The organism is Azospirillum rugosum, assembly GCF_017876155.1.
In the GTDB taxonomy this organism is placed as follows: domain Bacteria; phylum Pseudomonadota; class Alphaproteobacteria; order Azospirillales; family Azospirillaceae; genus Azospirillum; species Azospirillum rugosum.
On sequence record NZ_JAGINP010000013.1, the window covers coordinates 166,673 to 222,212 of the forward strand.

Here is a 55,540-nt window from a genome sequence, read left to right on the forward strand (position 1 = left end):
GACCGCATCTACGCCAGCGGCGGGCTGGTGATCCCGGCCTTCGAGGTGGTGCGCACGGTGCTGACCCGTCGCGCGTCCGACCATCTGCCGGTGCGCGCGACCGTTGCGGTCCCATAATCAGCCTTTTTCTTAAAGCTTTGTCCCGCTTTGGCAACCCTCCGCGCGCGTGCGCGGAGGGGGTGCGCAGCCGGAGGTGTGCCTTTTTTCATCGCATGACTCTTTTGCAGCGCTGCGATGCGTGGTCTCAAGGCTGCACAGAACCGTTTCCATTGCAAATACATGTCCGAGCCGGGTCGTTGGGCTATTGACCTTTGGTTAGATGCCTGCACAAACTGTCCGTGGGTCATACGACCAATGTCTGGCGACCAATGTCTGGCACCCCAACCCCGACCGGGCACGGGACCAACCGCCTTAGCGAGGATCTGTTGCTTTACCATCTCTACGACATGCAGCACGCGGCGCTGCGCCCGATGCGCCTGATGGCCGAGGCGGCCCAGCACACTTTCCAGAACCCCTTCAGCCCGGTCTCCTACACCCGTCTCGGCCGCGCCATGGCGGCCGGCGCCGAATTGCTGGAGCGCACGACGCGCCGCTTCCCGAAGCCTGCCTTCGGCCTGAAGACGACGGTGGTGAACGGCGAGACCGTTGCGATCACGGAACGCTTCGCGCTCCAGAAGCCTTTCTGCAACCTCCTTCACTTCGCCAAGCCGGAAGGCACGCCGGCGCAGCCGCGCGTCCTGCTGGTCGCCCCGATGTCGGGCCACCACGCGACCCTGCTGCGCGGCACGGTGGCGGCGCTGCTGGCCGACCATGACGTCTACATCACCGACTGGGTCGACGCCCGGCTAGTGCCGCTGGCGCGCGGCCGCTTCGACCTGGACGACTACATCGACACGGTGGCGGAGATGATCCGCTTCCTGGGCCCGCAGACCCACGTCATCGCCGTGTGCCAGCCGGCGGTGCCGGTGCTGGCCGCGGTGTCGCTGATGGCGGCGGCGGACGAGGCGGTGCAGCCGCGCTCCATGACGCTGATGGGCGGCCCGATCGACCCGACGGCCAACCCGACCGTGCCGGTGCAGCTGGCCGCGTCCCGCCCGCTGTCCTGGTTCGAGCGCAACGTGATCACCACGGTGCCGGCCTACTATCCCGGCGGCTTCCGCCAGGTCTATCCGGGCTTCATCCAGCTGTCGGGCTTCATGTCCATGCATCTGGACCGCCACATCGGGGAGCACATCGGCCTGTTCCGCCACCTCGTCCGCGGCGACGGCGACAGCGCGGAGCAGCACCGCCGCTTCTACGACGAATACCTGTCGGTGATGGACCTGTCGGCGGAGTTCTACCTGCAGACCATCGAGACGGTGTTCCAGAAGCACCACCTCGCCAACGGCACCATGGTCTCGCGCGACCGCCGGGTCGAGCCGGCGGTCATCCGCAAGACCGCGCTGATGACCGTCGAGGGCGAGCTGGACGACATCTCCGCCCCCGGCCAGACGGAGGCGGCGCACCGCCTCTGTGCCTCCCTGCCGGACGAGATGCGGTCCCGCCACTACCAGAAGGGCGTCGGCCACTACGGCATCTTCAACGGCCGCCGCTGGCGCGAGAACATCATGCCGGCCGTGCGGGAGTTCATCCGCAAGCACGACGCGGTGTGAGGGTGCTTAACCCTCTCCCCTCCGGGGAGAGGGGAGGGTGAGGGGGTTGCGCTTTTGCCGGACGTACCGAGATGGCGGGACCCCCTCACCCTGACCCTCTCCCCAGAGGGGAGAGGGGAAAAGAGGATCACCGCCCCGGCGCGATGCGGCGGTAGCTCAGCGCCTCGGCGATGTGCAGGCGGCGCACGCCGTCGCTGCCTTCCAGGTCGGCCAGCGTGCGGGCCACGCGCATCACGCGGTGGTAGCCGCGGGCCGAAAGCTTCAGCCGCTCCGCCGCCTCGGTCAGCAAGGCCCGTCCCGATTGGTCGGGGCCGGCGACCCTCTCCAGCAGTTCCCCGTCGGCCTCCGCGTTGGTGCGCACCGCGCGCCCTTCCGGGTAGGGGCCGAGCGCCGCGTAGCGCTCCGCCTGGACCGCGCGGGCCACCGCCACCCGCGCGGCCACGTCGGCGCTGCCCTCCGCTGGGGGCGGCAGGCTGAGGTCGGCCGGGCTGACGGCGGGCACATCAATATGCAGGTCGATGCGGTCGAACAGCGGTCCTGAAATCTTGGATTGATAATCTGCCGCGCATTTCGGCGCCCGCGCGCAGGCCAGCGACGGGTCGTCCAGATGGCCGCAGCGGCAGGGGTTCATCGCCGCGACCAGCTGCACCCGCGCCGGGTAGGTGACGTGGTGGTTCGCTCGCGAAACGACCGACTTTCCGGTCTCCAGCGGCTGCCGCAGCGCCTCCAGCGTCGCGCGCGGGAATTCCGGGAGTTCGTCGAGGAACAGCACGCCCTTGTGCGCCAGCGAGATCTCACCCGGCTTGGCGCGCGTGCCGCCACCGACCAGAGCCGGCAGGCTCGCCGACTGGTGCGGAGCGCGGTAGGGCCGCTGCCGCAGCAGCTTGCCGTCGTCCAGCAGACCGGCGACGCTGTGGATCATGGAGACCTCCAGCGCCTCCGCCGGGTCGAGCGGCGGCAGCAGGCCGGGCAGGCGCGCGGCCAGCATCGATTTGCCGGACCCCGGCGGGCCAATCATCAGCAAATTGTGGGAACCCGCGGCGGCGACCTCCAGCGCGCGCTTGGCCGTCTCGTTCCCCTTCACGTCGCGCAGATCCAGCGGCGCCTCCGCGGCCTCCTGAAGGCGCGGCCGGGGCCGGGTCAGGACCTGGGTGCCCTTGAAATGGTTGATCAAAACCAAGAGGTTGGCGGGCGCCAGCACGTCCAGCGCTTCGCCCGCCCAGGCGGCCTCGCCGCCGCAGGGTTCCGGGACGATCAGCCCGCGGTCGCGGGCCAGCGCGTTGATGGCGGCGGGCAGCACGCCGGCCACCGGGCTCAGCGCCCCGTCCAGCGCCAGCTCGCCCAGGGCGCAATAGCGGCTCATCTCCTCGTCGGGCAGCACGCCCATCACGGTCAGCAGGGCGAGCGCGATGGGCAGGTCGAAGTGACTTCCCTCCTTCAGCACGTCGGCGGGAGCGAGGTTGACGGTGATGCGCTTGGCCGGCAGGGCGAGTCCCAGCGCGTGCAGCGCCGCCCGCACCCGCTCCCGGCTTTCCGCCACCGCCTTGTCGGGCAGCCCGACCACGGTGAAGGCCACGATGCCGCCGGACATCTGCACCTGAACGTCGATGTCCAGGACGTCGATCCCCTGGAACGCAACCGTGTTGATCCTTGCAACCATCCCGACCGTCACCCCCGAAGCTCCGCACGCGAGTGTATGAGACGCATCGGGGTTTTGCCAGCGCGGCGGGTGCGGCATGGCAGGGCCCCGCAGTCGCCTTTTGGGAAGCCGGCCGATCCGTCCTAAATTCCTGTGCGGAGACGCCAACCACAACAAGGGTCAGGGACCGTGCAACTCCTTCTCAGCACCTGGGCCGAGGCCGAGGCTTACCTGAAGACGTCCAAGGGCATCATCCTGCCCATCGGCTCCACCGAGCAGCATGGGCCGAACGGTCTGATCGGCACCGACGCGCTGTGCGCCGAGGTCATCGCCCGCGGCGTCGGCGACGCCACCGGCGCCATGGTCGGGCCGACCATCCCCGTCGGCATGGCCGTGCACCACATGGAGTTTGCCGGCTCCATGACGCTGAAGCCCTCCACGCTGATCGCCCTGCTGCGCGACTACGTCCTGTCGCTGTCGGAGCACGGGTTCCAGCGCTTCTTCTTCGTCAACGGCCACGGCGGCAACATCGCCTCGGTGCGCGCCGCCTTCTACGAGATCTACGCGGAGAATCGCGCGCTCCGCGGCAAAGACGCGCCGGACCTGCGCTGCACGCTGGTCAACTGGTGGGAGAACGCCGAGGTTTCCCGCCTGTCGAAGGAACTGTTCGGCAACAAGGAGGGCTCCCACGCCACGCCCAGCGAGGTGTCGGTGACCCAGTACGCCTTCCCCGACTCCATCAAGACCACAGCAATGGAGCCGGAGACCGCCGCGGCCGGCGGCTTCTACGACGCGCGCGACTTCCGCCGCCGCCACCCGGACGGCCGCATCGGCTCCGCCCCCGGCCTCGCCCGGCCGGAACACGGACAGCGCCTCGTCGAGGCCGCCGTCGGCGCCATCAGCCGGCAGTACGAGTCTTTCCTGGGAGAGGCGTGAGGGATGCGCTCAATCCCCTCTCCCGTCCCGGGAGAGGGAAGGGGCCCGCGCCAAAGGCGTGGGAGGGGTGAGGGTCGCGCAAGGATAATCCGCTGATCCTTGTCGGTACCCTCACCCGGCGCCTTCGGCGCCACCCTCTCCCGGGGCGGGAGAGGGTATGACGCCGCCTGCGGCCTTGCGCTCCGGCGGGCTCCACCGCATCATCCCGCGCCGAGATAACGATCGGGGGAGATGCCGTCATGCCGAACCGCACCGCGCGCCTTGCGCTTGCCGCCGCCCTTGCGCTCGGGGCGGTGACGTTCGGGACGGCACCCACCCCCGCGCGGGCGCAGGCGCGCGCGGACCTCGTTGTGGGCATGCGGCTGGAGCCGCCGCACCTCGACCCCACGGCCGGAGCGGCGGCGGCGATCAAGGAGGTCACCTACGCCAACCTGTTCGAGCCGCTGCTGCGCGTGGGCCCCGAGGGCAACCTGATCCCCGGCCTGGCGGAGCGCTGGACCGTCTCGGCGGACGGGCTGACCTACACCTTCCTGCTGCGGCCGAACGCGAAGTTCCACGACGGCCGGCTGGCCGATTCGGCGGCGGTGAAGTTCTCGCTCGACCGCGCGCGCGGGGCCGACTCGGTGAACGCGCAGAAGAGCTACTTCGCGGCCATCGCCGCGGTGGACGCGCCGGACCCGCACACCGCGGTGGTGACGCTGTCGCGGCCGGACGGGCTGTTCCTGTTCCACATGGCGACCGGCGACGCCGCCATCGTCGGGCCGGACTCGGCCGCCGGCAACAAGCAGACTCCCGTCGGCACCGGCCCCTTCAAGTTCGAGCGCTGGGTGGCCGGCGACCGCGTGGTGCTGGCCCGCAACCCCGACTATGACGGGCCGAAGCCGGCGCTGGAGCGGGTGACCTTCCGCTTCATCAGCGACCCGGCGGCTCAGGTCGCCGCCCTGAAGGCCGGCGACATCGACAGCTTCCCGCAGTTCGACACCTACGAGGCGCTGCCCCAGTTCCGCAACGACCGGGCCTTCACGGTCATGGTCGGCACGACGGAGGGGGAGACGATCCTGTCCACCAACAACGCCCGCAAGCCCTTCGACGACGTCCGCGTGCGCCGGGCCATGGCCCACGCCATCGACCGCAAGACGCTGATCGAGGGCGTGCTGTTCGGCAACGGGTCGGCCATCGGCAGCCACTTCCCGCCGCACCGCGCCGGCTATGTGGACCTGACCGGCCTCTATCCCTACGACCCGACGAAGGCCAAGGCGCTGCTCGCCCAGGCCGGCTACCCGAACGGCTTCGACACGGTGCTGAAGCTGCCGCCGCCGATCTACGCCCGCCGCTCCGGCGAGCTGATCGCCGCCATGCTGGCCGAGGTCGGTATCCGCGCGAAGGTGGAGCCGATGGAATGGGCGCCCTGGCTGGAGAAGGTCTTCAAGGGCAAGGACTACGACCTGACCCTGATCGCCCACACGGAGCCGCTGGACATCGACGTCTACGCCCGCCCCGACTACTACTTCAACTACAAGAGTGAGCGCTTCAACGCCGTGCAGGCGGAGCTGGACCGCACCCAGGACATGGACAAGCGCAACTTCCTCTACGGCGAGCAGCAGCGCGTCCTGGCCGACGACGCGGTCAACGGCTTCCTCTTCATGCTGCCGGCCGCGACCGTGCAGAAGGCCGGCCTGCAAGGCATGTGGCTGAACCGGCCGGTGCAGGCCAACGACGTGACCGGCGTGCGGTGGAAGTGACGACCGCTCCCCGCTTCGACCGCCGCCACAGGACTCGACCCGCGTGCTTGCCTTCCTCGCGCGCCGCCTGCTGACGCTGGCGCTAACCGCGTGGCTCGCCACGCTGGTGGTGTTCGCCGTGCTGGAGGTGGTGCCGGGCGACCCGGCGCTGCTGATGCTCGGCACCAGCGCCCAGCCGGAGGCTGTGGCGGCGCTGCGCCACCAGATGGGGCTCGACCGGCCGGTGCCCGTGCGCTACGCCGCCTGGGTCGGCGGGATGCTGACGGGCGACCTCGGCACCAGCCTGACCTACGCGCGCCCGGTCGCCGGGCTGGTGACGGAGCGGCTGGAGATCACCCTGCCGCTGGCGCTGATGGCGATGCTGCTGTCGGCCGGGCTGGCGATCCCGCTCGGCCTGCTGGCGGCGGCGCGGCAGGGGCGGGCGGGCGACTGGGCGGTCATGGCCTTCGGGCAGGTCGGCATCGCGGTGCCCAGCTTTTGGTTCGCCATCCTGCTGATCCTGGGCTTCTCCGTGCAGCTCGGCTGGTTTTCGGCCGGCGGCTTTCCCGGCTGGGGGATGGGCGCGGCGCCGGCGCTGAAGGCGCTGCTGCTGCCCGCCATCGCGCTGGCCCTGCCGGAGGCGGCGATCCTCGCCCGCATCACCCGCACCGCGGCGCTCGACACGCTGCGCGAGGACTATGTGCGCACGGCCCGCGCCAAGGGCCTGCGGCGGCGGACCGTGCTGCTGCGCCATGTGCTGCCGAACGCGCTGATCCCGGTGACGACCATCCTCGGCCTGCAATTCGCCTTCCTGGTCGCCGGGGCCGTGGTGGTGGAGAATGTCTTCACCCTGCCGGGGCTCGGCCGGCTGCTCTACCAGGCGATCGGGCAGCATGACCTGATCGTGGTGCAGGGGGTGGTCGTGCTGCTGGCGGTGATGGTCGTGCTGGTCAACGCGCTGGTCGACATCGCCTGCGCCGCCGTCGACCCGCGCCCCCGGGTGGCGGCGTGAGAACGCGCCGTCTTCCCGCCAGTCTGGTCCTGGGCGCCGTCCTGACCGCGCTGGTGGTCGGGGCCGCGCTGCTGTCGCTCGCCTGGACGCCCTTTCCGGCGGAGCAGATCCGCGTCGTCGCGCGCCTCCGCCCGCCGGGGCCGGAGCATTGGCTGGGCACCGACCATTTCGGGCGCGACGTGCTGTCGATGATCCTGGTCGGCGCGCGCAACTCCCTGGCCGTCGGGGCGGCGGCGGTGGCGCTGGGCGCGGCGCTGGGCGTGCCGCTGGGCCTCGCCGCCGCGGTCTGGGGCCGCTGGGGGGACGAGGCGGTGGCGCGACTCGCCGACCTGACCTTCGCCTTTCCGGCGGTGCTGACGGCGATCCTGCTGACCGCCGTGCTGGGGGCCGGGGCGGTGAACGTCGTGCTGGCGCTCGGCCTGTTCAACGCCGCCGTCTTCGTGCGGGTCACGCGCGGCGCGGCCCTGGCGGTGTGGCGGCGGGAGTTCGTGCGCGCGGCGCTGGCGCTCGGCCGCGGGCCGCTGTCGGTCACGCTGGTGCATGTGCTGCCGAACGTGGCCGGGGTGGTGATCGTGCAGGCGACGGTGCTGTTCGCCGTGGCGATCCTGAACGAGGCGGCGCTCAGCTACCTCGGCCTCGGCATCCAGCCGCCGTCGCCCTCCTGGGGCAAGATGCTGGGCGACGCCCAGACCTTCCTGTTCACCGCCCCCTTGCAGGCGATATTCCCCGGCGGCGCGATTGCGCTGACGGTGCTGGGGCTGAACCTGCTGGGCGACGGCCTGCGCGACCTGCTGGACCCGCGGCACCGGTCGTCGGGGGTGCTGTGACGCGTTTGCCCCCTCCCTAACCCTCCCCCGCTGCGCGGGAGAGGGGACTGCCGCCGCTTCGCCCAAGCCCCCTCCACCGCGTCAGCGGGGGAGGGATGGGGAGGGGGCAATACTTGACACACCCGCAAGTCCGCTTGCGTCAACTGTCAACCGACCCGGACCGTCAACCGACTGGCTTCTGGGCCTTCTCCGACAGCTCGATCAGGTCGACCAGTTCGTTGCTCTTCCAATAGCGGGACTTGCCGACCTCGGTCTTTGCGGTGGCGATCAGGTCGTCGATGATTTCACGCTCCGCCGGGCCCATGTCCCGGGCGCGTTCCAGCCGGTGGCTGAGCAGGCGGGTCATGTTGTGGCTGGTGGTCGGGATCCAGCGGCTGACGCGCTGGTCGAACACCGTGCTAATGCCGTTGATGCGCAGCAGATGCTCCATGCGCTCGTCCAGCGAGTCCGTCTCCTCGAACTTCATCGCCTTCTCGACGTTGGCGCGCATCTCCTCCAGCAGGGTCTCGCGCCACTTCGACAGCTCGTAGGTCTCGTAGCCGAAGTCGCGGGTGCGCTCCTGCCAGTCCCAGATCAGCCGGTCCAGCCAGATCACGTCCTCGTGGTCGATCACCGCGTGGCGGCGCGCCACCGCGGCCTGGGCGGACCGCTCCATGGCGATGGCGGCGACGCGCGTGACGACGATCTTGCTGGCGGTCCCCCAGGCGTTGCGGAAGGTCGGCTCGCTGCGCCGGTCCTCCATCAGGCCGGACGCGGTCACCGCCTCGATCACCTGGGCCAGCCGCTGCATCAGGGCGTTGATGCGGGCCTTTTCCTTCAGGCTCGGCCGGATCGCGGAGCCCGGGACCCGCTCGTTCAGCTTCAGCACCGTGGTCAGGGCGGCGGTCAGGAAGCGGATGGTCGCCACGAAATGGGCGGTCAGAGCATCGCTGACCGCGTTGCCGCGGCCGGGATCGACGCCGCTCTGCCGGATGTAGAGGCCCACCGCGGCGTAGTTGCGCTTCACGTTGGCCACCGACAGCGGCAGCAGCTGGGCGAGGGACGCGTTGTCGCGGAAGCGGTCGGACAGGTCGTCCACCGCGTTCAGGAGCCGGTCGGCCGCGCGCTCCTGCTCCCAGGCGTTGGGGCTCGGCGCCGGGAAGGTCTTCAGCTTCTCGTCGATCAGCGCGATCGGGGCGCCCGGCCCGTCGGCGTGGGCCAGGATGTCGCGCATGGTCTGGACGGTGCCGGCCTCGAAATGCGGTGCCTTGTCCAGGTAGGCCGACAGCAGGCGGGTGCGGCGCGCCCGGTTGCGCGACAGCGCGGCCAGCGCGTCGTCGGTCGTCTTGCGGCTGGACAGCACCATGTCCAGGTGCCTCACGGCGGCCACGCGCATGCGCTCCATCAGGGCCAGCGCCTCCGGCGAGCGCAGCGCGCGGTCCAGCACCTCGGTGCGCGCCATCTCGTCCAGCTTTTCCTGCGCCTCGACCGCCAGGACGGGGAAGCCGTCGCGGCTCAGCAGTTCCCACAGGGCGCCGACGTCCAGGCGCTGCACCATGCCGGGCACGGCCATGCCGGCGTGGTAGAGCACGTCGTCGTCGATCATGAAGGATTCGAACAGCGTGGTGAACAGGCGCCGGGCGCGGTTCGTGCGCTGCCGGTTCAGATGCTCGATCACATAGAGCCGGACGAGCTGGATCCGTTCCGGCGACTCGCCGTCCATCCCCTCGATTTCGCTCAACAGGTTGTAGACGAGGCTGGCGGGCAGTCGCGCGACCAGCTCGTTGATCTTCCTACGGAGGGTGGTGTCGTCGTCGGACGCGTCGAACATGCGAGTGGCGATCGCGCAATTAGAGTTGCACCGCCTTTATCGCGTATTGAAAGTTAACATTGCGGTAAAGAAACGAAGCCGCGCACGATCAATCGAGCGCGGCTTCGCCGATGTAAGCGGTGCAACCAAAGCGTTCTATGGCGCCCTGAGATCTATGATGCCCGCGATCTATGACTTTCGTCAGGATCCGCGGTGCTGCTTCGCGATCGGCTGCGAGAATTGCAGTTCGATGTCCCAGGGGAAGTGGATCCAGGTGTCCTGGCTGACTTCGGTGATGAAGGTGTCGACCAGCGGCCGGCCGGCCGGCTTGGCGTAGACGGTGGCGAAATGCGCCTTGGGCAGCATCTTGCGCACGATCACCGCGGTCTTGCCGGTGTCCACCAGGTCATCGATGATCAGCCAGCCCTCGCCGTCGCCGGCGCCCGATGCCTCGACGCCCTTCAGGACCATCGCCTCGCGCTGGTTCTGGTGGTCGTAGCTCGACACGCAGACGGTGTCGATCAGGCGCAGCTCAAGCTCGCGCGCGATGATCGCGGCGGGGACGAGGCCGCCGCGCGTCACCGCGACGATGCCCTTCCACGGGCCCTTGTCGATCAGGCGCCAGGCCAGTGCCTTGGCGTTGCGGTGAAGCTCCTCCCACGACACGGGGAAGTGCTTGTTGAAGGGAACGGCTTCGGGCACGGCTCTGGTCTCCGAAAGAAACTTGCCGCCGCTTATAACGCAAGGCCGATGGGGGACGCAATCCGGGGCTCCCGACCTGCCCGAATGGCCGGTTTGCGGTTCCGGCGCATGGGGTGAAAAAAGCGCTTGCGGCCCAAAACTCTTTTGAGTAAGTTGCGCGCCTCGACGCCGGATGGTCACCGACGACGTCGCGAAAAAGAAGCCGGATGCGCCCGTAGCTCAGCTGGATAGAGCACCAGACTACGAATCTGGGGGTCAGGAGTTCGAATCTCTTCGGGCGCGCCATTCTTCTTCCGGGATACATCAAGCCGCCGCAAGGCGGCTTTTGTTTTGCCCGGACGCAGCCTCAATGGCCTTTTTTCTTTGGCGTGCGAGTCGTCTTCGACCGCGTCTTGGCCTTGGTTGGCTTGGTCATCGCGTTCAGCATGGCGGCCTGATTGCGCTTGGCCGCCGCGGTGAACAGGCCGCTCCAGAAACCGACAGCCTGATTTGCCGCCCGGTTGGTCATGGACAGCCAGACGCTGCGCGGGCTTCCCTTCATCTCTTCCCCTCCACGGATGTCACGGATCTGTCCGGGACAACAGCGCGGGTGCGGGATCGGTCCCAAATCAGTCTCGGTCCTCAGGACGCGCGGCGTTGCCGCAGCCGTGACCAGGACATGGTCAGCCCGGCCTTTTCCGCACAGCCGTAATGCCAGGGGCGGTTTTCCGCGTCGCCGGCCCAATGGGGCTCGCCCGCCCGCATCGGCTGGCCGCAATGGCTGCAGGTGGGCCGGTCGGCGATCAGGGCGTCCAAACGGATCGACTGGTTCATCGTGGGCTCGCGGCATTGTTTCAGACGGCAGCAAATGTTGCGGCGCGGAAATATGCCGCCGGAACGCCGCCGAGGAAACGTCGCAAAGGTGAAAGGTCCAGCCCAAGCCCTGAACGATGGGGTTATACCCGCGGTCCTGGCTCAGCTTGGTCCCGATCTTGCCCCCGGTCTTGCCCCCGATCTTGCCATTGTTTTTCAAGCCGGATTTGATCCGTCGCTGCCCCGGATTTGGCGCAGCGCTATCAGCCATTCTTCATCACATGGTGATTCATATCCGCTTAACCATCCGCGCCTAACGTCCGCCGCCTTCGCAGATTTCTTTGCTGCAACGCAGCATTCCGGTGCCCCGCACAAGCGGGAGAAGGCGTCCGATCATGGTTTTCCTGTTGCACTACATGCCGCACCTGTCGCTCGTCGCGGCGACGGGGCTTGCCGGGCTCGCGCTGGGCACGCTGTCCACGCTGCTGCAGGACCGGCGCATGATCCTGGCGGCGCAGGCCGGTGCCGCCGCGCTGTTCGTCATCCATTTTCTGTGCCTGGGCGCCCACACGGGCATGCTGATGTCGGTGCTCGGCCTCCTGCAACTGGCGACCGCCTACCCGGAGGAGCGGCCGCGCTGGCTCGGCGTCGCCTTCGCACTGACCGTTCCGGCGGCGCTGGCGGTGGCGGCTGCAACGTGGCAGGGGCCGATGTCGGCCCTGTCGGCGGCAGGCTTCATCCTGGGCACGATCGGCCGCTGGCAGAACACGGTCGGGACCATGCGCCTGTTCTTCCTGACCTCCACGGTCGTCGGCGCCGGTCACAACATGCTGGCCGGTTCGGCCTTCGGCCTCGCGTCGGACGCCATGGTCCTGTCCGGCCATCTCTGGAGCCTGTGGCGCGACCGCTCCGCCACCCGCCACCCCGCGGCGCTGGCCGCGTCCTGATGACCGCACCGGCCTGGGGAGACACGCGTCTTCCCCAGGCCATAGGCAGCCTCAGCGCTTGGCTTCCGCCACGCCGGCGGTTTCCTTGCGCTCCAGATAGGTCTTGGTCAGCTGGGGCAGGCGCTGTTCCAGCCAGGCGGCCATCTCCAGTTCCTCGTCCAGGCTCTGCTTCAGCGTCCGGGCGATGTCCGGTTCACCGGCCTGTTCCGCCGCCGCAATGAGCGAGCGGTAGTTGGCGATCTCGAAATGCTCGAACGAGTAGTCGAAGATCGCCGCCTTGACGATCTCGTCGGACGTGATCACGCCGGACAGGGACTGCGCGTTCCCGATCAGCATGGCGACGCCGGTCTTGATGGCCGAGGTGTCGGTGCCAAGCTTTTGCAGGCACTGCTTCAGGCGGTCGGCCTGCCGGTTCGACACTTCGATGTGCTCCTGCACCTTCGCCAGCACCTCCGGGTAGTTCTTGATGCGCTCGGCCTGCCGCTCCAGCATCTCCACGGCCTGGCTCTCCATGCCGTGCGCGTCGCGCAGCCAGTCGATCAGGGTTTCTTTGCTGCTGTTGGCCACGTCGTCTCTCCGTCGTTTCGTTTTGGGGTTTCGTTCTCGGAACGCCCTCCATCGGGCTTGCCCCGCTCAACAGGCCGGATGCTGATCCGTTACCGAGGGCCGTTACCGAGGGGGGTACCGGGAGAGGTGCGAGGAACCTTTGGCGCGGCTGGAGGTTGACCGTTCCGAAGGGCAGCACGCCAGGGAGAGCGGCCATGATGGGGAAGGACGAGATCGTCGACACGCTCAACGATCTCATTCGCATCGTCGAGGACAGCCACGAGGCTTACCGCCAAGCCGCCGAGACGGTGCAGGAAGACGATCTGAAGGCTCTGTTCAACGATTTGGCCGCCCAGCGCGGCGCCATCGTTCGGGAACTGCAACGGTTGGTCGCCGAGCAGGGCGGGGCGCCGGACATGGGCGGCACCGTCATCGGCGGCGCGCACCGCTTCTTCCTGGAGCTGAAGAACAACGTGCTGGGCCACGACCGCGAGGCCATCCTGAACGAGGTGCAGCGCGGCGAGACGGAATGCGTCACCCGCTACGACGCGGCCCTGGAGAAGGAACTTCCGCTGCCGATCACCGCGGTGGTGGCGCAGCATCTCGACCGCATCCGGGTCGACCGGGATCGCATGACAATGTTGCGCGGGGCGACGGCCTGATCCTTTGGATTAATCCGTCCTGTTGTGGTGTTTGTTATGGTGCGGCGCACACATGAAGCGTGCCGCCGCCGCGCTTCGACACACACCTCGTCAAGGACGCCACCATCATGACCGCCCCCGCTCTGGTCGCTGAAGATCTCGTTGTTGAGGGCGCCTTTGCCCTGTACCGGGCGGAAAACCCGCACCGCGTCGCCGAATTCGGCAAGGGCAACAACGCCGAAGCGGCCATCGCCGCCGATTTCGAGACCTACAAGGGCCGCTACGTCCGCAAGTTCCAGGACCTGCGCGCCGCGCTGGAGGGGTTGGGGCTGGCGGTGGTGCGGGGGGCGTGAGGCCCGCATTGCCCCCACCCTCCCGCTTCGCGGGTCCCTCCCTCCCCCGCTGCGCAGGGGAGGGCTTTGATTGCGGAGCCGGCGGAGTTCCCTCCCCTGCGAAGCGGGGGAGGGGTAGGGTGGGGGCAATACGTCCCCGACCTACACCCCCACCGCCGCGCGCCTTCCCTCCAGCTCCACCAACAGCGCGCGTTTCGCCTCATCCGCCATCGTCTTCCACGCGCGGATTTCGGCCAGCGTGCGCAGGCAGCCGATGCAGTGCGACCGGTCCTCGGTCATCTTGCAGACGCTGACGCAGGGGGAGGGCACGGTGGGTTCAAGTCCGACGGTCATTCCGGATACCAAATGAAAACGGGACGGCCATAGGGCCGCCCCGTCCTTACCATTCCCGTCTGAGGGGCCTCAATCCGAAATGTTGGGCGGATCGGGATCCTCGTCCCAGCCTTCCTTCGGGGCCGGGTAGCGCTCCAGCCACTTGCGGACCAGGGCGACGTGGCCGGCTTCCTCGTCCGCGAACTCGCGGGCGAGGCGGGCGACCTCCGGGTCCTTGGTCTCGGCGGCGACCGAGGCGTAGTAGTTGTTGCCCTGGTGCTCGCTCAGCAGCGCCATCTTCAGGGCGTGGTGCGGCTTCATCAGGTAGTGGGCGTTCTCGAAGGCCGCGGCCTCCGGCGACTCCTTGGTGGCGTCCCACTGGAACTCCCAGGGGGCGACCTTCGGCAGCGAGCCGTATTCGCGGGCGAGCTGCTTCACCTCTTCCGCGTGCTTCACCGAGTAGCCCGCGAGGTCGCGGAACAGCTTGGCGACCTCCACGTTGTTGTGGGCCTCCATGCTGTCGGCCAGCTCGTTGTAGCGGTCGGCCGCCTCGATCTCCAGCTCCAGGGCGTGGGCCAGGAACAGGCCCACGTTGGACGCGCCATTCTCGACTTTCGCCTTCATACCGCGAACCTCTCTTCGATCTGGGCGATGGTGTGGCTGTCCTTCGACGCCGGCTGGAACGGCCGGCGGTTGCCGGCCAGGAAGATGCCGAGCCCGAAGCCGTCGTCCTCCAGGACGGCGCGCATCGCCTCGTTCGGGTCGTCCGTCGGCTCGCGGCCGTAGGGGTGGACCGTGCTCTTCCAGTTGCGCTGCTCCGGGCGGAAGGTGACGCACGGGGACAGGATGTGGATGACGGAGAAGCCGGGGTGCTTCACGCCCGCCACGATCAGGCGCGCGACCTCGTTCGGGTCGTTGGAGAAGCCGCGGGCGACGAAGTTCGCGCCGCAGGCCAGAGCCAGCGCGACCGGCTGGATCGGGTTCACGCCCGGGCCTTCCGGCGTCAGCTTCGATTCGCACCAGTCGGACTCGGTGGTCGGCGAGGCCTGGCCCTTGGTCATGCCGTAGACCTGGTTGTCCATGACGATGTAGGTCATGTCCACGTTGCGCCGGCAGGCGTGCAGGAAGTGGCCGCCGCCGATGGAGAAGCCGTCGCCGTCGCCACCGAAGATCAGCACGTCCAGCTCCGGACGGGCCAGCTTCACGCCCGCGGCCACGGGCAGCGAGCGGCCGTGCACGGTGTGGTAGCCATAGACGCTGGTGTAGGCGGGAATGCGCGACGAGCAGCCGATGCCCGACACCACGACGGTGTTTTCACGCTTCAGCCCCATGTTGGCCATGGCGCGGGTGATGCCGGCCAGCACGGAGTAATCGCCGCAGCCGGGGCACCAGATGGGCTTCACGTCGGACTTGTAGTCGTGCGGCATCGGGCCGACGACGTCCTCGGTCAGGTGGGTATCCATGTCGTTCGTGCTCCGGCCGGTCAGATCAGGGAAAGAAGCGTCTCGTGAACCTCACGCGCGCGGATCGGCAGCGGGCCGGGGCGGCTGAACACCGACACCTCGCCCGGCAGGTCGTAATGCCCGCGGAGGAACTTGTGGAACTGGGCGCCGTGCGTCTGCTCGACGACCAGGACCTTCGTGACGCCTTCCAGCGCCGCGGCCAGCTTGGACGGCTGCACCGGGGAGATCAGGCGGATGGCGACCAGACGGGCCTTCTTGCCCGCGGCCTGAAGGCGCCGCACCGCCTCGCGCGCCGGACCCGTCGCCGAACCCCAGGTGACGACGGCGATCTCGCCCTCGCCCTCAATGTCGGCCCAGGCGTCGCCGAAGTCGAAGCTGGTCAGCTTGCGCAGACGCTTGTCCAGCTGCTTCTGGTGGTCGGACGCCTGCGAGGACGGCAGGGCGTTCTCCGCATGCTCCAGACCGTCGGCGGTGTGCTCGCCGCCCGGCATGCCGGGGATGGCGGCCGGTGAGATGCCCGATTCGGTGTTGGCGTAGCGCTTGTACTTGTCCTCGCCGCCCAGATCGGTCGCCAGCAGGCGCTTGGCCGTGTAGGGGGCGTCGGCCGGCTTGTCGATGATGGCGCGCGACTGGCCCATGGCCTGGTCGGACAGGACGATGGCCGGGGTCTGCAGGGCCTCGGCCAGATGCACCGCCCACTGGGTGGTGAACAGGCAGTCGCCGATGGAGGTCGGGCCGACCACCAGGTGCGGGGCGTCGCCGTGCAGGCCGTAGACGGCGATGTTCAGGTCGGACTGTTCGGACTTGGTCGGGATGCCGGTCGAGGGACCGCCGCGTTGCACGTCGACGATCACCACCGGGGTCTCGGACGCCACGCCCAGGCCGATGCACTCGGTCATCAGCGACAGGCCGGGGCCGGCGGTCGCGGTGATGGACGGCACGCCGCTGAAGGAGGCGCCCAGGCACATGGCGATGGAGGCCAGCTCGTCCTCCGCCTGCACCAGCTTGCCGCCGGTCTTGGCGAGGTTGGGGGCCAGCCACTCCAGGATCTCGGTCGCGGGGGTGATCGGGTAGGCGGCGCAGAACTTCACCCCGCCCTTCAGGGCGCCCAGGCCGGCGGCCTCGTTGCCGGAGATGTTCCAGCGGGTGGCGCCGTCCTTGTTCGGGGCGGCCAGCTCCAGGCCCAGGTTCCAGCCCGCGACTTCCTTCGATCCGGCGTCGATGCCGGCGTTGGAAGCCTGGATGGCGGCGTCGCCCTTCTTGCCCAGCGCCTTCTGGATCACCGCGTCGATGCCCGCGCGCGGCAGGCCGATGATCGCGGCGACGGCGCCCAGGCCGACCATGTTGACGCGGCCGCCGGGGATCTTGCCGGCCAGCTCCTTGATGGGCAGCTCGACCTGCTTGGCGCCGCTGGCGGCCAGCACCGCCGGCACCTCGCCCTGGCTCGGGTCGGTGATGATGACGCTCTTGTCCGACAGCGGCAGCTCGGCGGCGAAGCGTTCCACATTCTGCCAGTCGAAGGCGATGATGATGTCGAAGCGGTCCCCGGGACCATGAACCGGCGTCGGCGACAGGCGAACCAGGGCGGCGGCCTCGCCACCCCGGATCTGCGGGCCGGTGGACCGCGACATCAAACCGTACCATCCCACGTTGGCGGCGGCATCCAGCAGCATCTGTCCGGCGGTCATCGCGCCGGCGCCACCGCTGCCCACCAGGGCAATCGTGACCGAGTCCACTGTCATTGCTTATCCCTTGCGTCCGAATGTGAGTCGCCCGACGCGCGTACGGCTACGTCACCAGTGCGGAGCAAGGGAATGATCTGGCGCAATTGGCGCGGTTGCGGCAGCAATTTGCCGCAACCGCCGTCTCAACTGGTCTTACCAGCCGGCGGCCGTCGTCGTTTCATGACGCTCGACCTGAAGAACGCGCCTTTGTTCTTCTGCCGGAATGTTGTCGTTTCATTCCGAGTAACGCTCTTCCTTCCAGGGATCGGCCTCGTTGTGATAGCCGCGGACCTCCCAATAGCCGCGCCGGTCCTCCGCGACGAACTCGAGTCGCTTCACCCACTTGGCGCTTTTCCAGAAATACAGCTTCGGCACGACGACTCGGACGGGGCCGCCATGGTCACGGCTGATCGGCTGGCCTTCCCAGGTCGTGGCGAGCAGCACGTCCTCGTCCGCGAAGGCGTCCAGGGGCAGGTTGGTCGTGTAGCCGTCCGAGGAATGGCAGACGACGAAGCGCGCCTCCGGCTTCGGCTTCACCACGGACAGCAGGCGGCGCGCGCTCACCCCTTCCCAGCGGTTGTCGTAGCGCGACCAGGTGGTGACGCAGTGGATGTCGGAGACGAAGCTCTCCTGCGGCTGCGCCTGGAAGTCGGCCCAGCGCCAAGTGACCGGGTTCTCCACCAGCCCGTCGACGGCCAGCGTCCAGTTTTCCGTCGTCACCCGCGGCACGACGCCGAGGTCGAGCACCGGCCAGTCCTCGACCAGCCGCTGGCCGGGCGGCAGCCGCTCGCGCGCCGGGTCGGCGGTGTGGCCGGTCAGCGCGCGCCCCTCCTGCGCCCACTTCTCCTTGGTGGCGACGAGCTTCTCGCGGATCTGCCCGTCCTTTTCGATCTCTCCATCGCTGGGAGCCATGGCTGCCTCCTGTCGTTTCGGGAAAAGCGCTGGACTGTAGCAGGAACTGTGCGGCTTTTCGGAACGGGTCAATGCCCGGTGTCGCGACGCGATCAATAATTGGACCACCGAGAAAGATCGGAACCGGCCGTTCCGTTCAGGCCGGTTTTCGGGGACACTCTGCTCCCGATCAGGAGGCCTGCATGTACATTCCCCCCGCGTTTCTTGAGACCGACCTGCCTTTCATCCACGAGACGATGCGCGCCGCCGGGCTGGCCAATCTGGTCACGGCCACGGCGGGCGGGCTGATCTGCACGCCGCTGCCCCTGCTGCTCGACGAGCGGGAGGGGGAGATGGGCACGCTCTACGGCCATGTGGCGAAGGCGAACCCGCAATGGCGGGAGCCGCCGACGATGGACGCGATGGCGGTCTTCATGGGGCCGGACGCCTATGTCACCCCGTCCTGGTATGAGAGCAAGGCGCGCGACGGCAAGGTGGTGCCGACCTGGAACTATGTGGCGGTGCACGCCTATGGGCCGGTGGAGTTCTTCGAGGACGCCGACCGCCTGCTCGGCCTCGTCACGCGCCTGACGGAGCGTCACGAGGCGGCGCGCCCGCAGCCCTGGGCGGTTGCCGACGCTCCGCCCGATTTCATCCGGGCGCAGCTGCGGGGCATCGTCGGGCTGCGGCTGCCGATCACCCGGATCGACGCCAAGCGGAAGATGAGCCAGAACCGCAAGGCGGAGGACCACGCCGGCGTCGTCCGCGGCCTGGAGGAGGCGGCGGGCGACCCCAAGGCGCAGGCCGCCGCCCGCCTGATGAGAAACCGTGAAATTCCGGACGCTTTGCCGTAAATCCGTCCCAAAGCGGGGCGATGGTCCCAAAAAGGTTCAATGCACCTTGGGTTGGCAAGGTGGCGGAGGCGGGCTAACGTCGCGCCCCTCGATCGATATGGCCTGCCGCCATCGCCCTAACGATGGGGGGCCGCGACGACTTCGACATGATGGATAGGACAGGCATGCTTCGCACAAGCACTCGACGGATGGGCGGGCGATGGACGGTCGGCCTCGCCGCCGTCCTCCTGCTGCTGGTCACCGGCTTTGCGATGACGGCCCCGGCGCTGGCCGCCGGCCCCGCCCTGGCGCAGGCCGTCGCCCCGGCGCCCGCCGCTCCCGCTCCCGCCGGTTCCGGAACGCCGGCGCCCGCCGCGTCGGGCGAGCCGACGCCGGAGCAGCTCCAGGGCATGATCGTCACGCTGGAAGACCCCGCGGCCCGCGCCCGGCTGGTCGAGCAGCTGAAGGCGCTGATGGCCGCGCAGAAGGGGCTGGACCAGGCGAAGGCCGCCGAGGCGCCGGCCACCCCGCTGCCGGAGACCATCGGCGCCACGGCGCTGTCCTTCCTGGCGCAGCGCATGGACGTGCTCAGCCGCCAGCTCGTCCAGGTCGGCAACGTGTTCAAGGATCTGCCGGGCGCCGTGGAGTGGGCGAACCGGCAGATGACCGACCAGTCCGCCCGCGACCGCTGGGTGCAGATCGCCATCCAGCTGTCCATGATCCTGGTGGCCGGCGGCGTGATCGAGCGCTTCATCAGCTGGCTCCTGTCCCGGCCGCGCGCGGCGCTCGCCGCGCGGCGCGGCACCACGACGCTGGTGCGCCTGCCCCTGCTGCTCGGCCGCGCGCTGATGGAGCTGGCGCCCATCGCCGCCTTCATCGTCGTCGGCTACGGCATCCTGTCGGTCAGCGAGCCGGGGCCGCGCGTGCGGCTGGTGGCGCTGGCCGTGATCAACGCCACCGTGATCCTCCAGGTCGTCATGGTGGTGGTGCGCATCCTGATCGCGCCGGACGCGCCGAACCTGCGGCTGGTGCAGATGGGCGACGCCAACACGCGGCGCCTCTATCTGTGGATCCGCCGCCTCGCCGCGGTCGGCATCTACGGCTATTTCCTGGCGGAGGGCGCCTATGTGCTGGGCCTGCCGCTGGGCGCCTACGGCGCGCTGCTGAAGCTGCTGGGCTTGGCGTTGGCCGGCATGACGATCGCGCTGATCCTGCAGAACCGCCGCACGGTGGCGGAGTGGATGCACGGCAACCCGCTGTCCGGCGACGGCGACCCCACCTCCACCGCCGCGCGGGAATCGGAAGGGCAGGGGGCCGTGCTGCGCTCCGCCCGGCGCCGCTTCGCCGACGTCTGGCACGTGCTGGCCATCGTCTACGTCGTGGTCACCTTCGGCGTCTGGGTGCTGAACGTCTACGGCGGCTTCGAGTATCTGGCGCGGGCCACCGGCATCACCATCCTGGTGGCGGCTCTGGCCCGGCTGCTGGTCAACGTCACCAACCGCGGCCTGCGCCGCGGCCTGCGCATGAAGGCGGAAACGCGCGAGGCCCTGCCGCAATTGCAGGAGCGCGCCAATCTCTACATCCCCATCGCGCACCGTGTGGTGAAGACGGTGATCTGGGTCGTGGCGCTGATGATGATCCTGTACGGCTGGGGCATCGACACGTTGGCCTGGACGCAGACTCCGCTCGGCCAGCGCATCGTGCGCAGCGCCGTCACCATCGGCCTGCTGCTGGTCGGCTCCATCGCGGCGTGGGAGATCGTCAGCTCGATGATCGAGCGCTTCCTCGCCTCCACCGACCGCAACGGCGCGCGGATCGAGCGCAGCGCGCGCGTCCGCACGCTGCTGCCTTTACTGAGGAACGCGTTCCTCGTGGTGCTGGTGACCATGGTCTCGCTGATCACCCTGTCGGAGCTTGGGGTGAACATCGCGCCGCTGCTGGCCGGTGCCGGCGTGGTTGGTCTGGCGGTCGGTTTCGGCTCCCAGACCCTGGTCAAGGACATCATCACCGGCCTGTTCATCCTGTTCGAGGACAGCATCTCCGTCGGTGACGTGGTGGACGTGGGCGGCGGCCATTCCGGCGTGGTGGAGGCGCTGTCCATCCGCTCCATCCGCCTGCGCGATTCGTCGGGTGCCGTGCATTCGGTGCCCTTCAACTCGGTCTCCACCGTCAAGAACATGTCGAAGGACTTCTCCTACGCCCTGTTCGAGGTGCGCATCGCCTACCGAGAGGATCCGGACCGCGTCATCGCGCTGCTGACCGAGATCGGCCAGGGGCTCCAGGCCGACGCGCAGTTCACGCCGGACATCCTGGCCCCGCTGGAGGTGATGGGCCTGGACAAGTTCCAGCCCGACAGCACGCAGCTGATCACCGCCCGCTTCAAGACCCGCCCGACCAAGCAGTGGGGCGTGTCGCGCGAGTTCAATCGCCGCATGAAGAAGCGCTTCGACGAATTGGGCGTGGAGGTCCCGACCGGTTCCATGCAGTTGATCGTCGGGGGCAACCAGCACGACCGGGCGCTGGCCGAGGTGCTGAGCCAGGGTTCGTAACGGCACTTTTCCTCCGGCCGGGCGTTGGCTTGTGGCGACACAAGAATGCTTGGCCGGAGGCCAGCCGAATGCTCAGTGACGTCTTCTACCGCTTCGCCCGCTGGACGGAGCGCCAGACCGGCAAGCCGGGCGCCTTCGTCCTGGCCCTGGGGACGGTCATCGTCTGGGCCATCACCGGCCCGATGTTCCACTTCTCCGACACCTGGCAGCTGGTCATCAACACCGGCACGACCATCGTCACCTTCCTGATGGTCTTCCTGATCCAGAACGCCCAGAACCGCGACACCCAGGCGGTGCAGCTGAAGCTCGACGAGCTGATCCGCGCCACGGAGGCCGCGCGCAACGGCCTGATCAACCTGGAGGAACAGTCCGAGAAGGAACTCCAGAAGGTCAAAACCGGCTTCGAGAAGATCGCCGCGCAGACCGTCGCAAAAACCGCGGACTGCCTGGAAAGCGAGATCGAGCGTAAGGTCGAGCAGGAAGTGGACGAGGAGTTCGAGGAACGCGGCCTGCGCAAGCCCGAACGAACGCAGCCGTAGCGCGGACGTTTTCACCACAGAGACACGGAGACACAGAGAATCAAACCCTCTGTGTCTCCGTGTCTCTGTGGTGATCTTTTTGCTTTACCCCGCCTACGGCCCCTCGAACCCCGGGGGCTTGGCGGCGTTGGGGCAGGCGTTGGGGGGTAGGGATTCCTGCTCCACGAACTGCGCGGCGACGGCGGTGGCGCAGTCCTCCGATCCGCTCACCAGGTGGCCGGCGCTGCGGAAGACCAGATGGCGGCTCTTCGGCAGCGTGGACGCGGCGCGCTCGGCCCATTCCGGCGGGGTCAGGGGGTCGTAGGCGCCGGACAGCAGCAGCACCGGCACGGGGCTCGCCACCGGCAGCCGTTCCGCCGCCTCCTGCGCCGCGGCGGGCCATTGGGCGCAGACACGCCGGCCGGGATCGTCGGTGCTCATGGCGCCGAAGGGCGGGAAGCGCCGGGCGTTCTCCGCCAGCTTCACCGGGTCGGCGGGGTTGATCGTCTCCCGGCATTCGATGGAGAAGGCCACCCCCTCCGCCGTGTCTGGATCGCCCAGCCAGGGGGCCGGCACCCAATGGGCCAGCCGCTCGTACCGGCCGCGCGCGGCGCGGTCGACCAGCGCCGGCAGGCGCGGGACGGGGTCGCCCTCGGCCATCGCCTCCAGCAGGGCGGCCATGGCGCCGGCGCTGTCCAGCCGGACCGCCAGCGGAACCGCCGCGTCGCCGACCGGCACGTCCACCGGCGCCTTCTCCAGCCGCTCCACCATCGTCTGGAAGCGGCCCTCCAGGTCCGGGTAGGCGGCGCGGCAGGCGCGGTTGCCGGCGCAGTCGTCGAACAGGCGCCGGAAGGCCCGGCTGCCCAGCCAGGGCGCATCCTCCACCGCGTTGACGTCGGGCGGGTAGACCGAATCGAGCACGGCGGTGCGCACCCGCGGGCCGTAGCGGCGCATCGCCTCCAGCGCCACCCGCGTGCCGTAGGACACGGCGAACAGGTTGACCCGCTGCGCGCCGAGCGCGGTGGCGATGTCCATGGCGTCATCGGCGGCGACGGGGGTGGTGAACATGGCGCTGTCCAGCCCGGCCGCCTTGAACCGGTCGGCGCAGGCGGCGACCGCCGCACGTTCCAGCGCGGCCCGCCGCTCCCGCGACACCGGGCGCGGCCGGGGCGAGGCGCCCAGCACGTCCAGATCCGGGCAGTCGGTGTCCGGCTCCGCCCGGCCGACGCCGCGCGGGTCGAACAGCACCAGGTTGCGCGTGCGGCGGAAGGGGGCCGACAGCTCCCACCAGGCCTCCATCCGCTCCTCCACCGCCTCGCCGGCGCCGAAGGGGGAGGCGCCGGGCCCGCCCTCGATGAACAGGACCGGGTCGGGGGCGGGCTGCTTCGCGGTGGACAGCAGCACGGCGACCGGCAGGCGGAAGGCCCGGGTGGCGGGCCGGTCGCGCCGGTCGGGCACGGCCACTGTGCCGCACAGCGCCGCCTCGCCGTCCGGCACCGTGAACCAGCAGGGCCCGGGCACGAAGCGCGCCTCGGCCCGCGCCGGCGCCGGGGCCAGGGCAGCCAGGAGCGTGGCGAGGAGGGCGGCCGCCACGCATGCGGCGGGGGACCGTCCGGCCGGCGAAAGGGGATGAGCGGGCTCCATACCCCTATCTGTTTGGCGAAGCCGGGCGGGCTTGTCCAGGAAACAAGGATTCCGGCCCGGCCAGGGCGCCGCACCGTCATCCCGGTTCAGGATCGGCCATGCCGATGACCAGGGAGATCGCCGTAGATTGACGGCCAATATCATAAATAGTCATCGTCCATATCTCTGATACACAACGCCAATTTCTTCGTCTGTTGGCGGTTTTCATGCCGCTTGCTCGCCAATTAAAAGAAATTCCCTGCGGCATAGTGCGGCATACAAATGCAATTTGCTGCCATTGCTGCTCATATATTATTGATGGAGTGCGCCATGGTGCGTGGGATCATTATTGCTTTTCTGTGTCTTTTGCCTGGGATGGCGATCGCGCAACCCGTGATCAATTTCGATGGCAACGTGTTTCCCTGCATTTCCTACAACATCTGGAGTGCGCAGCAGGCTGGCCGTCCGGCCCTGCTGAACCGAACCACCACGCAGGCGACGATCACCGCCAACCGGACCGCCGCCTGCGGTCCGGCCGCCGCCAATGTGACGGCTCTCAATGGGGCCAACGCCGCCGGTGCCATCTCCTGGTCGTGCGACGAGTATCCGTTCGCCAGCAGCACGCAGGGCGGCAACGCGCCCGTGAACAACGTGTTGAGCGGCGTGATGATCGTGCCGGCTTTCGAGAACAGCACGCAGGGGGGCGCCCTGAGCGCCTTCTACACCGCCAACGCCATCAACAACGGCACGCAATTCCGGGTCACGACGTCGAACGTGCCGGCCGTTCTCTACAATGGGCCGGCGCCCGCCCCAAATCCGTTGCCGACGGGCGGTCTGACGATCATCAACCTGGGCAACGGCGTTTATCAGTGCCGGTATTGAGGGTTTAGAGGATGAAGCGGCTTCACGAGGGATCGCACCTGATCCATTACGGGCAGGTGGCGCTCTGGGACCATGAGGACCGCCGTTCCTACCCCGCGCAGTTCGGGCCGTTCCCCTGGATCGGCCCGAAAGGCGTCGTGGTCGGCGCGGCGAGCGACGGGGAGATCGCGGTGGAGGTTTACGGCGGAGCGGCCGGGGAGGCGCCTCCCGCCGGACTGCCGCCCCTGCGGGTGACCTGCCGCATCGCGGTCGGCGGCGACGGGGTCGAGGTCGGGAACGTCACCACGGCGAGCACGGCGCGCGTCGCTTGGCCGCCCGGTCTCACGGAGGTCGCGGTCCACGCCGGTGGGGACGCCGCCGCCCGGGTCGTCTTCGTCCTGCGGGCGCCGGCCTGACAACCGGACTCCGTCACCCCCCGGATTTTCGCAGCGCCGCCAGCGCCTTCCGCACCTGCTCCGAATCATACGGCTTGCGCAGCACGATGGTGTCGTGGAACTCCGGCGGGAAGACGGAGGTCTCGCCGTAGCCCGTGGCGAACAGGAAGGGCACCCCCAGCTCGCGCAGCCGCTCCGCCACGGGGAAGGAGGTCTCGTCGTTCAGGTTGACGTCCAGCAGGGCGAGCGCCGGCGCCTCGGCCTGGATGGCCATCAGCGCCTGGCGGACGCTGGCCACCGAATCCACCCGCGCGGCGCCCAGCTTCAGCAGCAGGTCCTCCGCGCTCATGGCGATGATCATGTTGTCTTCCAGCAGCAGGACCGGCCCGTCGACGCGCACGTCCTCCGCCACCTCCGCGTGGCTGCCCTGCGGCTTGGCCGCTTCCCGGGTGGGGGCCAGCGTGGCGTGCGGGGCGGGAATGGCGAAGCGCGCCCGCAGGCCCGACAGGGCGTAGGTGACCTCCGCCTCGCCCTTCAGGTCGTGGGGGATGGACCGCTCGATGATCGTGGTGCCGAAGCCCTGGCGCGTCGGCGCCTGGACGGGCGGGCCGCCGGATTCCCGCCAGGTCAGGACGAGTTGTCCGTCGTCCTCCATCCACCAGCGGACGTCGGCCTGCCCCCGCCGGTCGGCGAAGGCGCCGTACTTGGCGGCGTTGGTCACCAGTTCGTGCAGGACCAGTGCTACGACGGAGAAGGACTGAGGCGACAGCAGCACCTCCGGCCCTTCGATGTGCACGCGGTCGACCTTGCCGCCCAGATAGGCGGCGACCTCGGCGTGGATGATGGCGCGCAGCGGGGTCGGCTGCCAGTTCACCGCGGTCAGCTGGTCGTGGGCGCGGGCCAGCGCCTGGACGCGGCCGCCGACGATGTCCGCGAACTCCTCCACGCTGTCCGACGCGGTGCGGCTCTGCGCCAGCAGGGCGCGGACCAGCGCCAGGATGTTGCGCACGCGGTGGTTCAGCTCGGCGATCAGCAGCTCCTGCCGCGCGCGGAACGCTCGCCGTTCCTCATCCGCGAGGTCGGCGAGGCGCAGCACCACCTCCATCAGCGTCACGCGCAGGGAATCGGCGATGCGCAGGTCGGCGTCGGACCAGGGGGTGGACTGGCCGTGCACCGTCTCCTTCCACGCCGCGAAGCTCTTGCGCGGCGTCAGGCGGACGCCGTTGGGACCGGGCTCCACCGGCTTTTCCGGGTTGCCGGCCCAGGTGACGGTGCGCCAGGATTCCTTGCGGAAGAAGATGATGTAGTCGCGCGGCTTGCGGGACACGGGAATGGCCAGCATGCCCGCGGCCCGCATCGCGAAGTCGGCGGCCGGCGGGTGCACCCGCGCGATCTCGGTCGTGGCGAAGACGGTGCTGGCGTGCGCCCGGTTCAGCGCGCGGATGACGCCCAGCATTTCGTCCTGCGTCGGGGTGGAGCCGTGCAGCGCGATCTGCCCGCCCAGCACGATGGCGACGCCGTCGCTGCGGATGAAGCGCCCGATCTCCTCGCGCAGCTCCGCCAGGTTCTCCATGGGCGAGGCGTTCTCGGCGATCAGCGCCATCAGGCGGTTGTGCAGCTGCCGCGCGTCGGCCTCGTAGGCGGCCTCGCGGTCGCGCTCCACGCTTTCCAGCAGGAAGGAGAACATTTGCCCGTACAGCTCCGCCGCCGTGCGCCGTTCCAGCGACAGGCGGTGCGGCGCCAGATGGTGGCAGGCGAACAGGCCCCACAGCTTGCCGCGGCGCAGGATCGACACCGACAGCGAGGCGGCCACGCCCATGTTGCGCAGATACTCGCAGTGGATCGGCGACACGCTGCGCAGCACGCTCATCGACAGGTCGAGCGGCGGCGTGTGCGGGCCGGCGGGGGGAAGGATCGGACACGGCGCGGCGTCGACGTCGACGATGCAGCGCAGCCAGCTGCGCTCGTACAGCGCGCGGGCCTGGACCGGGATGTCGGACGCGGGGTAGCGCAGGCCGAGGTAGGACGGCACGCCGCGCGCGGTGGATTCGGCGATCACCTCGCCGGCGCCGTCCACGTCGAAGCGGTAGACCATCACCCGGTCGAACCCGGTCAGCATGCGCAGCTGCCGCGCCGCCTCGCGGCAGCAGTGGTCGAAGGTCGGCGCGCGCTGGAGCCGCCCGATCATGGCGCGCACCATCGAACTGCCGTCGAGGTCGCCGCCGGGCTCGCTGGGCTCCCCTTCGATGATGATCGATTGGCCGGACATGTGGATCGCGACGTCGAGCAGGGGGCCGTCCGGCCTGAACCGCATGCGGAAGATGCGCTCCACCGAATCGTTCAGCAGGGCCAGCTGCAGCCGCCCGCGCAACGCGTGCAGAACCTCCTCGCCGACCTGCAGGACCAGCGGCTGCCCAAGCATCGCGTCGGCCTCCACCCCCAGCCATGCGCCGACGTTGGCGGAGGCGTGCTGCACGATCCAGTCCGTGGAGACCGCGACGAGGAATCCCTCGGGCTGGATCGACCCCAGGAACTGTATCGGCTCCCGGTCGCAGTTGGTCAGGTCGACGGTCTGGGTCATCGGCAAGCGACAGTCGTTGCAGGCAAGCTCATCATCCGGGATCGAAGCGGTTGCGTCGGGTGTTTAACTGGGGATCGTCTGGAAAAATTCCATCAGAAACCCATCGGAAACACAAGCGGAAGCTATGGAATACTTGCGCGAAATAATCTTTCAAGATTGTCCGCTTAGTGACGGGCAAAAAAAGCCGGACGATAATGATCGCCAAGGCGGATGTCACTAACCTAGGTTAAATATTATCAACGGGATCACATCAACTCAGGTTGGCGCACGATGATCATCAAGTTCTAATATGGAGAATCCTTTTCCCTTTTTGATGACTGCCGTTCACTTCGGCTGTACCCATGGGGCGGAAAGCCACTCCAACATGCACATTCGTGCAAGGGTTCCGAGTCGGTCGTCTATCCCGAGCACCACGCGGCAACCCCGTGGCGACCCTCACGGCGGTGTTGCGCGCCCGCGGTGCGAAACGTTCGCTTGATTGCGCGCAGCCCGGTGGCGTGCGCAACCCTCTCCCGTCCGGGCGCAGCGGTGTTGACTTGATGCATCCGAAGGCGGATGTTTTGCACACCTGCAAGAGCCTTGCGGGCACGACGATGAACACGATGACTGTGAAAGGAAGGATCCCATGCAGACGCTGTGGAGCACTTTGCGGCGGCAGTGGCTGGACCCGGGCGGGGAGCCCGCGGCCGGGGCGGAGCACCTGTGCGACCACCTCCGGCGCGATATCGGGCTGACGCAGACCGAGGCCGGCTCTTGCGCGCCCGAATACATCCGCGAACGGAACTTTTCGGAAGCCCGGTCATTTTTGACCTTGCAAGCCTACCGCTGACGGGCGATACCGGATCCCGTCGGATTTCCTGAACAACCGACATCCTTTCAACCCACGGAGACCACGATGAAAGCCATCGTACCCACCAGCTGGACCCGCCGACATGGCGACCCGTCCATGCGAGCTATCGGCCGCAACCTTAACGACAACGCCCTTCAACGCGCAGGGTTTGAACGGGAATTCCGCATAGGGAGAGGAAGCGATGAGTGTCTTTTGGGGCTTTTGCGGCCGTTCCGTCTTCGTTGAGCACGCCCTTTGGGCTTCTCCGGACCAGTTCTTCGACGTCCGGCGGGAAAACGGGGAATTCGTGATATGGCTTGGACGCCTGCACATCATCTACACACCGGCCCGATGGGGTCCTCGGCCAGGGGGGCTCGCTGATGCCGGCCCGCGTTCGTCCTGACGAGGTGACCACCGTCGTCCATGTGCTCGAGGCGTTTCGCAAGCTCGATCCCGACCTGCCGATCCAGTACGCGCTGTCCTTCATGACGATCGCGCAGAACGAAGGGATTTCCATCGGCGAGCTTGCGGAACGCCTGGGCATCGCCCAATCCTCCGCCTCGCGCAACGTCGCGGCTTTGAGCCGCTGGCACAGCTTCGGGAAGGCCGGTCTGGACCTCGTCCAGGCCCAGGAAGACCCCCGCGAGCGCCGCCGCAAAATCGTGACGTTGACCGACCAGGGGCGCGCGTTCCTGGAAGACCTGCGCGCCATCGTCAGCCCGCGCGACTTCCGCCCCGCCAAGTCGGCGTGAACCAACAATTTCGTAGTGCGTAGGTTGGGTGGAGCGCAGCGCAACCCAACACACGCCGCAAGGGCGATGCTGTTGGGTTCCGGCTGCGCCTGCACCCAACCTACGGCTCTACGCCGTCTCGCCCAGCCCCTGCTGCAACAGCCCCACCAACGTCCGCACCGCCAGTTCCTGGCGTTCCAGCCGCAGGCCGACGCGGCCGGACTGGCCGGCGACCTGCTCGGGAAGCGGCGGCAGGTGGATGAAGCCCATGGGCAGGTCCAGCCCGCGCGTCTCGATCAGGTGGCGCGCCCGGTAGAACAGGTGGTTGCAGACGAAGCCGCCGGCGAAGTCGCTGAAGGTCACCGGCAGGCCGGCGATGGCCAGCTCGCGCATCACCATGGGGATCGGCAGGGCGGAGCCGTAGGCGGTCGGGCCGTCCGGCTCGATGGGGGAGTCGGTGCGCACGACCCCGGCGTTGTCGGGCTTGTCGCTCTCGTCCCGGTTCCAGGCGAGCCGTTCGACCTTGATGTAGTCGGAATTGCCGGCCAGCCCGAAGCACAGGGCGGCGGCCGGCCGGTGTTCCTCCACCAGCGTGGCGAAGGCGGCACCACAGACGTCGTATTCGACCGGCAGGACCGCGGTGACGACCCCCGGCTCCCCGGCCAGCCGCTCCATCAGCAGCGCCGTCGGGTTGACGGCGTTGTCGCCGAAGGGCTGGAAGCCGGTGAGGAGGATGGGGGCCGTCATGGTGTCGGTCCCCGATTACGGACGCAGAAGGCCGATGATGTCCTTCACGTCGTTCAGGTTCTTCTCGGCGATGGCCTGGGCGCGCTCGCCGCCCTTGCGCAGCAGGCGGTCGATCTCGCCCTTGTCGGCCAGAAGCTCCTTCATGCGCGTGGTCATCGGGGCCAGCTTGGCGACCGACAGGTCGACCAGCGCCGCCTTGAAGCCGGAGAACTGGGATCCTGCGAACTGCTGGACGATCTGCTCGCGCGTCTGGCCGGCCAGGGCGGCGTAGATGGTCACGAGGTTGTCGGCCTCCGGACGCTTCTCCAGGTCGGCGACGCTGTCCGGCAGCGGCTCCGGATCGGTCTTGGCCTTGCGGATCTTGGTGGCGATGGTGTCCGCGTCGTCGGTCATGTTGATGCGCGAATATTCGGACTCGTCCGACTTGCTCATCTTCTTGGTGCCGTCGCGCAAGCTCATCACGCGCGTCGCCTCGCCCAGGATCTGCGGCTCGGGCAGCGGGAAGAACTCGGTCTCGTAGCGGCGGTTGAAGGCGCCGGCGATGTCGCGCGACAGCTCCAGATGCTGCTTCTGGTCCTCGCCGACCGGCACGTGGGTCGCCTTGTACAGCAGGATGTCCGCGGCCATCAGCACCGGGTAGGAGTAGAGGCCGAGGTTGGCCATGTCCTTCTGCTTGCCCGCCTTCTCCTTGAACTGCGTCATGCGGTTCAGCCAGCCCAGCGGCGTGTGGCAGGACAGGATCCAGCCCAGCTCCGAATGGGCGGAGACGAAGGACTGGTTGAACAGGATGTTCTTCTCCGGGTCGATGCCGGCGGCGATGTAGGCGGCCGTGACCTCGCGGATGTTGTTGCGCAGGACCTCCGGGTCCTGGTCGATGGTCAGCGCGTGCAGGTCGACGACGCAGAAGATGCACTCGTACGTGTTCTGCAGCTCAACCCAGTTCCGCAGCGCCCCCAGATAGTTGCCGAGGTGAAGCTGCCGGGTCGGCTGCATGCCGGAGAAGATGCGGTTCACGGGGTTCTCTCGCTCGAAAACGTCTGGAAGGGCGGAGTTATCGCCCCGGAACCGGGCCGGGTCAAGTCGCGGGCGGCACCGATTCCGGGGTGTCGCGCCGCAGGAAGGCCTTCACGTCGGCAAGGTCGGTGCCGCCCAGCAGCTGCGCCAGCCCGGCGAACAGCGCCACGCCGCCGCCCACCAGCAGGGTCAGCGCCCCGAAGCGCACCAGCGTGGCCGGCGCCTCCAGCCAGGGCGCCAGCAGCGCGGCCCCCAGCAGCAGCCCGGCCCCCATGCCCAGCGCCGCCGCCAGGATGCGCGGCGCGCGGCGCCGGATCCGGTCGTCCAGGTGCAGGAAGCCGCGCCGGTGCAGCGCCGCCGCCAGCAGGCCCAGGTTCAGCCACGCGGTCAGCCCGGTGGCCAGCGCGATGCCCACATGCTCCAGCGCCGGCATCAGCGCCAGCCCGATCGCGACGTTGGCGACCGTGACGATGACGGCGACGCGCACCGGGGTGCTGGTGTCCTGCCGGGCGAAGAAGGCGGCGTTCAGCGACTTCACGAGAACGTGGGCCGGGATGCCGATGGCGTAGGCGGCCAGCGCCCAGGCCGTCGCCTGCGCCTCGGCCGGGCCGAAGGCGCCGCGCTGGAACAGCACGGCGACGATCGGCTCCCCCGCCACGCCCAGCGCGATGGCGGAGGGCAGGGCCAGCAGCAGGCTGAACTCCACCGCGCGGCTCAGGTAATGGCGGATCATCGGCTCGTCGCTGGCGGCGGCGTGGCGGGCCAGCACGGGCAGAAGCGCCGTGCCGATGGCGATGCCGATGATGCCCAGCGGCATCTGGTTCAGCCGGTCGGCGTAATAGAGGAAGGACACCGCCCCCGACGGCAGGAGGGAGGCCATCACCACGTTCAGGAACAGGTTGATCTGCATGACCCCGGCGCCGATGGCGCCCGGCCCGACCAGCCGGAACAGCCGCCGCATCCCCTCGGTCAGCCGCGGCCGGACGAGGCGCAGCGTGACACCGGCGCTCCGGCAGGCCCAGGCCATCCAGGCCACCTGCACCACGCCGGACAGGGTGACCGCCGCGGCCATGGCGTATCCCGAATCCAGCCCCAGCCGCGGGGCGATCAGCAGGGCCGCGATCAGCGTCAGGTTGAAGGCGATCGGCGCGGCGGCGAAGGGGCCGAAGCGGTCCAGCGCGTTCAGCACCCCGCCCAGCAGAGCCACCAGGGAGATCAGCGCCAGATAGGGAAAGGTCAGCCGCGCCATGGCCACGGCCAAGTCGAATTTCGCCGGCTCGTCCGCGAAGCCGGGGGCCAGGACGTGCATCAGCCAGGGCATGGCCGCGATGGCCAGCGCCGTGAAGGGCAGCAGCGCCGCCAGCAGGATCGCCAGCGCCTGCTCCGCGAAGGCCACGGCGGTGGCCCGGCCGTTGCGTTGCAGCTCGGCGGCGAACAGCGGCACGAAGGCGACGCCGAAGGCGCCCTCCGCGAACAGGCGGCGGAAGAAGTTGGGCAGCTTCAGCGCGACGAAGAAGGCGTCGGCCACCGGCCCGGCGCCGAGGACGGCCGCCGTCAAAATGTCGCGGGCGAAGCCGGCAAGGCGGCTCAGCAGGGTCAGGCCGCCGACGGTGGCGATGGCGCGGGCGAAGCTCATGGGCGTGAACTCATGGGCTTGAACTCTTGGGTTGGGCGGGTATACCCGCCCGTCCCCCGGGTGGGAAGCCGGCAAAAGCCGTAGGATGTTCCACCCACAGGAGGTAGGATGCGCTAATATGATCATTGCTAGGGGCATAGTTGCTCCGCCAGTGTGGCGTCAGGCTGTATCCGGGGACGGGTTTGTTGCGCGCGATCACCTTCCTGAAGAGCGTTGACGCCCGTCTGGTGCTTCCCGCGGCGGCGGTCGCGGTCGCCATCGCGGCGCTGTGGTGGACCCTGCTCGACCGCATCGACCGGGAGGAGCGCTTCCTCGACCAGACCACGCGGCAGCACACCGCCGTCCTCGCCCAGCTGGTGGAGGAGCAGGCGGTCGCCACCTTCCGGCGCCTGGACGACGTGCTGGTCGACATCGCCGACCAGTTCGAGAAGAACGACCCGCTGCGCATCCCCGCCCGGCGCTACGCCGAGGAACAGCTGGCCGCCTCCATCCGCGTCTATGACGAGGCCGGGCGCCTGACCCTGGCGGTGGGCCGGGCCAACACCCGCGATCTGCTGGTCGAACACGACGAGTTCCGCCTGCACAGGGAAGGCGGCCACACCAAGGGCGTGCGCAAGGGCTTCGTCATCGGCGCCCCGTTCGTCAGCCCGGGCACCCGCGAGGTGTTCATCCCGGTGTCGCGCCGCATGGAAACGCCGGACGGTCGGTTCCGCGGCATCGCCGTCGCCGACGTTCCGGCGGAGGCGTTGTCGCGCTTCTACCGCGGGCTGAACCTGCCGCCGGGCAGCACGGTGGCGCTGGCCCGCGCCGATGGCCCGATCCTGGCGCGCCAGAACGGGCAGGTGGAGGTCGTCGGCCGCACCTTCGCCAACTCCTGGATCTGGCCGGAACTCGCCAAGTCGCCGATCGGCAACGCCCGCGCCGTCAGCCCGGTGGACGGGGTGGAGCGCATCACCGCCTACCGCCTGTCCTCCCACTATCCGGTGATCACCATCGTCGGGGAATCGGTCGACACGATCTTCGGCCCCTGGCGCCAGAACCGCGTGCTGTCCATCGCCTGGGCCGGGACGACGACCCTGGTGATCCTGCTGTTCACCACCGCCTTCCTGGTGGAACTCGCCCGCCGCCGCAGCGGCGACCGGGAGTTGCGCATCCGCAACCGCGCCATGGCCTGGAGCGGCGACGGCATCCTGGTCGCCGACGCGACCCGGCCCGGAACCCCGGTGGTCTACGCCAATCCGTCCTTCGAGCGGCTGATGGACCTGGAGCCGGGCGGCGCGCTCGGCCGGCGCGTGCTGGGCATCCTGGAGGGGCCGATCGGCGACCCGTCGATCATCCAGCCTCTGCGCGAGGGCATCGCCGCGGCGGAGGACACGCGGGTTGAATTCCGTCACTCCGGCGCGTCCGGCGAGGCCTCCAGTCCTGGCTCCGGCCCCGACCCCGGTGCGGTGTGGCTGGAGCTGCGCGCCTCGCCCGTGCGCGACGATGCCGGGCGGCTGGTCAGCCTGATCGCCATCGTCCGCGACATCACCGAGCACAAGAACGCCCAGGCCGCCCTGGCCGAGGCGCGGCGGGAAGCGGACCGGGCCAACGTCGCCAAGTCCAAGTTCCTGGCCGCCGCCAGCCACGACCTGCGCCAGCCGGTGCAGTCCCTGCTGCTGCTGATGGAGGTGCTGTCGGCCCGCACCAGCGACGCCCCGACGCGCAAGGTGCTGGGCACCATGGACCGCGCGCTGAACGCGCTGAAGATGCTGCTCGACGGGCTGCTGGACGTCTCGCGGCTGGAGGCCGGGGCGGTGGAGCCCAACCGCACCGTCTTCCCGGTGGCGGAGCTGATGGACCGCATCGCCGCCAACAGCCGTCCGGTGGCGGTGCGCAAGGGGCTGGTCCTGCACATCATGCCCTGCTCCGCCCATGTGGACAGCGACCCGATGCTGCTGGGCCGCATCCTCCAGAACCTCGTGGAGAACGCGCTGCGCTACACCGCGAAGGGGAGCATCCTGGTCGGGTGCCGACGCCACGGCGCGGTGCTGCGGATCGAGGTGTGGGACACCGGCATCGGCATTCCCGCCGACCGGCAGGACGACATCTTCCAGGAGTTCGTGCAGGTCGGCAACGCCAGCCGCGACCGCGACCAGGGCCTGGGCCTCGGGCTGGCCGTGGTGCGCCGCATGGCCGGCATCCTCGGCCACCGGATCACGCTGCGCTCCGAACCGGGGAAGGGGTCGGTCTTCCGCGTGGAGGTGCCGCTGGTCGCGGTGGCGCCGGCCCCGGCCCCGGCGCCTGCGGCCGAACCGCCGAACGAACCGCTGCCGGACCGGCTCGGCTGTCCCTCCGCCGAGCCGCCCCCGCCCTCGCCCCCGCCCTCGCCTCCGCCCTCGCCCCCGCCCTCGCCGGCATCCCCGAAGCGGACGGGACCGCGCATCCTGGTGGTGGAGGACGACCCGATCGTCCGCGAAGGCTTCCGCATGATGATGATGCAGTGGGGCCATGACGTGGTCGCCGCCGAAACCTGCGCGGAGGCGCTGGCCCTGGTGGAGAGTGCGGGCGCCCCGGACGTCATCGTCACCGACTACCGCCTGGACGGCGGCTGCACGGGAACGGAGATCATCCGCGACGTTCGCCGCGCGGTCAGGCGGTCCGTCCCCGGCATCCTGGTGACCGGCGACACCGCGCCGGAGCGGCTGGCCGAGGCCGAGGCCGGCAATTTCCGCGTCCTGCACAAGCCGGTGATGGCCGGCGACCTGCAACGCGCCGTCGCCGACGCGCTGGCCGGCGCCGGGGCGGAGTTGCCCGCCCTGGCCGGGTGACCGTGCAAGGGGGCCCGTGCGCCATGCGCCGGGCGACCGTCAGCCCTTCCGGTTTGCCCATGCGGTTTCGACGTTGTGTCGCCCCGACCCGTTTGATTGTGTGCGCCCCCCGCCGCATTTGATGACCGTTCTGTTACGGTATCGTTGCTGAAAGAGGAGGCCACACACCATGAAGCGCGCAACGCGGGCGACGGCCCTCGCCCTGATGTGCCTGGGCGCGAGCCTCGGGGCCGGCTTGGGGGCCATGCCCGCGCGGGCCGACATCGCCGTCGCGCTCGCCGGCCCGTTGAGCGGGTCCGCCTCCATCTACGGCCGTCAGGCGCGTTCGGGCGCCGAGGCCGCGGTGGCCGACATCAACGCGCACGGCGGCCTTCTCGGGCAGAGGCTGGTCCTGACCGTCGCCGACGACGCCTGCGACGAGCGGCAGGCGGTGGAGGTGGCGAACCGGTTGGTCGCGCAGAAGGTGGCGGTGGTGATCGGTCCTGTCTGCTCCGGCGCGGCCATTGCCGCTTCCACCGTCTACGCGCAGGCGGGGATCCCGATGATCTCGCCGACCGCGACCGCCCCGCAGTTGACGGAACGCGGCCTGCGCACCGTCTTCCGCGTCTGCGGCCGCGACGACCAGCAGGGGGAGGTCGCCGCCGCGCTGATCGCCGACCGCTTCCGGGACCGGACCATCGCCATCGTCCACGACCGGCAGCCCTACGGGCAGGGCCTCGCCGAGGACGTGAAGCGCCGCCTGAACGCCGCCGGCATCAAGGAAACCCTGTTCACCACCGCCAGCGGGGACGAGGAGCAGGCCGCTCTGGTGGCGTCGCTGAAGGCGCAGGGCGTGCAGGTGCTCTACTACGGCGGCTACGACCAGGAACTGGGGCTGATCGCCCGCCAGATGGCGGAACAGCGCTTTCACCCGCAGATCATCGGTGCCGACGGCATCCAGCCGCAAACCTTCTGGAACATCGCCGGGGCGGCGGCGGAGGGCACTCTCTTCACCTTCCCGCCCGACCCGCAGACCAACCCCGCCGCCAAGCCGGTGGTCGAGTCGATGAAGGCCAAGAACCTGCGCACCGAGGGCTTCACCCTGTTCGCCTACGCGGCGGTGCAGGCCTACGCCCAGGCGGTCGGCAAGGCCAACAGCGCCAAGCCCGACGAGGTGGTGAACGCGCTCCACGCCAACCCGGTGGAGACGGTGATCGGCACCCTGTCCTTCGACGACAAGGGCGACGTGACCAAGCCCGGCTACGTCGTCTGGGCCTGGAAGGACGGCAAGAAGGTCCAACTGGACCAGTAGGAGGGTACGTCTGGTCGGCGATTGCCAATCCCTCACGCCCCTGGCAATCGCCGACTCCCCCCTTCACCTCACGTCCAGAACCTCAAGCTTGGCAATCGCCGACGCCCTTACGGGGGTTGGCAATCACCGGCAACCATCACCGGCTGATCGCCTTCCGCTCCGGAATCGGCGGGGGGGAGGGGTGCAGCAGCACGCCGGTATCGGAAATCTCCACCCGCGCCGCCTCGTAGACGGCCAGCGCCAAGTCCAGCGCGACGCGGAACTCCGGCTTGAAGTGCTTCAGCTCCTTGTAGCCGCCACCGAACTGGGTGAAGAGCGCCTTCCAGGTCACCGGCACCGGGTCGCGCAGCACGTGCAGCCGGTAGGCGAGCCAGACATAGACGTCGATCGCCATGGAACAGCCGCCGATGTGGCGGATCGCCGGCTCCCAGATCGGCACGGGGGACCGCTTCAGCGCGGCGAAGAAGGTCTCCGACAGCTGCACCGTCTCGCGCCACAGCGTGCCCTGCCCATCGTCGTCGCGCAGACGGATGCCACCGTTGACGATGTTCTCCTTGGCGAAGCCCTCCGCCCCGTCCTTGTCCCAGAAGAAGGTCAGGCGGCACAGGTTGATGCGGGTCGCCTGCTCCTGCACCGCCTTGTAGGTGGAGCCGCCGGCCGACACGCCCATGCGGTCCAGCCAGTCGTTCATGGACCGGCCAAGCTCGATCTCGCGGCTGTTGTCCTGGATGGCGCGCGTCTGCAGGTACAGCAGGATCAGCCGCGCCTTGGCGCCATAGGGCACGCCGACCGGCGTCAGGCTGCCGTCGCGCTTGCGCTCCTTGCCCGGCTCCACCAGCAGGGTCACGCGGCCCTGGTCGCGGCGCCACTCGGCGTCCGGCGCCAGCTTCCGGTGCGGCAGGCTGGTCAGGCAGAATCCCGAATAGGTGATGCCGAGCGCGTTGGATTCGTCCTCCAGCACCGCCGCCGCCACATCCACCACGCTGGCGCGCTTCGGGTCCACGAGGTTCCGCGCCTCGCGCCGGCCGTGCGTCATGATGAGTTGGTGTACGTCGCCCATCGGTCCCAATCCTCCGGTCCAGTCTTCCGGCAGTCGAACATGCACAGGCCGGAGAGTCCATTTGGCGATCGCCGACGAGGCTAATTGAGACCTAATTGCCGGAGTCTATTTGCTAGGTCGGCGATTGCCAGGGGACGACTCGGGATTCCGTCGGTGATCGCCAAGGCCCGCGTCGGCGTTCGCCAAGTCTTGGTGTGGGAATCCGGGCGACTCGACCCCTGGTCGGCGATTGCCAAGCGCTTGATCGGCCTTGCGATTCGCGACTCGGCACAAGGGGGTGGATGCGGGGGGAGTCGGCGATTGCCAAGCGTCCCCGGGGGGCGTCTTTTGGCAATCGCCGACCATTCCCGGCTCCATGCCCCCCGACGGTCGGCGATTGCCAAAGCCGGGGGGCGGCCCCGCAACCAAACGCCAGCGGGGCTGTTGATGCACCGCCGCCCGACGCAGGCGGGCCATCAGGTTGGGAGAACCGGTTCATGACCGTGGACGAGTTCGGGGACGAGGTGCTGCGTCGCATGAGCGCCCTCGATGAGGCGGCCCACCGCAAGGCGGTCGCCCTGGGGGAGGAGGCGCCATCCCTGCGCGACGGCCTTCAGGTGCCGAGTTCGCGCAAGGTGCTGCTGCCGCTGCTGGCCGGGCTGTGGGCCGCCGGCCGCGCCACGCAGTCGCCGGCCCTGTCCCGGCTGGCGCGCCAGGGCCTCTTCGCCATCGGCCTGGGGGCGATGGCCACGAAGGCGGGCAAGCGGATCGTCTGCCGCGCCCGCCCCAACCAGGGCCGCGACCCGGCGCGCTGGGGAAAGGCGGACGGCAAGCACGCCTCCTTCCCCTCGGGCCACGCGACCACGACAGCGGCGGTCGCCACCGTGGTCGCCCTGAACCGTGGCCTGTCGCCCGTCACCGTCGCGGGGGTCGGCTTCGCCGCCGCCGTCGGCTGGTCGAGCCTGGCGACGGAGCGTCATTGGGCCACCGACCTGCTGGCCGGATCGGTCACCGGCATCGTCGCCGGCGTGGTCGCCGACGCCATGGACGAGTGGGTGGAGGAGCGGACCGGTCGGGAAGCGTAGCTTTACGGCCGGTCGAGCTTGCCGATCGCCTCGCGCAGGATGGCGACCTTCGGGGCGAAGCGGCCGGCCGGGTCGCCGTCCTCGATGAAGCCGATCATGATGCCGAGCGCGTGGGCCACCTTCGGCGCCAAGTCACGCACGGGGTGCGTCCGCACGCGCTCCGCAAGCCGGTCGAGGTCCGGCTGGTAGGGCCGGCCCTCGAAGCCGTCGGCGGCGATCGCCTCGAACCGGTTGGCGTGTTCGATGACGAGCGCCGGGTCGGCGGCGGGCGCCGTCATACGAAGACGATGGCGCCGGTCTTCGGCGCGTCGTTCAGGAAGGTGACCACGCCGCCGGTCTTCACCGGCACGTCCGGACGCAGAGCCACGCCGGGCGGCAGGCCCAGCGCGCGCAGCCCCATCTCGCAGGCCATCACGGTGACGTTCAGCATCACGCAGGCGCCCAGCAGCTCCTCGAAGCCGGCGACGCCGTTGGCGGTGAACCAGCCGTCGCGCTCCGCCGGGCTGCGGCCGTCGTCGGCGGCGTCCAGCCCGTGCCAGCCGGGCACCCCCGGCTCCGTCTCGTCCAGCAGGGCGGCGAGCGCGCGGCCGGTGAAGAACAGGGTGACCTTGCGGTTGGTCGCCGCCGCCGCGCTGGCCATCACCAGGGCGTAGTGCACCCGGTCGAAGCCGCCGGCGAACAGCACGATGGACAGGCTTTCAGGGCCCTGCATGGCAAATCCACTCAGTGGGCGGAGAGGTCGTGGATGGTCGGGTGGGCGCCGCAGAGCGGGCATTCCGGGTCGCGCTTGACGGCGATGCGCTGGTAGGACCCGTAGAGGGTGTCCATCATCAGCAGGCTGCCCGACAGGCTTTCCCCGATGCCCAGGATTTCCTTCAGCACCTCGGTCGCCTGGAGCGAGCCGACGAAGCCGCCGAGCGCGCCCAGCACGCCGCCTTCCGAACAGGAGGGCACCAGCCCGGGCGGCGGCGGTTCCCGGAAGATGCAGCGGTAGCAGGGGTGCGGGTCGCCGAGATGGGCCTTGAAGGTGGAGACCTGCCCGTCGAAGCGCAGGATCGCCGCCGACACCAGGGTCTTGCCGGCCAGGTAGCAGGCGTCGTTCAGCAGGAAGCGGGTGGCGAAGTTGTCCGACCCGTCGGCCACGATGTCGTAGCGGCCGATCAGGTCGAGCGCGTTGTCCTTGGTCAGGCGGGCCTTGTGGGTCTCCACCGTCACGTCGGGGTTCAGCGCGCGGATGCGGGCGGCGGCGCTCTCCACCTTGGGAAGGCCGAGCGTCGATTCGTCGTGGATGACCTGGCGCTGGAGGTTCGACAGGTCCACCGTGTCGTCGTCGACGACGCCGATGGTGCCGACTCCGGCGGCCGCGAGGTAGAGCAGGAGCGGGGCGCCGAGGCCGCCCGCGCCGACGACGAGGACCCGCGCGCGCAGCAGCGCCGCCTGTCCGATGCCACCGACCTCCGGCAGGATGATGTGACGGGAGTAGCGGTGGAGCTGGGTGTCCGTGAAGTCCATGGGCGCAGAATAGCGCGGAGCCCCCCACCCAGCGCAAGAGGCCGGGTCAGGTGATGACAGCCATCTTGTAGGGCTTGCTGGTGGACGAGCCGGACGTGGCGCTTTTCGACGCGTCCTGGGCCGCCCAGTCGCGCAGCCGGCTTTCGCGCTCCCGCAGGATCTTGTCGATCGGCCGTTCCTCGGTGGTGTCCGTGGCGTCCTTGGCGATCTTCGGCAGGAAGTTCATCTGGTAGGGCACCTCGCCCGCCACGTTCTTCGGCGGGACGACCACCAGCTCGTACTGGCCCGGCGTGATCTTGAAGCTGGGCTTCTTCAGCATGTCCTGGCCCATCTTCGTCGGGTCCATGGTGTCGCCCGACGCGGCCACCTTGCCGTCCTTGCCCACGATGGCCCAGCGCGTGTAGGGCAGGGACATGTTGGCGACGAACTCCCCGCCCTGGACGACGTTCAGCGTGTGCTTCTGCACGCCGGGGTCGTTGCCGGCCACCTGGCGGGCCGTGCCCTTCATGGATCCGCCCGATGCCAGCATCATGATGTTCTGGCGCTCGGTCACCTCCAGCGTGTATTCGCGGTTGTTCACGCCCCGCGTCGCCTGGGAGATGATCGCCGTGTAGGTGCCGGGCCCGAGCTTGGCGTTGGCCGACGCCGATTCGTTCTTCGCCTTGGCTTCCGCGACGACCTTGTTGTTCTGGTCGACGATCTTGATGTTGGTGTTGATGTCGTTGATCTTGAAGTTGAACTCACCCGACTTGGACACCGTGAACTGCCGGTAGTCCGTCGACGCGCCGTTGGGTCCCAATTCGTTGGTGATGCCGCGGAACTGGAACCAGTTCATCGTCGAGGCATTCGGAACCGTGACGCCCATGGTGGTCACTCCCAATCAAGCGGAGCCGGTAAGGCCGTGGGCCGGCTTTGCTGTGGGCTCCAGATTACTAAAATTCGATCGACCTGTCAAAATTCGGCCCGGAAAGCCGGACCGGACAGCGACCCGCACATTCTACAGCAGGGTGCGCGGCCTTGCAATCTTCGCCGTCCGGTTGCGTGCCGTGCGACGGAATGAAACGCTGTGAAACACGAAACGCGGTGATGTCGCACGGATCGCTCCTTCCGCCCTCGCCCGAATAAGGAATTTGATCCTATCGGGTGGCGAAAGGAAAAGCAATCGGCGGGATCAAACCACAGAGACACGGAGACACAGAGAAACCAATCTCTCCGTGTCTCCGTGTCTCTGTGGTGAATTGCCCGGCGGCCCGGCGGCCCGGCGGCGCTGGTCCGCCGGGCCGCATGACTCCGCCTTACTCCAGCCCCTCGAACAGGGCGGTGGAGAGGTAGCGCTCCGCGAAGGAGGGCAGGATGACGACGATCAGCTTGCCGGCGTTCTCCGGACGGGCGCCGACCTCCAGCGCCGCGGCCAGTGCGGCCCCCGAGGAGATGCCGACCGGAACGCCCTCCAGCCGGGCCACCTTGCGGGCGGTCTCGAAGGCGCGCTGGTTGGAGATGCGCACCACCTCGTCGATCAGGTCCTTCTGGAGGACGTCCGGGACGAAGCCGGCGCCGATGCCCTGGATCTTGTGCGGGCCGGGCATGCCGCCGGACAGGACGGGGCTGTCCTCCGGCTCCACCGCCACGGCGCGGAAGGTCGGCTTGCGGGCCTTCAGCACCTCCGCCACGCCGGTCAGCGTGCCGCCGGTGCCGACGCCGGAGATCAGGATGTCGGCCTTGCCGTCGGTGTCCTTCCAGATCTCCTCCGCCGTGGTGTTGCGGTGGATCTCCGGGTTGGCCGGGTTCTTGAACTGCTGGAGCATGTAGGCGTTCGGGTCGGTCGCGACGATCTCGTCGGCGCGGCGGATGGCGCCCTTCATGCCTTCCGACGCCGGGGTCAGCACCAGTTCCGCCCCCAGCAGCTTCAGCATCTTGCGGCGCTCGACCGACATGCTCTCCGGCATGGTCAGGATCAGGCGGTAGCCCTTGGCGGCGGCCACGAAGGCCAGCGCGATGCCCGTGTTGCCCGAGGTCGGCTCGACCAGCGTGGTGCGGCCGGGCTCGATGGTGCCGGCGCGCTCCGCCGCCTCGATCATCGCGAAGCCGATGCGGTCCTTCACGCTGGCCAGCGGGTTGAAGAACTCCAGCTTGCCGACGATGTCCGCCTTCACGCCGGCCTCATCGGCCAGCCGCTTCAGGCGCACCAGCGGCGTGGCGCCGACCGTGTCGAGGATGCTGTCGTAGATCTTTCCGCGGAATTCAGAAGCCGCCATGGTTCCGCTCCTCCAATATGTGGTTTATCGCCCGTTTTCACATTCTGGGATGATTTTAACCGCTTTCCTTGTGGGATTAAACGGTCGTGTTCGCTCAGATGGTGAAATCGATGCGGTCTTCCGTTTCGCTTTCCACCCCGGCGGAGCGGGCGCGCAGGCAGAGGTCCTCGATGGTGACGTCCTCCAGCTTCTTCATGCACTCCTCCTGCAGCTCGGCCCACAGCGGGCGGACCACCTTGTGGCCGAGGATGGAGCCCGCCGGTTCCTCGATCGGGTCGGTCGCCGTCTCCATGGAGCGGACCACCTTGACGATCTCGCCCAGCGTGATCCGCCGCCGCTCCCGCGCCAGCCGGTAGCCGCCGCGCGGGCCGCGCACGCCGGCCAGGATGCCGTCGCGGACGAGCTGCTGGAGCACCTGCTCCAGGTAGCGCTTGGGGATGCCCTGGCGGCGGGTGATCTCGCCGGATTGCACCGGCTCGGTGCCGGCGTTGTAGGCGATGTCCAGCACCGCCTCGATCGCGAACATCAGCTTCTTGGAGATGCGGAGCATCACAGGGACTCCTGCTTGGACGTGTGCTGGGGCGCCTCATGGGCGTGCTGTCCCGTGGAGCCGAATCCGCCGGTGCCGCGGGTGCTGTCGGGCAGGGCGGCGGCCTCGCTCCAGACGACCCGCTCGTAGCGGGCGACGACCAGTTGGGCGATGCGCTGCCCGCGCTCCACCGTGAAGGGCTGGTCGCCGTGGTTGACCAGGATGACGCCGACCTCGCCGCGGTAGTCCGCGTCGATGGTGCCGGGGCTGTTCAGCACGGTGACGCCGTTCTTCAGCGCCAGGCCGGAGCGCGGGCGCACCTGCGCCTCGAACCCGTCGGGCAGCGCCAGCGCGATGCCGGTGGGGACCAGCGCGCGCCGCCCAGGCTCCAGCACCAGCGGCGCGGCGACCGCGGCGACCAGGTCGAGCCCGGCCGCGTGTTCCGTGGCGTAGGCGGGAAGCTCCAGCCCCTCGGCGTGGGGAAGGCGGACGACCGGAACCGTGACGCTCACGGAACATTCTCCTGTTTGGTTTGGTCTGGGGTGGTTGCGGAAGGCTGGTTGAAGTGCTGGGCGATGGCCTCGGCCAGGCGGGCGGCCACGGCCTCCTTGCCCATGGTGGGCCAATCCTCGATCCCGCCGTCGCGGATCAGGTGGACGGTGTTCTCGGACCCGCCGAAGGTGGTGGTGCCGGGCGAGACGTCGTTGGCGACGATCCAGTCGCAGCCCTTGCGGATGCGCTTGGCCGTCGCGTACTCCACCACGTTGCCGGTCTCGGCGGCGAAGCCGACGACCAGCGCCGGGCGCTGCGACGTGCTCTGCGACAGGGCGGCCAGGATGTCCGGGTTCTCGGTCAGGGTCAGGCCGGGCGGTCCGCCGCCGTCCTTCTTCAGCTTGCGATCCGACTCGCCGGCGACGCGCCAGTCGGCCACCGCGGCGGCGCAGACGGCGATGTCCACCGGCAGGGCGGCCTCGCAGGCGGCCAGCATCTCCCGCGCGGTCTCGATGGGGCGGATGGCGCAGCCCGGCGGATCGGCCAGCCGGGTCGGGCCGGTGACCAGAGTCACCTCCGCCCCCAGCCGGTGCAGCGCCGCGGCGATCGCGTGCCCCTGGCGGCCGGAGGAGCGGTTGGCGATGTAGCGCACCGGGTCGATCGGTTCAAAGGTCGGGCCGCTGGTGACCAGGGCGCGCTTGCCCTTCAGCGGCTTGGGCGCGTCCCGTTCCTCGAAATAGGTGACGATGGCCTGGAGGATCTCCATCGGCTCCGCCATGCGGCCGAAGCCGTATTCGCCGCAGGCCATGTCGCCCTTGTTCGGGCCGACGCGGCGCACGCCGCGCTCTTCCAGCAGCCGCATGTTGGCGCGGGTCGCCGGATGTTCCCACATGCGGACGTTCATGGCCGGGGCGACCAGCACCGGCTTGTCGGTCGCCAGCACGACCGTGGCCGCCAGGTCGTCGGCCATGCCCGCGGCCATGCGGGCCAGCAGGTTGGCGGTGGCCGGGGCGACCAACACAAGGTCGGCGGCGCGCGACAGCTGGATGTGCCCCATCTCCGACTCGTCGGTCAGGGACCACAGATCCTGGTAGACCGTGTCCTCGGTCAGCGCCTGCACGGACAGGGGGGTGACGAACTGCGCCCCCGCCTTGGTCAGGACGGCGCGCACGGTGGCGCCGCGTTCCTTCAGGCGCCGGATCAGCTCCAGGCTCTTGTAGGCCGCGATTCCGCCCGCGATGACGAGCAGGATGCGCTTGCCGGACAGCAGGGGGGAATCGGCCACGGGGGACTCGCCCTTCCTCGCGATTGATTATGTAGAATTCAGATATTCCATCGCGGCGTCCGGTACAAGCGTCCTTCGCCGTGGCCTACAGCATCTTTTGTGTGAAATAAGATCCGGCGCCGGCTTGTGAAACCGTGTGGTGCGATATTTCGTTGCGTGCCCCCATTCCGGGTCTTTCGCCGCGGGCGCGCCATCGCGTAGAGTGCATTTTAAGGATTTGGTGCTACCCACCGCTTCCCGATCCCTTATCGGACGCCGCCACGCCGCCTGTTCATCCGCATCGATCGGTCCATGACTTCGCGCGCCACGCCAATCCTTCTGGTGGAAGACACCCCGTCGCTGGCCCGCGTCTATGCGGAGTTCCTGAAGAAGGAATCCGACGGCGTGGTGACGGTGGAAACCGGTGCCGCGGCGCTGGAGCAGCTGGCCGACGGCGTGCCGCGCATCGTGCTGCTGGACCTGCAACTGCCGGACATGCACGGGATGGAGGTGCTGAAGCGCATCACCGCCCAGGCGCTGCCCTGCGCGGTGATCATCATCACCGCCCACGGCTCGGTCGGGGTGGCGGTGGAGGCGATGCGCTACGGCGCGTACGATTTCCTGGTGAAGCCCTTCTCGGCGGACCGCCTGACCATCACGGTGCGCAACGCCATCGAACGGCTGCGGCTGGCGCAGATCGTCGAGACCTTCGGCAAGGACCTGGCGCGCAGCCGCTACCACGGCTTCATCGGGTCGTCGCTGTCCATGCAGGCGGTCTACCGCATCATCGACAGCGCCGCGTCGTCCCGCGCGACGGTCTTCATCACCGGTGAGTCCGGCACCGGCAAGGAGGTCTGCGCCGAGGCCATCCACCGGCAGAGCCCGCGCGCGGAGCGGCCCTTCGTCGCCATCAACTGCGGGGCGATCCCCAAGGACCTGATGGAAAGCGAGATCTTCGGCCACATGAAGGGGTCCTTCACCGGGGCGCTGGCCGACCGTGAAGGGGCGGCGGCGCGGGCCGACGGCGGCACCCTGTTCCTGGACGAGATCTGTGAGCTGGCGCCCGACCTGCAGACCAAGCTGCTGCGCTTCATCCAGACCGGCACCTTCACGCCCGTCGGCGGCAGCAAGCTGGAGAAGGTGGACCTGCGCATCATCTGCGCGACCAACCGCGACCCCCTGCGCGAGGTGGAGGAGGGGCGGTTCCGCGAGGATCTCTACTACCGCCTGCACGTCATCCCCATCCACCTGCCGGCGCTGCGCGAGCGCGAGGACGACGTGCTGGAGATCGCCCGCCATTTCCTGGCCGACTACGCGCGGGAGGAGGGCAAGGGCTTCAATCGCTTCTCGGCGGAGGCGGAGCAGGCGTTGCGCGCCTATCACTGGCCGGGGAACGTGCGGCAGGTGCAGAACGTCGTGCGCAACATCGTGGTCCTGCACGACGGCGACACGGTGACCCCGGCCATGCTGCCGGCCCCGCTGGGCGCGCCGCCCGCGAACGGCCACGGCGCGGCGCACGCGCACGCTCATTCCCCGCCGGCCCATTCCCCGCCGGCCCAGCCTCCCTTGGCCCAGCCTCCGTCCCCGAAAGCGATCAAGCCGCTGTGGGAGGTGGAGCGCGACGCCATCGAAGAGGCGGTCGCGGCCTGCGACGGCAACATTCCGCGGGCCGCCGCGCTGCTGGAGATCAGCGCCTCCACCATCTACCGCAAGCGCCTCGCCTGGCAGGCCGAAGGCAAGATCTGAAGCAATCGTTTCGCCTGCGATCCATTTCGCAAGACGATCGAAAGTCTTGCCACACGAAGGGGTGCCGCCATCGGCTTATTTCCGAATGACGGTGCCGATTGCATTGGGCATATGCCCTGAAGCCGCCTTGCCGGTGTGGGCTTTGTGCGGCTAGCCTCCCCTCGCATCATCTTCGTTCCTTTTGGCCTTCCTTCGCTTTCCAACAATGTCCCGCGGCCGGCCCGTGACTCCATCCTCATGGGCCGGCCGCGGACACCGACCAGACGCCCAGATTTCGATGTAGGGGAGTTCGCCTGATGACCACCGGCACCGTGAAATGGTTCAACACCACAAAGGGTTATGGTTTCATCGCGCCGGAGGCCGGCGCCAAGGACGTGTTCGTCCACATCACCGCCGTGCAGCGGTCGGGCCTGCACGCCCTGTCGGAAGGCCAGCGCGTCCAGTTCGAGGTCGCCCGCGGCAACAACGGCAAGGACGCCGCCGTCAACATCAGCGTCATGGAGTGACCTTACCCCGACGGGGATAGGTAGCCGCGGATCCGGTAGGCTTCCACGGCTTCGCGGGTAAGGCGGGGGATGTCGCGGCACAGCGACTCCACCTCGCCGACCGCATTGTTCCGGCACGCCGCTTCCAGCGCGCGCGCCGCGGCGGACAGGGCACGGGCGCCGAAGGTGCTCGCCGTGCTCTTCAGCGTGTGGGCTTCGCGCGCCAGGATTCCCAGATCGTTCCACGTCCCCGCGATCCGTTCGGCGCGCGCCAGAGTCTCCTCGACGAATTCCCGGATCACATCGGCCAGGATCTCCGGGTTCAGATCCCGCATCAGCTGGTTCAGCACCTCGGCGTCGAGCGCTTCCGAATCGGGTGCTGGTGGTGCGGCTTTCGGCGGATCCTGGGCCGGCGGATCCTGGGCCGGCGCATCCCGGGCCGGCGCTTCCCCATCGGCCAGCCAGCGGGCCACCGTGCCCAGCAGGCGGGTGCGGTCGACGGGCTTGGCGACATGGTCGTCCATGCCGGCGGCGAGGCAGCGGTCGCGGTCGCTGTCCATGGCGTCGGCGGTCATGGCGACGATCGGGACCGTCCCGGTCGGCGGCGGCATGCCGCGCAGGATCTGTGTCGCCATCAGCCCGTCCATCTCCGGCATGGAGATGTCCATCAGGATCAGGTCGTAGCGCGCCGCGGTCACGGCCTCGATCGCCTCGATCCCGTTGCCGGCGATGTCCACCCGGTAGCCGGCGCCGCGCAGCATCAGCGCCGCCACCATCTGGTTGGTCGGGCTGTCCTCCACCAGCAGGATGCGCCGCCCCTGGCCCGAGCCCTGGCCCGGTGACGCGTCGGTGGGCGCTTCCGCCGCCTCCGCGCCGGGCGCCGGGCGGGGGGCCGGGCCGCCCAGCGCCTCCAGCAGGCGGGCCTGGCGCACCGGCTTGGCGAGGACGGCGTCGAGGCCCGGACCGGTGTCGGCCAGGGCGACGTCGCCCCGTTGCGGGACGGCCATGCGGACGATCCGGCGCGCCCCGGCGGCGCGCAGCCGGGCCAGCAGCTCCTCCAGCGCCGGGTCCGTCACGCCGCTGACGAGCGCTACGTCGCTGCCGGAGGGGAGTTCGTCGCTGTCCTGCGGGGCGTGCACCTCGGCCCCCCAGCTGTGGATCTGCCGGGCGAGCGCGCGCCGGGTCAGCGGGTTCGGCTCCAGCAACAGGACGCGGCGGCCGGCCAGCGCCCCGCCGGTGCCGGTGACGGCGCCGTCGACGCGCAGGGGCAGCGTGAACCAGAAGCGGCTTCCGCCTTCCGCCGCCGCCGCCTCCGTCCCCTCGGTCGCCCCCTCGGTCGCCGAGTCGCAGCCGATGGCGCCGCCCATCATCTCGACCAGCCGCTTGGAGATGGCCAGACCCAGCCCGGCCCCGCCGTCCCGGCGCGCCAGCCCGGGGTGGATCTCCGCGAACTCGGTGAACAGGTCGCCGCGGGCCCCGTCCGGGACGCCGATCCCGCTGTCGGCCACCTCGAAGCGCAGCCGCACCGTATCGCCCGCCTTCGGCGCCGTGCCTTCGGCGAGCGACACGGTGACCGTAGCACCACCGCGGTCGGTGAACTTCACCGCGTTGCCGACCAGGTTCAGCAGCACCTGCCGCAGCCGCCCGCAATCGCCGATCAGCCGCTCCGGAAGTCCGGCAGGCACGCAGCAGGCCAGGTCGATCCCCTTGGCGTGGGCGCGGGCGGCCTGCAGCTCGACCACGCTTTCCACCACGTCCACCAGGGTGAAGGGAGTCTGGTCGAGCGTGAGCCTGCCCGCCTCCATCTTGGAGATGTCCAGCAGGTCGTTCAGCAGGGCCAGCAGGGCTTCCGCCGACTCGCGCGCCGTCTGGGCGTAGCGGCGCTGCTCCTCCCCCAGCCGTCCGTCGAGCAGCAGGCCCAGCATGCCCAGCACGCCGTTCATGGGCGTGCGGATCTCGTGGCTGATGGTGCGCAGGAAGCCGGACTTCGCCCGGCTCGCCCGCTCCGCCTCCTCCTTGGCGAGGCGCAGCTGCGCCTCGGCCCGGCGGTGCTCGGTGATGTCGGTGTAGGTCATCAGGACCGAGCGGTCGCGCATGCGGCCGGCGGTGATCTCCAGCACGCGGCCGTTGGGGCGGACGCGCTCGCTGCGGTTGCTGGCTGCGGGCTCCATCAGCGCCAGCCGCTGCGCCGTCAGCTCGTCCGGGTCGCCCGAGCCGAACTCGCCCCGTTCCGCGAGGTGGTGCGCCCAGTCCTGCAAGGTCAGGCCGGGCCGCATCAGCGATTCGGGAAGCTCCAGGATCGACAGCAGCCGCTTGTTGCAGGCCAGGAAGTGGCCGTCGGCGCTCCACACCACCAGCCCCTGCGTCATGGCGGCCAGCGTGGCCTCCAAGAGGTCGGACTTGAGCGCCAGCTCCTCCTCGCGCCGCTTCAGCTCGGTGATGTCGGTGCGCAGGCCGACGTAGCCGCCGTCGCTGGTGCGCCGCTCGTCGATCTTGAACCAGCGCCCGTCGCCCATGGGCTGGAGCATCGGCCCGCCGGGGTTGCGGTGGTGGTCGAGCCGTGCCGCGATCCAGCGGTCCGCACCATCCCCGGATTCGGGGAAGTGGCCGAGCGCCACGCCGCGGCGGATCAGGTCCTCGAACCGGACGCCGGGCTCCACCGGGCCGAAGGGCGCGCAGATCTTGCGGTAGCGGGCGTTGCACTGGACCAGCCGGTCGTCGGCGTCGAACAGGGCGAAGCCCTCGTCGATCGCCTCGATGGCTTCGGTCAGGCGGCGGTGCGCCTCCACCGCGCGCGCCTCCGCGGCCTCCGCCTCCGCCCGCGCGCGGTCGGTGGACAGGCCTTCCCGCAGCAGGGCCAGCGACATGACCAGCCCGGCCAGCGTGATGCCGATCAGCGACCAGAGCATGTCGCCGGAATTGTGGTCCAGCGCGTGCTTGACCGTGTGCAGCGCGGTGGCCAGAAGCAGCAGGACCGCGACGAGCGTCAGGCCGCTCCAGCGGCGGGGCCGGTGGTGGAGGGGCATCGTTCGGGGCTCCGCTCGCGACAACCCCGGAACTTTAGGAGCTTCGGCCCTCCGCGGCAACCGCGCCGGCCCCGCGCAGGCGGCCGAGCGCGCGGCGGCGGCCCAGCACGCCGTGGGTCGGCCCGAACAGGGCGGCCAGCGCCAGGATCAGGCCGGAGGCCACCGCGATCATGCCCGCGGCGCTCAGCGAATGCTCCCCGCCCAGCAGAAGCGGCCCGAAGGCGGCGGCGCCATAGCCGGCGACCGCGGCCAGCACGCCCAGCGCGACGCTGAGGACCAGTTGCACCCCCAGCCGGTCGGTCAGCAGCCGCGCCGCGGCCGGCGGGGCGATCAGCATGGCGATGACCAGGATGGAGCCCACCGCCTCGAACGCCGCGATGGCCGTCGCGGCGACCAGAAGCACCACGCCGTAGTGGAACAGCCCCGCCGGAATGCCGAGCGTGGAGGCCAGCGCCGGGTCGAAGGTGGTGATCGTCAGCTCCTTGCGGAACAGCACGACCAGCGCCACGCACAGGACGAACACCGCGGCGAGCGTCACCACCTCCCGCGGCATCGCCGCCCAGGCCGCCGGGTCGAGCAGCGATCCCCAGCCGGTGGGGGCGAGCCAGAGGATGGTCTCCAGCTGGCCGTAGAGCACGCAGTCGGCGTCGAGATCCACGCCGCGCGCCGCCGCCTGCTCGATCATCACCACGCCGGCCGCGAACATCACGGTGAAGACGACCCCCATGGCCGCCCCGGATTCCAGCCGGCCGAGCCGCCGCACCGCCTCGATCAGCACGCCCGACAGGGCGGCGGCGGCCAGCGCCCCGACCATCATGGGCATCGTCTCCCGCGTGCCGGCGATCAGGAAGCCGGCGACGATGCCCGGCAGGACGGCGTGGCTGACCGCGTCGCCCATCATCCCCTGGCGCCGCAGCACCAGGAAATTCCCCACCAGCGCGCAGGCCGCGCAGGCCAGCACCGCGGCGAGCAGGGCGGGAAAGTCGATCTGCAGGAACTCCTGGGCGCTCAGGGTCATGGCAGAGCACGCTCCTCCAGCAGCCGGACCATGTCGCCCGGCAGGACCTCGTCGATCGGATCCACGCCCCAGTTGGCGTGGGCCGGCACCAGCGCCGGGTAGTCGGCCAGGAAACGGTCCCACAGGCGCCGGTTCCGCTCGGCGGCCTTTGCTGCGACCTCACCCCGCGGGGTCAGGCGTCCGTCCCGGAGAAACCCGCGGGCTCCCAGCCACCACGCCAGCGGCCCGTCCACCGGGCGGCCGGCGAGCAGGCCGGCCAGCGCGCGGCGCTCCGCGAAGGACAGGCGCAGCCGGCCGTTGCGCAGGCCCACCGCGAGCAGGCCGCGCGCCGGGGCGAACAGGAAGCTGACCAGGAAGATGGCCCCGGCGACCAGCACGATGACCGCGCCGGCCGGCAGCTTGGGCAACAGCGCCGACAGGGTGGCGCCCAGCCAGCCGGACAGGGCGCCGATCGCCGCCGCGGCGATGGTCAGCACGGACAGCCGGTCGGTCCAGAAGCGCGCGGCGGCCGGCGGGATGATCAGCAGGGCGACCACCAGGATCAGCCCGACCGTCTGCAAGCCGATCACCGTCACCAGCGTCGCCAGCCCCATGAGCGCAAGGTCCAGCCGCGCCACCGGCCAGCCCTGCACGGCGGCGAAGCCGGGGTCGAAGGCCAGCGCCCGCAGCTCCTTGAACAGCAGGGCGACCGTGGCGGCGGCCCCGGCGGCGAGCAGGCCGATGGCGATGGCCTCCCCCTGCGCCATGGCCGCGGTCTGGCCGAGGATGAAGGTCTTCAGCCCGGCCTGCCCGCCCAGCTCCAGCGTCTGGATCAGGCTGAGCAGGACGATGCCCAGCCCGAAAAAAACCGACAGCACCGCGCCGATGGCCGAATCCTCGGTCAGGCGGGTCTGGCGGACCAGCCATTGCACGGTCAGCAGCCCCAGCACGCCGCTCGCCACCGCGCCGGCCAGCAGAAGCGGCAGCGAGCGGCCGGGCAGGCCCAGCGCCGCGCCGATCAGGAAGGCGACGGCGATGCCGGGCAGCGTGGCGTGGCTCAGCGCATCGCTGACCAGCGCGCGCCGGCGCAGCAGCAGGAAGGTGCCCACCGTGCCGCCGGCCAGCCCCAGCGCCGCCGTGCCGGCCACCACCACGGCGCTGTTGAAGCCGGCCTGGAAGGTGAGGATGCGGATGGCTTCATCGATCATGGGGCGGCGGTTTCCCTCACGGGAAGGGGCAGCGGCTGGCCGCCGTAGGTCCGCCCCAGAAGCTCCGGCGTCAGGGTGCGCGCAACGGGCCCATGGGCCACCACCCGCGTGTTCATCAGCAGGACATGGTCGAAATACTCGGCCACCGTCTGCAAATCGTGGTGCACGCAGATGACGGTCCGCCCGGCCGCGTCGAGGTCGCGCAGCACCTGGAGCACCGCGCGCTCCGTCGCCGCGTCCACCCCGGCGAAGGGCTCGTCCATGAAGTAGAGCTGCGCCTCCTGCGCCAGGGCGCGGGCCAGGAAGACGCGCTGCTGCTGCCCGCCGGACAGCTGGCCGATCTGGCGCCGGGCGAAGTCGGCCATGCCGACCCGCTCCAGCGCGTGCAGCGCCGCCTCCTTGTGGGCGCGGGACACCGGGCGGAACCAGCCGATCTTGCCGTAGCGGCCCATGGCGACGACGTCGAGCGCGGAGACGGGGAAGTCCCAGTCCACGCTTTCCCGCTGCGGGACATAGCCGATCAGGCGGCGCTGCTTGGCGACGGGTTGGCCGAAGACCTCCACCGTGCCGGACACGCGGGGCACCAGCCCCAGGCAGGCCTTGATCAGGGTGGACTTGCCGGCGCCGTTGGGGCCGACCACGGCGATCAGCCCGCCGTTGGGCGCGGTGTAGTCCACGTTCCACAGCACCGGCTTGCGGTGGTAGGCGACGGTCAGGTCGCGCACGGAAAGCGGGGCCGGGCCTATGGGCGAGGCCTCCTCGGGGAGGGTGTGGCTGCCGGGGGTGCGCCAGAGATACTGCATGGTGCCGGGTCTCCGTTCAGCGCTGCGCCAGGGTCAGCTTGCCCTGGAAGCCGGAGGCCGGGGCCTCCCCGCCCAGCGCGCGGGCAATGGTGGTGACGTTCAGGTCGATCATGCCGAGGTAGGTGCCCTCATACGTGCCGGGCGCCCCCATGGCGTCGGAGAAGAGGGCGCCGCCCAGCGCGACCGCGTGGCCGCGCGCCGCCGCCCCTTCGACCAGGGCATGAACGTTGCGGTCGGACACGCTGGTTTCCGGGAAGACGGCGGGAATGCCGCGGTCCGCCAGCAGGGCCACCAGCTCCTCGATGGCCTTCAGGCCGGCCTCCGATTCGGTGCTGATGCCCTGGATGCCGCGCACCTCGATCCCGTAGGCGCGGCCCAGATAGTTGAAGGCGTCGTGCGCGGTGACCAGGACGCGGGCGTTGGCCGGGATGGAGGCCAGCACGCGCCGGGCGTAGGCGTCGAGGTCAACCAACTTGGCCGCGTAGGCGTCGGCGTTGCGGGCGTAGAGATCCGCCCCCGCCGGGTCGAGTTTCGTCACCGCGTCGCGCACCGCGGGCAGCGCCTGCGCCCACAGCCCGGCGTCCATCCACACATGGGGGTCGTGCGCGCCTTCGAACCCCGGCGGGCTGAGCAGCCGGTCCTGCGGCAGCGCGTCGCCCACCGCGACGACCGGCTTGCCCGAATCGCGCATCCGGGCGAAGGCGTCGGTCATCTTGCCTTCCAGCAGAAGCCCGTTGATGAACACCGCGTCCGCCCGCATCAGCCGCGCGATGTCCGACCGCGTCGGCTTGTAGAGGTGCGGGTCCACCCCTTCGCCCATCAGAGCCGACACGTCGGCCCGGTCGCCCGCCACGGCGCGCACGAGGTCGGCGACCATGCCGGTGCTGGCGACGATCATCGGGCGGCCGGTGGAGTTCCTATCCGCTGCCCGCGCCGGCCCCGCCGCCCAAGCCCCCGCCGCCCAAGCCAAGCACAAGCCCATCGCCACGGCGACGAATCCGGCAAATTTCGCGAGTTTCCGTCGTGTGACGGTGTTTGAACATGTGTTCATATTCATTGGCTTCGCTGGCGCTTTTTAATGGATGTGCGGGCGGATCAAGTAAACCGTACGCGATGCATTTATGTTCCACTGGATATATGAAGCGCGTTGCGACGGTTGCAAGGAGGGCGAACGGTTTGCTTTCGCGCTTATTTGCCAAGCCGCTTATCGGCGGGTGGCAGCAGCGCTATGATGGCGGCATGATCGTGCTGTTCACCGATTTCGGCCTCAACGGCCCCTACATCGGGCAGGTGAAGGCGGTCCTGGCGCGGGAGGCGCCGGGCCTGCCGGTCATCGACCTGTTCGCCGACGCCCCGGTCTTCGACCCGCAGCTGTCCGCCTACCTGCTCGCCGCCTACGCGGGGGAATTCCCGGCCGGCAGCGTCTTCGTCTGCGTGGTGGACCCCGGCGTGGGAACGGAGCGCCGCCCCCTGGTGGTGGAGGCGGACGGGCGCCGGTTCGTCGGCCCCGACAACGGCCTGTTCGAACTGGTGCGGCGTCGCGCGGAGACCGTACAGGCCTGGACCATCGACTGGCGGCCGGCGCGCCTGTCCGCCAGCTTCCACGGGCGCGACCTGTTCGCCCCGGTGGCGGCCCAGATTGCGACGGGGAAGGGAGTGCCCGGCTCCCCGGTCGATCCCGCCGCCATCGCGCGGCCCGACTGGCCGGACGAGCTGGCGCGTATCGTCTATGTGGACGTCTACGGCAACGCCATGACCGGCCTCCGCGCGTCGGCCCTGCCGGAGGACGCGGTCCTGCGGGTGGGCGGCACGGCCGTCCGCCGCGGCCGGACCTTCGCCGACGTTCCCGCGGGGCAGGCGCTGTGGTACGAGAATTCCAATGGGTTGGCGGAAATCGCTGTCAACCGGGGCCGCGCCGACCGGGATCTCACCCTTGCGGTGGGGATGCCGGTCGACGTCCTATGACGCCACTTCGGCCCCAATCTGGTCCAGGCAGCGGTCGAGCAGATCCAGGTCCACCGGGCGGGGAAGCACGAGGAAGGGACTGTCCCCCACCGCGGGATCCGGCGCATTCGCCGTCAGGATGATGCGGGTGCGCGGGTAGAGCAGGCAGGCCAGCGCCGCGGCGCGGTCGCCGCCGCGGTCGCCGTCATCCTCTGCCGCAGGGCGGCGGAGCAGGGCGAGGCAGGGCGACTCCGCCCCGATGAGCGACAGCGCCGCGAACCCGTCGGCCGCTTCCGACACGGTGTAGCCGCGGCCGGCCAGATGGCGGGCCAGGGCGGCGCGCTGGTCCGGGTCGTCGTCGGCCACCACGGCGCGGCGCCCGCCGGGGGCCGGCGCCCGGATGTCGGCCTCGATGGAGAACATGCCCCGGCCTTTCTGACCGAAGTTGTATGCTTCGGGCGGTTTTACGCTTGGATGCTGGGGCTGTAAACGTCCGGGTGCGGCAATCGCATATGGAGACGACGTTCCATGTGCATGAACTCCCGTCATCCCCGCGAAGGCGCATAGGCGCTGACTTATTCCCCTCTCCCCTCTGGGGAGAGGGTTAGGGTGAGGGGGGCCGGCAGATGCAGAGCTGTTCGGTTCCCCGTCAAGGGGGGGCCCCCCCCCCCCCCCCCCCCCCCCCCCGCGGGGGGCGCCCCCCCCCCCCCCCCCCCCCCCCCCCCCCCCCCCGCCCGCCCGGGGGGGGGGGGGGGGGGGGGGGGGGGGCGGCCCCCCCACACGGCCGGGG

Annotated in this window: 54 protein-coding genes and 1 tRNA gene (1 of these 55 only partly in view); 24 read left to right on the forward strand and 31 right to left on the reverse strand. The window is 69.6% G+C overall.

What is annotated here, in order from left to right; translation table 11 throughout:
- Positions 1-117, forward strand: partial view of an endonuclease/exonuclease/phosphatase family protein gene (locus J2851_RS18635; RefSeq protein WP_209767907.1) — the 3' portion only. It extends 696 nt beyond the left edge of the window; 117 of the gene's 813 nt are visible here — the last part of the coding sequence; the start codon falls outside the window, past its left edge; it ends in the stop codon at positions 115-117.
- A gap of 308 nt (positions 118-425) precedes the next feature.
- Positions 426-1,652 (forward strand): polyhydroxyalkanoate depolymerase, encoded by a 1,227-nt coding sequence (locus J2851_RS18640; RefSeq protein WP_209767909.1) that lies wholly within the window; start codon positions 426-428, stop codon positions 1,650-1,652.
- A gap of 127 nt (positions 1,653-1,779) precedes the next feature.
- Here the strand turns inward: J2851_RS18640 and J2851_RS18645 are convergent, their stop codons facing one another.
- Positions 1,780-3,312, reverse strand: a complete 1,533-nt coding sequence (locus J2851_RS18645; protein WP_209767911.1) for a YifB family Mg chelatase-like AAA ATPase — start codon at positions 3,310-3,312, stop codon at positions 1,780-1,782.
- Positions 3,313-3,480: 168 nt separating this feature from the next.
- On the opposite strand from J2851_RS18645, the gene J2851_RS18650 reads away from it, so the two are divergent.
- From J2851_RS18650 to J2851_RS18665, 4 genes are all read left to right on the forward strand, one after another.
- Positions 3,481-4,227 (forward strand): creatininase family protein, encoded by a 747-nt coding sequence (locus J2851_RS18650; protein ID WP_209767912.1) that lies wholly within the window; start codon positions 3,481-3,483, stop codon positions 4,225-4,227.
- A gap of 239 nt (positions 4,228-4,466) precedes the next feature.
- Positions 4,467-5,969 (forward strand): ABC transporter substrate-binding protein, encoded by a 1,503-nt coding sequence (locus J2851_RS18655; protein WP_209767914.1) that lies wholly within the window; start codon positions 4,467-4,469, stop codon positions 5,967-5,969.
- Between the two features lie 43 nt (positions 5,970-6,012).
- Positions 6,013-6,960 carry an ABC transporter permease gene (locus J2851_RS18660; RefSeq protein ID WP_209767916.1) on the forward strand — a complete coding sequence of 316 codons (948 nt, stop codon included), beginning with the start codon at positions 6,013-6,015 and terminating at the stop codon, positions 6,958-6,960.
- Positions 6,957-7,787, forward strand: a complete 831-nt coding sequence (locus tag J2851_RS18665) for an ABC transporter permease (RefSeq protein WP_209767917.1) — start codon at positions 6,957-6,959, stop codon at positions 7,785-7,787. Before J2851_RS18660 ends, J2851_RS18665 begins: the two co-directional genes overlap by 4 nt.
- Before the next feature lie 163 nt (positions 7,788-7,950).
- Here the strand turns inward: J2851_RS18665 and J2851_RS18670 are convergent, their stop codons facing one another.
- The gene (locus J2851_RS18670) at positions 7,951-9,597 is read right to left on the reverse strand and encodes a hypothetical protein (protein WP_209767918.1); all 1,647 of its coding nucleotides are present in this window, start codon (positions 9,595-9,597) and stop codon (positions 7,951-7,953) included.
- Between the two features lie 180 nt (positions 9,598-9,777).
- Positions 9,778-10,278 carry a xanthine phosphoribosyltransferase gene (gene gpt / locus J2851_RS18675; protein WP_209767919.1) on the reverse strand — a complete coding sequence of 167 codons (501 nt, stop codon included), beginning with the start codon at positions 10,276-10,278 and terminating at the stop codon, positions 9,778-9,780.
- 208 nt (positions 10,279-10,486) lie between these two features.
- Between gpt and J2851_RS18680 the strand changes: the two genes are divergently transcribed.
- A tRNA-Arg gene (locus J2851_RS18680) sits at positions 10,487-10,563 on the forward strand.
- 61 nt (positions 10,564-10,624) lie between these two features.
- On the opposite strand, the gene J2851_RS18685 is transcribed toward J2851_RS18680, so the two are convergent.
- Together J2851_RS18685 and J2851_RS18690 are read right to left on the reverse strand one after the other, a co-directional pair.
- Positions 10,625-10,819, reverse strand: a complete 195-nt coding sequence (locus J2851_RS18685; protein WP_209767920.1) for a hypothetical protein — start codon at positions 10,817-10,819, stop codon at positions 10,625-10,627.
- Positions 10,820-10,899: 80 nt separating this feature from the next.
- Positions 10,900-11,091: a hypothetical protein gene (locus J2851_RS18690; protein WP_209767921.1), complete on the reverse strand. Its 192-nt coding sequence runs from the start codon at positions 11,089-11,091 to the stop codon at positions 10,900-10,902.
- 374 nt (positions 11,092-11,465) lie between these two features.
- On the opposite strand from J2851_RS18690, the gene J2851_RS18695 reads away from it, so the two are divergent.
- Positions 11,466-12,017: a YgjV family protein gene (locus J2851_RS18695; RefSeq protein ID WP_209767922.1), complete on the forward strand. Its 552-nt coding sequence runs from the start codon at positions 11,466-11,468 to the stop codon at positions 12,015-12,017.
- A gap of 51 nt (positions 12,018-12,068) precedes the next feature.
- Here J2851_RS18695 and J2851_RS18700 read toward each other — a convergent pair whose 3' ends face one another.
- The gene (locus tag J2851_RS18700) at positions 12,069-12,584 is read right to left on the reverse strand and encodes a ferritin-like domain-containing protein (RefSeq protein WP_209767924.1); all 516 of its coding nucleotides are present in this window, start codon (positions 12,582-12,584) and stop codon (positions 12,069-12,071) included.
- Between the two features lie 194 nt (positions 12,585-12,778).
- Between J2851_RS18700 and J2851_RS18705 the strand changes: the two genes are divergently transcribed.
- Positions 12,779-13,225, forward strand: coding sequence for a ferritin-like domain-containing protein (locus J2851_RS18705; protein WP_246500758.1), 447 nt, complete (start codon positions 12,779-12,781; stop codon positions 13,223-13,225).
- Between the two features lie 107 nt (positions 13,226-13,332).
- Positions 13,333-13,557 carry a hypothetical protein gene (locus J2851_RS18710; protein ID WP_209767926.1) on the forward strand — a complete coding sequence of 75 codons (225 nt, stop codon included), beginning with the start codon at positions 13,333-13,335 and terminating at the stop codon, positions 13,555-13,557.
- A 141-nt stretch (positions 13,558-13,698) separates the two neighbouring features.
- Here J2851_RS18710 and J2851_RS18715 read toward each other — a convergent pair whose 3' ends face one another.
- The 5 genes from J2851_RS18715 to J2851_RS18735 all read right to left on the reverse strand — a co-directional run bounded on the left by J2851_RS18715 (position 13,699) and on the right by J2851_RS18735 (position 17,968).
- Positions 13,699-13,890, reverse strand: coding sequence for a DUF1289 domain-containing protein (locus J2851_RS18715; protein WP_209767928.1), 192 nt, complete (start codon positions 13,888-13,890; stop codon positions 13,699-13,701).
- A 69-nt stretch (positions 13,891-13,959) separates the two neighbouring features.
- On the reverse strand, positions 13,960-14,493 hold the full coding sequence (locus tag J2851_RS18720; protein ID WP_209767930.1) for a ferritin-like domain-containing protein: 534 nt from the start codon (positions 14,491-14,493) through the stop codon (positions 13,960-13,962).
- Positions 14,490-15,332, reverse strand: a complete 843-nt coding sequence (locus J2851_RS18725; protein WP_209767931.1) for a 2-oxoacid:ferredoxin oxidoreductase subunit beta — start codon at positions 15,330-15,332, stop codon at positions 14,490-14,492. The genes J2851_RS18720 and J2851_RS18725 overlap by 4 nt, the downstream gene beginning before the upstream one ends.
- A 20-nt stretch (positions 15,333-15,352) precedes the next feature.
- Positions 15,353-17,074 (reverse strand): 2-oxoacid:acceptor oxidoreductase subunit alpha, encoded by a 1,722-nt coding sequence (locus J2851_RS18730; protein ID WP_209767932.1) that lies wholly within the window; start codon positions 17,072-17,074, stop codon positions 15,353-15,355.
- A gap of 216 nt (positions 17,075-17,290) precedes the next feature.
- Positions 17,291-17,968, reverse strand: coding sequence for a sulfite oxidase-like oxidoreductase (locus tag J2851_RS18735; protein WP_209767933.1), 678 nt, complete (start codon positions 17,966-17,968; stop codon positions 17,291-17,293).
- A 182-nt stretch (positions 17,969-18,150) separates the two neighbouring features.
- Between J2851_RS18735 and J2851_RS18740 the strand changes: the two genes are divergently transcribed.
- The 3 genes from J2851_RS18740 to J2851_RS18750 all read left to right on the forward strand — a co-directional run bounded on the left by J2851_RS18740 (position 18,151) and on the right by J2851_RS18750 (position 21,868).
- The gene (locus J2851_RS18740) at positions 18,151-18,801 is read left to right on the forward strand and encodes an FMN-binding negative transcriptional regulator (RefSeq protein ID WP_209767934.1); all 651 of its coding nucleotides are present in this window, start codon (positions 18,151-18,153) and stop codon (positions 18,799-18,801) included.
- Between the two features lie 164 nt (positions 18,802-18,965).
- A complete protein-coding gene (locus J2851_RS18745) occupies positions 18,966-21,329 on the forward strand; it encodes a mechanosensitive ion channel domain-containing protein (protein WP_246500759.1) in 2,364 nt (787 codons plus the stop codon).
- Positions 21,330-21,397: 68 nt separating this feature from the next.
- Positions 21,398-21,868 carry a low affinity iron permease family protein gene (locus tag J2851_RS18750; protein WP_209767935.1) on the forward strand — a complete coding sequence of 157 codons (471 nt, stop codon included), beginning with the start codon at positions 21,398-21,400 and terminating at the stop codon, positions 21,866-21,868.
- 93 nt (positions 21,869-21,961) lie between these two features.
- On the opposite strand, the gene J2851_RS18755 is transcribed toward J2851_RS18750, so the two are convergent.
- The gene (locus J2851_RS18755) at positions 21,962-23,440 is read right to left on the reverse strand and encodes an alpha/beta hydrolase (protein WP_307419666.1); all 1,479 of its coding nucleotides are present in this window, start codon (positions 23,438-23,440) and stop codon (positions 21,962-21,964) included.
- 360 nt (positions 23,441-23,800) lie between these two features.
- On the opposite strand from J2851_RS18755, the gene J2851_RS18760 reads away from it, so the two are divergent.
- Positions 23,801-24,352, forward strand: a complete 552-nt coding sequence (locus J2851_RS18760; RefSeq protein ID WP_209767938.1) for a NucA/NucB deoxyribonuclease domain-containing protein — start codon at positions 23,801-23,803, stop codon at positions 24,350-24,352.
- 11 nt (positions 24,353-24,363) lie between these two features.
- On the forward strand, positions 24,364-24,747 hold the full coding sequence (locus J2851_RS18765) for a hypothetical protein (protein WP_209767940.1): 384 nt from the start codon (positions 24,364-24,366) through the stop codon (positions 24,745-24,747).
- 13 nt (positions 24,748-24,760) lie between these two features.
- Here the strand turns inward: J2851_RS18765 and J2851_RS18770 are convergent, their stop codons facing one another.
- Complete coding sequence (locus J2851_RS18770) at positions 24,761-27,307, reverse strand: HWE histidine kinase domain-containing protein (RefSeq protein ID WP_209767942.1); 2,547 nt, start codon at positions 27,305-27,307, stop codon at positions 24,761-24,763.
- A gap of 625 nt (positions 27,308-27,932) precedes the next feature.
- Here J2851_RS18770 and J2851_RS18775 point away from each other — a divergent pair.
- Complete coding sequence (locus J2851_RS18775) at positions 27,933-28,136, forward strand: hypothetical protein (protein WP_209767944.1); 204 nt, start codon at positions 27,933-27,935, stop codon at positions 28,134-28,136.
- 380 nt (positions 28,137-28,516) lie between these two features.
- Positions 28,517-28,888 (forward strand): MarR family winged helix-turn-helix transcriptional regulator, encoded by a 372-nt coding sequence (locus tag J2851_RS18780; protein WP_209767946.1) that lies wholly within the window; start codon positions 28,517-28,519, stop codon positions 28,886-28,888.
- A gap of 108 nt (positions 28,889-28,996) precedes the next feature.
- Here J2851_RS18780 and J2851_RS18785 read toward each other — a convergent pair whose 3' ends face one another.
- The 3 genes from J2851_RS18785 to murJ form a co-directional block, all read right to left on the reverse strand.
- A complete protein-coding gene (locus tag J2851_RS18785; protein ID WP_209767948.1) occupies positions 28,997-29,614 on the reverse strand; it encodes a pyroglutamyl-peptidase I in 618 nt (205 codons plus the stop codon).
- A gap of 15 nt (positions 29,615-29,629) precedes the next feature.
- A complete protein-coding gene (trpS, locus tag J2851_RS18790) occupies positions 29,630-30,628 on the reverse strand; it encodes a tryptophan--tRNA ligase (RefSeq protein WP_209767950.1) in 999 nt (332 codons plus the stop codon).
- Positions 30,629-30,689: 61 nt separating this feature from the next.
- A complete protein-coding gene (murJ, locus tag J2851_RS18795) occupies positions 30,690-32,264 on the reverse strand; it encodes a murein biosynthesis integral membrane protein MurJ (RefSeq protein ID WP_209767952.1) in 1,575 nt (524 codons plus the stop codon).
- Positions 32,265-32,449: 185 nt separating this feature from the next.
- On the opposite strand from murJ, the gene J2851_RS18800 reads away from it, so the two are divergent.
- Together J2851_RS18800 and J2851_RS18805 are read left to right on the forward strand one after the other, a co-directional pair.
- Positions 32,450-35,074, forward strand: coding sequence for an ATP-binding protein (locus J2851_RS18800; protein WP_246500760.1), 2,625 nt, complete (start codon positions 32,450-32,452; stop codon positions 35,072-35,074).
- A 169-nt stretch (positions 35,075-35,243) separates the two neighbouring features.
- A complete protein-coding gene (locus J2851_RS18805) occupies positions 35,244-36,365 on the forward strand; it encodes a branched-chain amino acid ABC transporter substrate-binding protein (RefSeq protein WP_246500761.1) in 1,122 nt (373 codons plus the stop codon).
- Positions 36,366-36,501: 136 nt separating this feature from the next.
- Here the strand turns inward: J2851_RS18805 and J2851_RS18810 are convergent, their stop codons facing one another.
- Positions 36,502-37,425, reverse strand: a complete 924-nt coding sequence (locus J2851_RS18810; RefSeq protein WP_209767954.1) for a replication protein RepA — start codon at positions 37,423-37,425, stop codon at positions 36,502-36,504.
- Positions 37,426-37,901: 476 nt separating this feature from the next.
- Between J2851_RS18810 and J2851_RS18815 the strand changes: the two genes are divergently transcribed.
- Complete coding sequence (locus J2851_RS18815; protein ID WP_209767955.1) at positions 37,902-38,489, forward strand: phosphatase PAP2 family protein; 588 nt, start codon at positions 37,902-37,904, stop codon at positions 38,487-38,489.
- Between the two features lie 2 nt (positions 38,490-38,491).
- Here the strand turns inward: J2851_RS18815 and J2851_RS18820 are convergent, their stop codons facing one another.
- From J2851_RS18820 to coaBC, 8 genes are all read right to left on the reverse strand, one after another.
- Entirely contained in the window at positions 38,492-38,767 is a 276-nt protein-coding gene (locus tag J2851_RS18820) for a hypothetical protein (RefSeq protein ID WP_209767956.1), read from the reverse strand.
- The gene (locus tag J2851_RS18825; RefSeq protein WP_209767958.1) at positions 38,764-39,201 is read right to left on the reverse strand and encodes a DsrE family protein; all 438 of its coding nucleotides are present in this window, start codon (positions 39,199-39,201) and stop codon (positions 38,764-38,766) included. Before J2851_RS18825 ends, J2851_RS18820 begins: the two co-directional genes overlap by 4 nt.
- 11 nt (positions 39,202-39,212) lie before the next feature.
- Positions 39,213-40,001: a HesA/MoeB/ThiF family protein gene (locus J2851_RS18830; protein ID WP_209767959.1), complete on the reverse strand. Its 789-nt coding sequence runs from the start codon at positions 39,999-40,001 to the stop codon at positions 39,213-39,215.
- 46 nt (positions 40,002-40,047) lie between these two features.
- Entirely contained in the window at positions 40,048-40,866 is an 819-nt protein-coding gene (locus J2851_RS18835) for a hypothetical protein (RefSeq protein ID WP_209767960.1), read from the reverse strand.
- A gap of 430 nt (positions 40,867-41,296) precedes the next feature.
- Positions 41,297-42,256 (reverse strand): cysteine synthase A, encoded by a 960-nt coding sequence (gene cysK, locus J2851_RS18840; RefSeq protein ID WP_209767962.1) that lies wholly within the window; start codon positions 42,254-42,256, stop codon positions 41,297-41,299.
- A gap of 94 nt (positions 42,257-42,350) precedes the next feature.
- A complete protein-coding gene (locus tag J2851_RS18845) occupies positions 42,351-42,806 on the reverse strand; it encodes an RrF2 family transcriptional regulator (RefSeq protein ID WP_209767963.1) in 456 nt (151 codons plus the stop codon).
- On the reverse strand, positions 42,806-43,297 hold the full coding sequence (gene dut / locus J2851_RS18850) for a dUTP diphosphatase (protein WP_209767964.1): 492 nt from the start codon (positions 43,295-43,297) through the stop codon (positions 42,806-42,808). Before dut ends, J2851_RS18845 begins: the two co-directional genes overlap by 1 nt.
- A complete protein-coding gene (gene coaBC, locus J2851_RS18855) occupies positions 43,294-44,562 on the reverse strand; it encodes a bifunctional phosphopantothenoylcysteine decarboxylase/phosphopantothenate--cysteine ligase CoaBC (RefSeq protein WP_209767965.1) in 1,269 nt (422 codons plus the stop codon). The genes dut and coaBC overlap by 4 nt, the downstream gene beginning before the upstream one ends.
- Positions 44,563-44,853: 291 nt before the next feature.
- Between coaBC and J2851_RS18860 the strand changes: the two genes are divergently transcribed.
- Together J2851_RS18860 and J2851_RS18865 are read left to right on the forward strand one after the other, a co-directional pair.
- Positions 44,854-46,287 carry a sigma-54-dependent transcriptional regulator gene (locus J2851_RS18860; protein ID WP_209767966.1) on the forward strand — a complete coding sequence of 478 codons (1,434 nt, stop codon included), beginning with the start codon at positions 44,854-44,856 and terminating at the stop codon, positions 46,285-46,287.
- A gap of 296 nt (positions 46,288-46,583) precedes the next feature.
- A complete protein-coding gene (locus J2851_RS18865) occupies positions 46,584-46,793 on the forward strand; it encodes a cold-shock protein (protein ID WP_209767967.1) in 210 nt (69 codons plus the stop codon).
- 2 nt (positions 46,794-46,795) lie between these two features.
- Here the strand turns inward: J2851_RS18865 and J2851_RS18870 are convergent, their stop codons facing one another.
- Genes J2851_RS18870 through J2851_RS18890 form a run of 5 tightly spaced genes read right to left on the reverse strand, consistent with a single transcriptional unit; the run spans position 46,796 to position 53,704 of the window.
- On the reverse strand, positions 46,796-49,798 hold the full coding sequence (locus tag J2851_RS18870) for a PAS-domain containing protein (protein ID WP_209767969.1): 3,003 nt from the start codon (positions 49,796-49,798) through the stop codon (positions 46,796-46,798).
- 34 nt (positions 49,799-49,832) lie between these two features.
- On the reverse strand, positions 49,833-50,816 hold the full coding sequence (locus tag J2851_RS18875) for a metal ABC transporter permease (protein ID WP_209767971.1): 984 nt from the start codon (positions 50,814-50,816) through the stop codon (positions 49,833-49,835).
- Positions 50,813-52,003 (reverse strand): metal ABC transporter permease, encoded by a 1,191-nt coding sequence (locus tag J2851_RS18880; protein WP_209767973.1) that lies wholly within the window; start codon positions 52,001-52,003, stop codon positions 50,813-50,815. The genes J2851_RS18875 and J2851_RS18880 overlap by 4 nt, the downstream gene beginning before the upstream one ends.
- Entirely contained in the window at positions 52,000-52,806 is an 807-nt protein-coding gene (locus J2851_RS18885; RefSeq protein WP_209767975.1) for a metal ABC transporter ATP-binding protein, read from the reverse strand. The genes J2851_RS18880 and J2851_RS18885 overlap by 4 nt, the downstream gene beginning before the upstream one ends.
- Before the next feature lie 16 nt (positions 52,807-52,822).
- Positions 52,823-53,704: a metal ABC transporter solute-binding protein, Zn/Mn family gene (locus J2851_RS18890; protein ID WP_246500762.1), complete on the reverse strand. Its 882-nt coding sequence runs from the start codon at positions 53,702-53,704 to the stop codon at positions 52,823-52,825.
- Between J2851_RS18890 and J2851_RS35840 the strand changes: the two genes are divergently transcribed.
- Both J2851_RS35840 and J2851_RS18895 read left to right on the forward strand, forming a co-directional pair.
- On the forward strand, positions 53,682-53,885 hold the full coding sequence (locus tag J2851_RS35840; protein ID WP_246500763.1) for a hypothetical protein: 204 nt from the start codon (positions 53,682-53,684) through the stop codon (positions 53,883-53,885). The two genes, J2851_RS18890 and J2851_RS35840, sit on opposite strands and share 23 nt — an antisense overlap.
- Positions 53,886-54,045: 160 nt before the next feature.
- Complete coding sequence (locus J2851_RS18895) at positions 54,046-54,771, forward strand: SAM hydrolase/SAM-dependent halogenase family protein (protein ID WP_209767996.1); 726 nt, start codon at positions 54,046-54,048, stop codon at positions 54,769-54,771.
- Here the strand turns inward: J2851_RS18895 and J2851_RS18900 are convergent.
- A complete protein-coding gene (locus J2851_RS18900) occupies positions 54,766-55,173 on the reverse strand; it encodes a response regulator (RefSeq protein ID WP_209767977.1) in 408 nt (135 codons plus the stop codon). The genes J2851_RS18895 and J2851_RS18900 overlap by 6 nt on opposite strands.
- Positions 55,174-55,540: the final 367 nt, after the last annotated feature.

Bases quoted from the DNA above. Each gene is read 5' to 3' on its own strand.
- J2851_RS18785 (WP_209767948.1), bottom strand. From the start codon at position 29,614: ATGACGGCCCCCATCCTCCTCACCGGCTTCCAGCCCTTCGGCGACAAC.
- J2851_RS18710 (WP_209767926.1), top strand. From the start codon at position 13,333: ATGACCGCCCCCGCTCTGGTCGCTGAAGATCTCGTTGTTGAGGGCGCC.
- J2851_RS18870 (WP_209767969.1), bottom strand. From the start codon at position 49,798: ATGCCCCTCCACCACCGGCCCCGCCGCTGGAGCGGCCTGACGCTCGTC.
- J2851_RS18775 (WP_209767944.1), top strand. From the start codon at position 27,933: ATGCAGACGCTGTGGAGCACTTTGCGGCGGCAGTGGCTGGACCCGGGC.
- J2851_RS18805 (WP_246500761.1), top strand. From the start codon at position 35,244: ATGAAGCGCGCAACGCGGGCGACGGCCCTCGCCCTGATGTGCCTGGGC.
- J2851_RS18825 (WP_209767958.1), bottom strand. From the start codon at position 39,201: ATGCAGGGCCCTGAAAGCCTGTCCATCGTGCTGTTCGCCGGCGGCTTC.
- J2851_RS18655 (WP_209767914.1), top strand. From the start codon at position 4,467: ATGCCGAACCGCACCGCGCGCCTTGCGCTTGCCGCCGCCCTTGCGCTC.
- J2851_RS18705 (WP_246500758.1), top strand. From the start codon at position 12,779: ATGATGGGGAAGGACGAGATCGTCGACACGCTCAACGATCTCATTCGC.
- J2851_RS18720 (WP_209767930.1), bottom strand. From the start codon at position 14,493: ATGAAGGCGAAAGTCGAGAATGGCGCGTCCAACGTGGGCCTGTTCCTG.
- J2851_RS18890 (WP_246500762.1), bottom strand. From the start codon at position 53,704: ATGATCGTCGCCAGCACCGGCATGGTCGCCGACCTCGTGCGCGCCGTG.
- J2851_RS18770 (WP_209767942.1), bottom strand. From the start codon at position 27,307: ATGACCCAGACCGTCGACCTGACCAACTGCGACCGGGAGCCGATACAG.
- J2851_RS18880 (WP_209767973.1), bottom strand. From the start codon at position 52,003: ATGATCGATGAAGCCATCCGCATCCTCACCTTCCAGGCCGGCTTCAAC.
- J2851_RS18815 (WP_209767955.1), top strand. From the start codon at position 37,902: ATGACCGTGGACGAGTTCGGGGACGAGGTGCTGCGTCGCATGAGCGCC.
- J2851_RS18645 (WP_209767911.1), bottom strand. From the start codon at position 3,312: ATGGTTGCAAGGATCAACACGGTTGCGTTCCAGGGGATCGACGTCCTG.
- J2851_RS18810 (WP_209767954.1), bottom strand. From the start codon at position 37,425: ATGGGCGACGTACACCAACTCATCATGACGCACGGCCGGCGCGAGGCG.
- J2851_RS18745 (WP_246500759.1), top strand. From the start codon at position 18,966: ATGCTTCGCACAAGCACTCGACGGATGGGCGGGCGATGGACGGTCGGC.
- J2851_RS18690 (WP_209767921.1), bottom strand. From the start codon at position 11,091: ATGAACCAGTCGATCCGTTTGGACGCCCTGATCGCCGACCGGCCCACC.
- J2851_RS18865 (WP_209767967.1), top strand. From the start codon at position 46,584: ATGACCACCGGCACCGTGAAATGGTTCAACACCACAAAGGGTTATGGT.
- J2851_RS18735 (WP_209767933.1), bottom strand. From the start codon at position 17,968: ATGGCTCCCAGCGATGGAGAGATCGAAAAGGACGGGCAGATCCGCGAG.
- J2851_RS18830 (WP_209767959.1), bottom strand. From the start codon at position 40,001: ATGGACTTCACGGACACCCAGCTCCACCGCTACTCCCGTCACATCATC.
- J2851_RS18900 (WP_209767977.1), bottom strand. From the start codon at position 55,173: ATGTTCTCCATCGAGGCCGACATCCGGGCGCCGGCCCCCGGCGGGCGC.
- J2851_RS18715 (WP_209767928.1), bottom strand. From the start codon at position 13,890: ATGACCGTCGGACTTGAACCCACCGTGCCCTCCCCCTGCGTCAGCGTC.
- J2851_RS18835 (WP_209767960.1), bottom strand. From the start codon at position 40,866: ATGGGCGTCACGGTTCCGAATGCCTCGACGATGAACTGGTTCCAGTTC.
- cysK (WP_209767962.1), bottom strand. From the start codon at position 42,256: ATGGCGGCTTCTGAATTCCGCGGAAAGATCTACGACAGCATCCTCGAC.
- J2851_RS18765 (WP_209767940.1), top strand. From the start codon at position 24,364: ATGAAGCGGCTTCACGAGGGATCGCACCTGATCCATTACGGGCAGGTG.
- J2851_RS18895 (WP_209767996.1), top strand. From the start codon at position 54,046: ATGATCGTGCTGTTCACCGATTTCGGCCTCAACGGCCCCTACATCGGG.
- J2851_RS35840 (WP_246500763.1), top strand. From the start codon at position 53,682: ATGCCGGTGCTGGCGACGATCATCGGGCGGCCGGTGGAGTTCCTATCC.
- J2851_RS18860 (WP_209767966.1), top strand. From the start codon at position 44,854: ATGACTTCGCGCGCCACGCCAATCCTTCTGGTGGAAGACACCCCGTCG.
- J2851_RS18685 (WP_209767920.1), bottom strand. From the start codon at position 10,819: ATGAAGGGAAGCCCGCGCAGCGTCTGGCTGTCCATGACCAACCGGGCG.
- J2851_RS18730 (WP_209767932.1), bottom strand. From the start codon at position 17,074: ATGACAGTGGACTCGGTCACGATTGCCCTGGTGGGCAGCGGTGGCGCC.
- J2851_RS18760 (WP_209767938.1), top strand. From the start codon at position 23,801: ATGGTGCGTGGGATCATTATTGCTTTTCTGTGTCTTTTGCCTGGGATG.
- J2851_RS18875 (WP_209767971.1), bottom strand. From the start codon at position 50,816: ATGACCCTGAGCGCCCAGGAGTTCCTGCAGATCGACTTTCCCGCCCTG.
- J2851_RS18820 (WP_209767956.1), bottom strand. From the start codon at position 38,767: ATGACGGCGCCCGCCGCCGACCCGGCGCTCGTCATCGAACACGCCAAC.
- J2851_RS18845 (WP_209767963.1), bottom strand. From the start codon at position 42,806: ATGCTCCGCATCTCCAAGAAGCTGATGTTCGCGATCGAGGCGGTGCTG.
- J2851_RS18780 (WP_209767946.1), top strand. From the start codon at position 28,517: ATGCCGGCCCGCGTTCGTCCTGACGAGGTGACCACCGTCGTCCATGTG.
- J2851_RS18740 (WP_209767934.1), top strand. From the start codon at position 18,151: ATGTACATTCCCCCCGCGTTTCTTGAGACCGACCTGCCTTTCATCCAC.
- J2851_RS18750 (WP_209767935.1), top strand. From the start codon at position 21,398: ATGCTCAGTGACGTCTTCTACCGCTTCGCCCGCTGGACGGAGCGCCAG.
- J2851_RS18725 (WP_209767931.1), bottom strand. From the start codon at position 15,332: ATGGATACCCACCTGACCGAGGACGTCGTCGGCCCGATGCCGCACGAC.
- J2851_RS18695 (WP_209767922.1), top strand. From the start codon at position 11,466: ATGGTTTTCCTGTTGCACTACATGCCGCACCTGTCGCTCGTCGCGGCG.
- J2851_RS18885 (WP_209767975.1), bottom strand. From the start codon at position 52,806: ATGCAGTATCTCTGGCGCACCCCCGGCAGCCACACCCTCCCCGAGGAG.
- murJ (WP_209767952.1), bottom strand. From the start codon at position 32,264: ATGAGCTTCGCCCGCGCCATCGCCACCGTCGGCGGCCTGACCCTGCTG.
- J2851_RS18670 (WP_209767918.1), bottom strand. From the start codon at position 9,597: ATGTTCGACGCGTCCGACGACGACACCACCCTCCGTAGGAAGATCAAC.